Origin of the sequence: Chromobacterium sp. Panama (assembly GCF_003052555.1) — a bacterium.
GTDB lineage: Bacteria > Pseudomonadota > Gammaproteobacteria > Burkholderiales > Chromobacteriaceae > Chromobacterium.
Genome location: NZ_QARX01000001.1, coordinates 3,989,588 through 4,045,035, shown reverse-complemented (window position 1 = coordinate 4,045,035; position 55,448 = coordinate 3,989,588). Strand labels below are relative to the sequence as shown.

Below are 55,448 nucleotides of genomic sequence, written 5' to 3'. Positions count from 1 at the left end.
CGCGTACGCCGGTCCTGGCCTCGATCTCGTGGTCAGAGTCGTAAAAGGTTTTGTCGGTGCGCCGCGCCAAAGCTCGGCCTACCGTGGTCTTGCCCGCGCCCATCAAGCCGACCAGAAAAAAATTGCCTGCCGGTTTCTCCATGGCAGGCATTGTAGCCGAGCTTGGCCGCGCTGTCTTTCGGCGTTGCAGCAGCGCCGGGGGCGCTGCGCAGCCGGGGTTTTATTGATTATTGCCGCTCAGGTCTTCCACCACGCGCGGCGTGATGAAGACCAGCAATTCAGTGCGGTTATCGTACTTTTGCGAGCTGCGGAACAGCGCGCCCAAGATGGGAATGTCGCCGAGCAGCGGCACTTTATTGGTGATGTCGCTAATCTGCTGCTGGTAGATGCCGCCGATCACCACCGTGCCGCCGTTCTCCACCAGCACCTGGGTGTTGACCTTCTTGGTGTCCAAGGCCGGGGTGCCACCCACGGTCAGCGTCGGGCTGACGCTGTCCTTGTTCACCTTGATGTCCAGCATCACGTGATTGTCCGGTGTGATCTGCGGTTTGACGTTCAGGCTGAGTACCGCCTTCTTGAACGAGGTGGAGGTGGCGCCGCTGGACGAGGCTTCCTGGTAGGGAATCTCGGTACCCTGTTCGATGGTGGCTTCCTGCCGGTCCGCGGTCATGATGCGCGGGCTGGAAATCACCCGGCCTTTGTTCTCGGTCTGCAGCGCCTGCAATTCCAGGCCGATGATGGCGGATTTGCCCACGCTATAGAGCGCGGTCAGTGAGCCTGCCGGGTTGGAGATCGGCAGGTTGACGCCGGGGGAAATGACATAGGGGGTTTGCGCGGCGCCGCCTACGATGCCCAGGCGGCCATTGGCGTTGGTGATGGCGTTGGTCAAGCCGCCGCCGGAAATGATGCCGGTGCTGCCGACGCGGTCGAAGGCCAGCTTGACGCCCAGGTTGCGGCTCCAGTTGTCGGTGGCCTCGACGATGCGCGCCTCGATCAGCACCTGTTTCACCGGCACATCGGTCTTGCCGATGATGTCGCGGATCTTGTCTATGGTGCTGCCGGTGTCGTTGATGATCAGGGTATTGGTCTTGGGATCGATCAGCGCGCTGCCGCGCTCGGTCAGGATGCTTTCCTTCTTACCCGTGGTGTTCGTGCCGTCCAGCACCTTCTTGAAGTCCTCCGCCGAGCGGTAGCGCAGCACGAAGGTTTCCGAGCGCACCGGCTCCAGCGTGGCCAGTTGCTGCCTGGCCTCCTGCACCTGCTTGTCGCGCGCCAGCAGTTCTTCGCGCGGCGCGATCTGGATGATGTTGCCGGCGCGGCGCTGGTCCAGGCCCTTGGTCTGCAGGATCAGGTCCAGCGCCTGGTCCCAGGGCACGTCTTTCAGTCGCAGCGTGATATTGCCGTTGACGGAATCGCTGGTGACGATGTTGAGGCCGGTGAATTCGGCGATCACCTGCAGGACGGTGCGCACTTCGATGTTCTGGAAGTTCAGCGACAGCTTGTCGCCCTTGTACTGCGGTTTCTGGTTGGCGTCGGCGCTGGCCGCGGACTCCGGCGCCGGCCGGCGGATTTCAACGACCAGCTGCCCGTCGGTCTGGTAGGAGGAGAAGTCCCAGTCTCCCTGCGGCTGAATCTGGATGCGGCTGTTGCCGCCCTGGTTGCGGGCGTCGATCTTGGATACCGGGGTGCCGAAGTCGGCAACGTCCAGCCGGCGCTGGTTCTGCCTGTCCAGCTGAGTGCCCAGCACGTCCACCAGCAATTGCTTGCCTTCGCGGCGGATGTCGACCGGGGTGTTGGCGGACGGCAGTTTGATCTCCACCCGGCCTTCGCCGTTCTTGCCGCGGCGGAAGTCCAGCGCCAGCGGCTGGGCGCCGGCGATCTGGACCGGGCTTGGGCGCGTGGCGCTTTGCGCGCTGGCGGCGGGGCGCTCCACCGGCGTGGCGGCCTGGGCGGCGCTGCCGAGATTCGGGTTCAGCGTGACCCGCAGCGTGTTGCCGGACACGCTGCTGCTGTACAGCGCGTTGCGGCTCAGGCTCAGCACCAGCCGGGAGCGGCCGTTGGCCTCCACCGCCACCGCGGATTTGACCAGCGGGCCGCCGAAGTCCTGCTGCGGCTTGGCCAGCTTTACGCTGGCGCCGGCGAAGTCGAAGGCGATGCGCGGCGGGTTGGCGATGGCGAAGCTGTTGGGCTGGACGGCGGGGCCGTCAAAGCTGACCTGCAGCACCTGCTGGTCGCCGTCGCCGTTGGCCAGCTGGATCGCGGTGATCGCCGGACCGGCGTAGGCGAAACCGAACAGCAGGGACAGGCCCAGTCCCGACAACAGTTTGATGGAGTGCTTGCTCATTTGTTTTGCCCTTGTTCGTCCAGGTACATGCTGGTGTTGCGCTGCACCCATTCTCCGTTCAAATCTTCCACGGTCTCAGTCAACTGGATGTCCGTGTCGCCGACTTTCTTGATCTGGCCGAAATTGGGGCCGACGAAATTGCCGGCCTGAACGCGGTAAATCGAGCCTTCGGGTGTGCGCACCAGGCCGTAGTTGGCGCCGCCGCGGCGGATGACGCCGACAATCTTCAACTTGTCCAGATCGTAGTTTTCCAGCGCCTCGCGCGGCCGTTTCATATCCGGCGCGTTCGCCAGGTTCTGATTCTTGGCCGCGGCGAGCTTCTGCGCGTTGAAGGGGTCGAGCAGGTCGAAGGCCTGGTAGGCGAACGGCTGGTAGGACTGCGCCTGGGGCAGCGGTTCGATCTGGCCGCGCAGGCCCTGGGTGCTGGTTTGCATCCACTGGCGCAGATCGTCGGTGTCGCCGCTGCCGCAGGCGGCAAGCAGCAAGGGCAGTAGGCAAGCGAGAGTTCTTGTCATGGGCTGTGCGGCTCACTTGTTGGGAGGGGCCGCCTGCGCGGTCCGCTCCTCGGGCTCCAGCGCGCGGAAAGTCTTGGCGGTGGCGTCCATGGTCAGGCGCGCGCCCTTGGCGTCCGGCGTCAGGCTGATGTCGGCTATGGTGACGATGCGGGACAGCTGCGCCACATCGCTGACGAAGGCTGCCAGGTCGTTATAGCTGCCGGTCAGGCGGATGGTGATCGGCACTTCCGCCATCTCGGCCGTCTTGATTTCCGGGTTGGGCCGGAACAGCTCGAACTGTAGCCCGCGTCCGATGCCGGCCTGGTTGATCTCGGTCAACAGCGTGTCCATGTTCGACTTGGTCGGCAGCTGCTTGAGCAGGGCGCCGAAGGAGGCGTCGATTTCCTTCAACTGCTGTTGCAGCGCGTCCAGGTTGACCGCCTGGCGCTTCTTGTCGACATAAGTCTGCTTGAGCTGCTCTTCCTGTTGCTTGGCGGCGTTGAGGCGGTCCAGTTCCTCGCTGAGCACGAAGAAATAACCGAGGCCGACGAAACAGGCGACCAGCAGCGCCAGCGCGATGGCCTGGCCTTGCAACGGCCAGTTGGTGATGTCCTTGGGGTCCAGCGTGCGCAATTCGTCCAGCGTCATGGCTTGGCTCCGGGTGAGGCGGGCTTGCCGGCTTTGGGCGGGGCGGCTTCGCGCAGGCTGCAGTTCAGGGTGAATTCGTTGGCGCGCTGGCCGTTGATGTTGGAGGCCTTCACTTCGACCAGCACCGGCGCGTCAAAGACGTTGGATTGGGCCAGGCTGCGCATATAGTTGGAGACCCGCGCGCCGGACAAGGCGTAGCCGGACAGCGTGAACTGGTTGCCGGCCTGCTTGAAGCTTCTCAGATAGACGCCGTCCGGGGTTTGGCGCACCAGTTGGTCGAAGACGTGCACGCCTTCGTTGCGGCCCTGTTCCAGCCGTTCCACCAGCTGTTTGCGCGACAGCAGATCGTCGCGCTGCTTTTTCAAGGTGCCGATATTCTTGATCTGGTTGTCCAGTTTGGCGATTTCACCCTGCAGGAAATCATTGCGCTGCTGCTGATGGGACAGGCGGCCGCCGATGATCAGATAGCTGAGCACCACCAGGGCCAGCGAAGCCACCAGCGTCAGGCCCAGCATCACCTGGAAGCGCAGCCGGTGCGCGGCTTTTTTCTGTTCGCGGTGGGGGAGGAGGTTGATGCGTATCATCAGTCGAACCTCCGCATGGCCAGGCCGCAGGCCACCAGCAAGGCCGGCGCGTCCATCAGCAATTCCTTGAGGCGGATGTGGCTGGACTGCACCATGGTGCTGAACGGATTGGCGATCATGGTGCTGATCTGGGTGCGGCCGGCCACCGCGTCGTCCAGGCCCGGCAGCATGCTGCAGCCGCCGGCCAGCAGGATGTAGTCGACACGCAGGTATTGCGACACGCTGACCGTGGTGTAGAAGAACTGCAGCGCGCGCTGTATCTCCTGGGCCAGAGAATCGACGAAGGGATGCATCAGTTCGGATTCATAGCCGTCCGGCAGGCTCATCCCGCGTTTGCCGCTTTCCGCCTCTTCATAGCTGATGCCGTAGCGGCGCTGGATGTCGCGCGTCAGTTGCTGGCCGCCGAACACCTGTTCGCGATAATAGACTTGCTGGTTGTTGCGGATGACGTTGCAGTGGATGCGGGTGGCGCCGATGTCGAACAGGGCGAAGGTCTGGTTCATGCCCTGTTCCGGCAATTGCTGTTCGACCTGCTCGAAGGCCGTCATCATGGCGAAGGATTCGACGTCCACCACCTGAGCGCGCAGGCCGGCCATCTCCACCACCGCCACGCGCTCCTCCACCTTCTCTTTGCGGGCGGCGCAGAGCAGCACTTCCAGATCGTCGATGCTGGACGGCGCCGGGCCCAGCACCTGATGGTCCAGATTCACCTCTTCCAGCGGGAAGGGAATGCTCTGATTGGCTTCGGATTCGATCAATTCCGCCAGGTTGTCGGTCTGGCTGACCGGCACCAGCAGCTTCTTGTAAATCGCCATCGCCGTGGGGATGGCGATGGCGACGTGGCGGGTGGGGCTGCCCAGCCGTTTCCAGGCGCGGCGCAGGGTTTCCGCGATGCCCTCGATATCCACCAGATTGCCGTCGCTGATCGCGTCCTTGGGCAAGGCTTCGATCACATAGCGTTCGACCTGGCAGTTTTTCCCCGAGCGTGAAAGCTCCACCAGTTTGACGGCGGTGCTGCTGATATCCAGTCCCAACATTGGAACATTTTTAGCCTTAGCCAATCCAAGTTGTTCTAGCCAGGGAGGGGCGGCTTTGAGTTTGTCGATGAGCATCAGGTGCCTCGATTGGTCCTATGCGACAGTTTTTTGGCCTGTCGCTGCCATTGTTTGTCTTGCGTGCTTTCACAAGACGTTATAATCCGGTTTCCAGTGAAAGCCCATTGTAAATATGCTAAGACGAATCCTTGCAATACTTGCAGGTCTGTTTCTAGGTGGAGCCGTATTGGTTGCTGGCGCAGGCGCCATTGCAATCATCATAACCTACCCGCGCTTGCCGAGTCTTGATGTACTGACGGACTATCGTCCGAAAATTCCCCTTCGCGTATATTCCGCCGACAATCAACTGATAGGCGAATTCGGCGAAGAGCGTCGTTCCTTCTCCCGCATCCACGAAGTGCCGCAGCTGATGAAACAGGCGGTGATGGCGGCCGAAGACGAACGTTTCTACCAGCACAGCGGCGTCGATTACGTCGGCGTGGTGCGCGCCGCGGTCGGCAATCTGGTGTCCGGACACGCCCGTTCCGGCGCCAGCACCATCACCATGCAGGTGGCCAAGAACTTCTTCCTGTCCAGCGAGAAAACCTTTACCCGCAAGTTCAACGAAGCGCTGCTGGCCTTCAAGATCGAACACACGTTGAGCAAGGACCAGATCCTGGAGCTGTACTTCAATCAGATCTATCTGGGCCAGCGCGCCTACGGCTTCTCCGCCGCGGCCCAGGCCTATTACGGCAAGCCGCTGGCGGATCTGTCCGTGGCGGAAATGGCGATGCTGGCCGGCCTGCCCAAGGCTCCGTCCGCCTACAACCCCATCGTCAATCCGGACCGCGCCCGTCTGCGTCAGCAATACGTGTTGCGCCGGATGCGCGAGCTTAATTTCATCACCCAGGAGCAATACGACGCCGCCTTGGCCGAGCCGATGAAGCTGGCCAGCCAGAGCGCCGACAGCAGCAGCCAGCCGGCGCAGTATGTGGCGGAAATGGTGCGCCAGGCGATGTACGAGCGCTATCGCGAATCGGCGTATACCGAAGGCTTCAAGGTCTACACCACCCTGGACAGCCGCCATCAGAAATGGGCGTACGACGCCCTGCGCGCCGGCCTGGTGGATTACGACCGCAAAATGGGTTATCGCGGCCCGGAAAGCACGGTGGAACTGTCCGGCGTCGAAGGCGAGCAGCAGACCGAAGCGCTGGACGACGCCATCAGCGAACTGCGCGACAGCGGCGACATGCTGCCGGCCATCGTGCTGTCCGCCAGTCCGTCGGAAGTGCGCGCCTATATGCGCGGCGGCAAGGTGGCGGTGATCAAGGGCAACGGCCTGGACTTCGCGCGCCGCGCGCTGGGCGGCAAGGTCAGCGCCGCGCAGCAGATCCGCCGCGGTTCGGTGATCCGCATCCGCGCGCATGAAAAAGGCTATTGGGAAATCGTGCAGATGCCGGAAGTGGAAGGCGCCTTTGTGTCCATGGACACCCGCAGCGGCGCGATCCGCGCCTTGGTGGGCGGCTTCGACTTCAACCGTCGCAGCTTCAACCATGTGACCCAGGCCTGGCGTCAGCCCGGTTCCACCTTCAAGCCCTTCATCTACTCCGCCGGCATCGAGCGCGGCCTGACGCCGTCCACGATGATCAACGACGCGCCGCTGTCGGTGGTGGGCGCGGACGGTCAGCGCTGGGAGCCCAAGAACGACAACGGCAAATTCGCCGGCATGATCACCATGCGCACCGGCCTGACCCAGTCCAAGAACCTGGTGTCGGTGCGGGTGCTGATGGCCACCGGCACCGATTACGCCCAGCAGTACATCCAGCGTTTCGGCTTCGCCGCCAAGCAGCATCCGGCCTATCTAACCATGGCGCTGGGCGCCGGCGCGGTGACGCCGCTGCAAATGGTGGAGGGCTACTCGGTGTTCGCCAACGGCGGTTACCGCAGCAAAGGTTATTTCATCGACCGCATCGAAGACCAGTCCGGCCGCGTGCTGGCCAAGACCGTGCCCACCGTCGCCGGTCAGAACGCGCCGCAGGCGATAGACCCGCGCAACGCCTTCATCATGAGCTCCATGCTCAAGGATGTGGTGCGCTACGGCACCGGCTACCGCGCGATGAGCCTGGGCCGCACCGATCTGGCCGGCAAGACCGGCACCACCTCGGATTGGAAGGACGCCTGGTTCGTCGGCTACAACCCCAATCTGGTGGCCGCGGCCTGGGTGGGCTTCGATCAGCCGCGCTCGCTGGGCCGTTACGGCTACGGCGGCACCGCGGCGCTGCCGGTATGGATCAACTACATGGCCAACGCGCTCAAGGGCCAGCCGGAAGTGGACATGCCGGTGCCGGAAGGCCTCGTGGTCAAGGCCGGCGCCGGCCAGCGCGGCGGCGACGAGTACTACTACGAAGAGTTCCAGAAGACCAATCCGGAGCTGAAAGTGGACAACCACGGCGCGGTGCCGGGCGCAGGCGGCGACGCCAGCGGCGGCGCCAGCGAGACGCCGGACAAGCCGGCCGCTCAGGATGCGGTGGAGAACGTCAAAGACCAGCTGTTCTAAGAACGTATTTACGATCTCGCGAGCTAAGGCGAGACAAGGCGAAAACGGCTGAGAAAGCGGAATGTACACGTGGTACATGAGCATTTCGAAGATGGTTTCAACGCCGTATCGCCGACGCGCAGCAGATCGTAAACAGGTTCTAAAAACGTGTTCCATTCAATGCTGCATAGCCCCGCCTTCCGGCGGGGCTTTTTCTTGGCGTCGGCTCAGATCACGCCTTGCGCCAGCATCGCCGCGGCCACCTTGCCGAAGGCCGCCACATTGGCGCCGCGGGCGTAGTCGACGGCGCCGTCCGGCTGGCCGCCATGCCGCACGCAGGCCTCGTGAATCTCCTCCATGATCCGGCGCAGCCGGGCGTCCACTTCCTGAGCGCTCCAGGGCAGGTGGGTGGCGTTCTGGCTCATTTCCAGGCCGGACACCGCCACGCCGCCGGCGTTGGACGCCTTGCCGGGCGCGTACAGCGCGCCGGCCCGCTGGAAGCGCTGCGCCGCCTGGGCGGTGCAAGGCATATTGGCGCCTTCCGCCACGCAGCAGCAGCCGTTGGCCAGCAAGGCCTCCGCGTCGTCGGCGTCTAGCTCGTTTTGCGTGGCGCAGGGCAGGGCGATGTCGCAGCGCAGACCCCATGGCCGCTGCCCAACGAGAAAGTCCAGGCCGTGGTCGGCGGCGAAGGCGGCCAGCCGGCCGCGGCGCTGATGCTTATGCTCGATCAAGGCCGCCAGCAAGTCTGGGCTCAGACCGTCCGGCAGGCTGAGCGCGCCTTCCGAATCCGACAAGCTGACCACCCGGACGCCGAGCGCCAGCAGCTTTTCCGCCGCGTACAGCGCGACGTTGCCGGAGCCGGACAAGGCTGCGCGTTTGCCGGCCAGCGCCTGCCCGCGCGTGGCCAGCATGCGTTCGACGAAATACGCCAAGCCGTAGCCGGTGGCCTCCGGCCGCATCAGGCTGCCGCCGTAGCTGGGGCCTTTGCCGGTGAAAACGCCGGAAAACTGATTGCTCAGCCGCTTGTGCTGCCCGAACAGATAGCCGATCTCGCGCGCGCCAACGCCGATGTCGCCGGCCGGCACATCGGTCTCGGCGCCGATGTGGCGGAACAGCTCGCTGGCGAAAGCCTGGCAGAAGCGCATCACCTCGCCCTCGCTCTTGCCCTTGAGGTCGAAGTCCGCGCCGCCCTTGGCGCCGCCCAGCGGCAGGCCGGTCAAGGCGTTCTTGAAGGTTTGTTCGAAAGCCAGGAATTTCAGCGTGCCCAGCGTCACCGAGGGATGAAAGCGCAGACCGCCCTTGTACGGCCCCAGCGCGCTGTTCATCTGCACCCGGTAGCCGCGGTTGACCTGGACGCGGCCGTGATCGTCCACCCAGGACACGCGGAACAGAATGACGCGCTCCGGCTCCAGCAGCCGTTCCAGCAGGCCATGGTCGAAGTGGTGCGGATGGCGGCTGAGGAAATCGTCCAGGCTGTGCAGCACTTCCGCCGCCGCCTGATGGAATTCGAACTGTTCCGGGTCGCGCAGGCGGACCCGGTCCAATAAAGTTTGCAGAGCATGATGCATGGACAAGACCTTTGGTCTGGCGGGCCGCGCAGGCGTCGGCGGCCCTGTGTTGTCATGGGTCGGGTAAAGAGCGGTCCGCAGCGCCGAAGCTTGATATGAGTTGTGAGCGAGGTGTCCGGCGAAGCGGCGGTATGTTTGCCTGGCCGCGGGTAGCGGGCAGGTTGCCGCATGGCGGCGAAGGCGGGAGCGTCCGATCGGAGGCGGGGCCGGGAGCCGCGCCGTTCGGGATGGCCGGGCGGGCGGGAAAGGCCAGTGTAACCGATATCCGCGCAAGCGCCTCCCGCGCCTGGTCGTCATGACAGCCCGCTTTCCAACGGTATATTTCCCTCAAGGTGCAAACTTGGCGCTTGGCGGAGGTCTATCTCATTTTCCAAACCATCCGGAGGAGTAGGCCCCATGCTGCAGAATTACTTTCCCATCCTGTTATTCATCGTCGTCGGACTGCTGGTGGGCGTGGTGCCGCTGCTGATGGGCAAGTTGCTGGGGCCAAACCGGCCGGATCCGGAAAAGCTGTCGCCGTACGAGTGCGGCTTCGAGGCCTTCGAAGACGCGCGCATGCGCTTCGACGTCCGCTACTACCTGGTGGCCATCCTGTTCATCCTCTTCGATCTGGAAGTCGCTTTCATGATTCCCTGGGCGGTGACGCTGAAGGAGCTGGGCGGCTTCGGCCTGGGCGCGATGGCGGTGTTCCTGGGCGTGCTGGTCGTTGGCTTCATCTATGAATGGAAGAAGGGCGCTTTGCAGTGGGACTGAGGATAGGCTGAGCCATCGCCCTCACCCGCGCCCGCTTTGCCGGCGCGGGTTTGTTTTTGGGGCGCGGCTCCGGAACCTGTTCAACGCCGTATCGCCGAAGCGCAGCAGACTTTGAACAGGCTCTCAGAGCTTGTTTACGATCTCGCGAGCTAAGGCGAGACAAGGCGAAAACGGCTGAGAAAGCGGAATGTACGCGTGGTACATGAGCATTTCGAAACTGTTTTCAACGCCGTATCGCCGACGCGCAGCAGATCGTAAACAGGTTCTCAGGCCAAGGCGCGCCGGCCGGCGAGATAGCGACGCAACAAGGCCGCCGCCAGCCCGGCCCAGTAAAGTCCCAGTCCCAGCGCGGCGGCGAACAGCGGCTGGCGATAGCCGCCGAGGATCCAGGCCAGGCCGCAGCCGACCCAGACGCCGTGTAGGCCCAGCAGCCGGCGATGGGAGGCCTCACTCAGCAATTCATGGGTGGCCGGCAATTGCCGCCTGGGCAGGCCGCGCTGTTTCAGGTCCAGCCAGGCGAGGAAGGGCAGGATCTTGCCCTGCATGGACAGCACCGCGCCCAGGCCGAAGCCGCCCAGCCAGAGCCAGCCGGCCAGCATGGGCGGCGTTTCCGACAGCGGCAGCAGGCGCGCGGCGAGCGCGCAGGGCGCGGCCGCCGTCATCCAGATCAGGCTGGCCTGCCAGCCGCGGCGCAGGGGGTCGGCGCGGCGCTGGCTGCGCCGCAGCGCGTCCAATTGCCGCAGGCCCTGCCACAGCACGAACAGCGCCAAGGCGGCCAGCAGGCCGGAGACGACGGCGGGCGCGTCCCAGATCAGCGCGACGCCGCTCAGGCACAGCAGGCCGAACAACAAGGTCTCCCGCGGCAGCCGCCCCGTCGCCGGCGGCGGCGTGACCAGAAACATCGGGATCACCGTGCGCGCCACCGACAGCACCAGCAGCCACAACCAACCCAGCGCCGCCCACAGCACATGGTTGTCCAGCAAGGGACCCAAGGGCAGCGCGACGCGGCCGCCCAGCAACAAGACCAGGGCCGCGCCAAGACAGGCGGCGACGGCCAGCGCGCACAGCGCCAGCCGCAGGCCCCGGCTGCCGGCGTCCCGCGCCGGGCTGCGCAGCAAGCCGCGCAGGCCGAACAGCGCCGGCGTCAGCAAGGCTGGCGTCAGCAGCGCGGCGCCCGCCTGCAGCCACAGCGGCGACAGGCCCAGCTGGAAACCGGCCACCAGAAGCGCGCAGCCAGCCTGCAAGGGCAGAAAACAAGCCAGCAGCAGCCGGCGCGGATGCGGAGTCGGCACCCCCGCCGTCACAGCCAGCAACTGCCACAGGGACCCCAGCATCGCATTGCCCAGCACGCCCAGCGCCAGCGCGTGGGTCAGCGCCAGCACCTCGGGCTGGAAACGCGACGGCGCGCCGTCCGGCAGCGCCACCAACAAGGCCGCCGTCGCCAGCAGCCAGCAGGGCGCGGCCAGCATGTGGGCCAGCGGCAGCCACAGCGGCGGGGCCTGTTGGTAGTCCAGCCAGGCCTGGCTCATGGCCGGCTCAGAATCAGCACGACGCCGCCGTCCCCCGACAGTTCAAAGCGATACAGCAGGCCGGCTTTTTCCAACATGGGCAGCAGCGGAGTGGGATGGTGGGGCAGCACCCAGGCGAGGCTGTCGCCGGGCCGCATCTGTTCGGCGGCGTCCAGGATGATCTCCATCGGTTCGGGCGGCGCCAGGTGGCGCAGGTCTTGCGGGGTCATGGCTGCGCGCCCTCCGCAATCAACTCCGCCATTTCCGGCAGCGCTTGCGCGCACATGGGGTAGAGCACGTTTTCTTCCTTCATATTGTGTTGCTGCATCAGGATGAGCAGGGTGTCGTTCAGGCCCAGGAAAGCTTGCAGATGCTGCGCGGCCAGCGCCTCGTCCATGTCCTCCAGCAAATCCCGCATGTCCTGATGCTCCATGCGCATGATGCGGGTCGGCCCCATGCTGCTGCCGCTGGCGGCTTCGAAAGCCGGGAACAGCGCGTCTTCTTCAACGGCGAAATGCGCTTCCATCTCCCGGCGGAAAGCCTGGAAATGGCTCAGGGCCAAGGCCCAGTCCTGCGCGCGGGCCGCGGTTTCGCAGTCGGCGAAGCGCGCGTCGCAGGCGCGGTGTTGCTCAACAAGGGTGTCGATGGCGCTCATGGCGTGTACTCGTGGGATGGAGCGCGCAGTATGGCCGCGGCGGCGGGGGCGGCAGAATGACCGGGATCAAGGAATCCCAAACCATGGCCCAGCGCCGCGCGCAGCGCCGCCAGCTCCTGATGCAGACGCACCACGCCGCCTATGATCAACAGCGCCGGCGCGCGCAGCCGGTATTGCTCCGCCAGCCGGCCCAGCTCGGACAAGTGGCCGCAGACGCAGCGCTCGCCCGGCATACAGGCCTGTTCGACGATGGCCACCGGCGTGTCCGGCGCGCGGCCGTGGCTCAGCAGCTGTTCGGCGATATGGGCGGCCTCGCCCAAGCCCATATAGACCACCACGGTTTCGTCCGGCCCGCTGTCCGCGGTCCAGGCCAGCGCCGACGCGCCTTCGCGGCGGTGGCCGGTGACGAAGCGGCAGCCCTGGGCGTAGTCGCGGTGGGTCAGCGGCAGCGCCAGGCTGGCCGCCGCGCCCAGCGCGGCGCTGACGCCCGGCACCGCCTCGCAGCGGATGCCGGCGGCCAGCAGCGCGCGCATCTCCTCGCCGCCGCGGCCGAACATGAAGGGGTCGCCGCCCTTCAGCCGCGCCACGCGCAGGCCCTGGCGCGCCAGCGCGATCATCAACTGGTTGATTTCGGCCTGCGGCAAGGTGTGGCGGCTGGCGCGCTTGCCGACGCAGACGCGCCGGGCGGAGGGCGGCGCCAATTGCAGGATCTCGGCGTCTATCAGGTGGTCGTACAGCACCGCGTCGGCCTGGGCCAGGCGCTGCGCGGCGCGCACGGTGAGCAGATCGGCGCAGCCGGGGCCGGCGCCCAAGAGCGCGACGCTGCCGGGCGGAAAGGGCGGGGCGGCGGCGCTCAGTCCGGCGCGGGGAAGAGGGGTGACGGGGCGGATCATGGCGGCCTCCTTGCGGTTGGCGATGACGGATGGCGCCAGTGTAGGAAGGCGGACGGCCGGAAATCGTTGATTCGAATCAATGCTCCCGGGATGCCCGAATCCGTACAGTTCGGCCCGAGTACCGCGCCGGCGGTGCAAGCATTCGAGGAGGACATGATGAGCGCGAGCTTCACCAAATCGACCGCCCGCAATATTTTTTACGGCGGCTCGGTTTTCTTTTTCCTGTTGTTCCTGGGGCTGACCCTGGACACCACCCTGGCCCTGCCCAGCCATAACGCCAAGGCCCAGCTCACCGAGCAGGCGGTGCGCGGCAAGAAGATCTGGGAGACGCGCAGTTGCGGCGGCTGCCACACCTTGCTGGGCGAGGGCGCTTACTTCGGGCCGGAGCTGGGCAACGTCTACGTGCGCCGCGGCCCGGAATTCATCAAGGGCTGGATGCAGGCGATGCCGACCAACGCGCCGGGCCGCCGCCAGATGCCGCAGTTCCATCTGAACCCGGCCGAGCTGGACGATCTGGTGGCCTTCCTGAAGTACGCGTCGCAGATCAACACCAATAACTGGCCGCCCAATATCGAGGGCTGATCCCGTCCCATCCCTTTATCTTTGGAGAACACAATGAGCAACGCTACCGTGGCCACGCCGCCGCGCGGCGCGACCGCAGCCGTCGCGCAGGTGCGCTACCGCTCGCAGGCCGTGGCCAAACCCTATTTCATCGCCGCCATCGGCCTGTTCATCGGCCAGATCGTGTTTGGCCTGATCATCGGCCTGCAATACGTGATCGGCGATTTCCTGTTTCCCGCCGTGCCCTTCGGCACCGCCCGCATGGTGCACACCAACCTGCTGATCGTCTGGCTGCTGTTCGGCTTCATGGGCGCCGGCTATTACCTGATCCCGGAGGAGAGCGAGCGCGAACTGCACAGCCCGCGGCTGGCCATCATCACCTTCTGGGTGTTCCTGGTGGCCGGCGCGCTGACCATACTCGGCTACCTGGGCCTGCCCTACCATGAACTGGCCCGGCTCACCGGCAACGATCTGCTGCCCACCATGGGCCGCGGCTATCTGGAGCAGCCGCTGATCACCAAGGTGGGCATCGTGCTGGTGGCGCTGTCCTTCCTCTACAACCTGTCCATGACCCTGCTGGCCGGCCGCAAGACCAGCATCAGCATCGTGATGATGCTGGGCCTGTGGGGCCTGGCCGTGTTCTTCCTGTTCTCCTTCGTCAATCCCAACAACCTGGTGCTGGACAAGTACTACTGGTGGTGGGTGGTGCACCTGTGGGTGGAAGGCGTGTGGGAACTGATCATGGGCGCGATGCTGGCCTTCGTCCTGGTGAAAGTGACCGGGGTGGACCGCGAGGTGATCGAAAAATGGCTGTACCTGATCATCGCCATGACCCTGATCACCGGCATCATCGGCACCGGCCACCATTATTTCTGGATAGGCGTGCCGGCCTACTGGCAGCTGTGGGGCTCCATCTTCTCCGCGCTGGAACCGGTGCCCTTCTTCATGATGACCCTGTTCGCCTTCAATATGGTCAAACGCCGCCGCCGCGAACACCCCAACCAGGCCGCCACCTTGTGGGCGCTGGGCACTGGGGTGATGTCCTTCCTCGGCGCCGGAGTGTGGGGCTTCATTGGCACGCTGTCGGTGGTCAACTACTACACCCACGGCACCCAGGTGACCGCCTCCCACGGCCACATGGCCTTCTACGGCGCTTACGTGATGGTGGTGCTGACCATGATCTCCTACACCATGCCGCTGCTGCGCGGGCGCGAGGCCAATTGCGCGCAGGCGCAGAAGGTGGAAAAAACCGCGTTCTGGGTGATGACCCTGTCCATCGTGGCCATCACCTTGTGCCTGACCGCCGCCGGCGCGGTCCAGGTGTGGTTGCAGCGCATGTCCGCCACGCCGCTGTCCTTCATGGAGACGCAGGAACGGATCATGCCCATCTACTGGGGGCGCTGGGTGTTCGGCATCAGCTTCTTCTGCGGGCTGGTGTTGTACGTGATCAGCTTCTTCGTTACCGGCAAGCGCGAGGATTGACGGTGGCGCAAGCAAGGACGGCGACACGGGAGGCCTTGGCATGGAGCTGAGCGCGCCGTCGGAGCGCCGCGTGCCGGGCGATCTGGCGATGTGGTGTTTCATCCTGGCCGAGCTGGCGGTGTTCGGCGTGTTCTTCCTGGCTTACGCCTGGGCCCGCCGGCAACAGCCGGCGTTGTTCGCGGCAGGGCAGGGCGAACTGGAGCTGGGCCTGCCCACGCTCAATACCCTGTTGCTGCTGGCCGGCAGCGCCGCCGTCCTGGCCGCGCTCAGCGCCTTCTCCGCAGACCGGCAGCGCGCCGGGCGGCGCTGGCTGGCGCTGACCTTGCTGGCCGGCGGCGGCTTTCTTGGTTTGAAAGGCTATGAGCTGGTGGGCAAGGCCTTGCAAGGGATTACCATGTCCAGCAACGACTTCTGGATGTTTTACCTGTCGTTGACGGTGTTTCACTTCCTGCATGTGGTGTTGGGCATGGTAATCGTGGCAGCGGTGTGGCGGCTGGCCCGCGACGGCCGTTACAAGCCGGGATCGATGGACGAGGTGGAAACCGCCGCCGCCTACTGGCATATGGTGGATCTGGTGTGGTTGCTGTTGTTCGCCCTGGTCTACGTGGCGAGATAGACGCCCGCGCAAAGCCTTATTTCGCATCAAGGCGGCCGCCGCGCCGCATCGGCATCATGCCCTCATGACTTATCCCACCCCCCATGCGCAAACCGGCCTGTGGCTGCTCTTGTCCGGGCTGACCCTGCTGGCCGCCTGGCTGGCCGAAGGCGGCCGGCCGCCGCATCTGGCGCTGATCGCGCTGGGCCTGGCCTGGCTCAAGGGCGTGTTGCTGGTGGAGCGCTATATGGGCTTGCGCGACGCGCCTTGCTGGCTGCGCGCGCTGGTGCAGGGCTGGCTGGCGCTGGTGTCGGCCGCGCTGCTGCTCAGCTTTATCTGAAGGAACGCCGATGAACGCGCCTGAACTCCTGACTATCCCCGTCCCCTTCTATCAGCCGCAAGGCGCCGAGTGCGAGCTGTTCGAAGCCGCCTGGCGCCAGCAACTGCCGGTGCTGATCAAGGGGCCCACCGGCTGCGGCAAGACCCGCTTCGTCGCCCATATGGCGGCGCGGCTCGGCCTGCCGTTGATCACCGTCTCCTGCCACGACGACCTGAGCGCCGCCGACCTGGTGGGCCGCCACCTGATCGCCGACGGCGCCACCGTGTGGTGCGACGGCCCGCTGACCCGCGCGGTGCGGATAGGCGGCATCTGCTATCTGGACGAAGTGGTGGAAGCGCGCAAAGACACCACCGTGGTGCTGCACCCGCTGACCGACGACCGCCGCATCCTGCCGGTGGAACGCACCGGCGAAGTGCTGCAAGCGCCGCCGGGCTTCATGCTGGTGGTGTCCTACAACCCCGGCTACCAGCACGTGCTGAAAACGCTGAAGCCCAGCACCCGCCAGCGTTTTGTCGCCATGAGCTTCGATTTTCCGCCGCCGGAAGTGGAAATCGGCGTGCTGATGCTGGAAAGCGGGATAGGCGAAGCGCTGGCGCGCCAACTGGTGACGCTGGCCGGTCAGCTGCGGCGCTTGTCCGGCTACGACCTGGAAGAAGCCGCCAGCACGCGGCTGTTGGTGTACGCCGCCAAGTTGATCCAGGCCGGCCTGCCGCCCTGGCAAGCCTGCCGCACCGCGCTGGCGGAACCGCTGAGTGACGACGCCGACACCGTGGCGGCGCTGCTGGCGGTGATCCAGACCCAATTCCCCGGCTGAGCGGCATGGAAGACATTGTCGGCGGCTGGTGGGACAAACTGGCGCGGCGCGCGGCGCGGCGCGGCTTTCCGGAATACGCGGCGGAGCTGGCGCAGGTGACGGCGCAAGCGCCGCTGTTCTTCCGCGCCATGGGCGGCGACCCGGCGCTGGCGCTGCGCACCACCGTGGGCACCGAACACGGCGCGCGCCGCGGCTGGCTGCAACGGCTGGCCGGAACCGGCGCGCGGATGGAGCTGGCCTGGCGGGACAGCCAGGCGCTCTATCTGCCCGAGCGCATCGATTGTTTTCCCAGCGCCGCCCTCAACCGCGACTGTTACTTCTGGCTGCTGGCCCAGGCCGCTTACGCGGCCGACAGCGACGGAGACTGGCTGAGCCGCAACCGCCTGGCCGCGGCGCGCGCCTTGGCGGACATGCCGGGCCTGGCCGCCGTTTACCGCCGGCTGGCGGCGGCCGCCTTGGCGCAGCGGCCGAAGCCCTCCGACCTGCCGCAGGCGGAAGCCGCGGTAGAGCGCGCGATCCAGGCGGCGCTGAGCCGGCCGGAACAGGCGGTGACGCTGCCGCCGTTGAGCCGGCCGCCGCAGCCGGTGCCGCTATGGCTGCATCCGGAACCTCCGCTGACGGAGGCCGAAGGGCAGGGCAGCCGCCACGCCGACGGCGAACGCGGCGGCGGCAAGGACGCCCAGCGCCAGCGCCGCCGCTACCGCGCCCGGCGCATGGAACAGGACCAGCGCAAGAACGGCATGCTGATGGTGTTCCGCGCCGAGAGCCTGTTCACCTGGGACGAATACGTCAAAGTCAACCGCCACAACGACGACGACGACGACGGCAACGGCGAAATCGCCGCCGAAGACATGAACCGGCTGACCCTGGGCCAGGACGCCCATACCCGCGGCAGCCGGCTGCGTTTCGATCTGGACCTGCCGGCCGCCGCTTACGACGATACCCCGCTGGGGCCGGGCATCAAGCTGCCGGAATGGCACTGGAAGCGGCAATGCCTGGTGGAGGACCACTGCCTGCTGCGGCCGATGCTGCCGCGCGACGCCGCGCCGGCGCCTTTGCCGGAGCGCTTGCAGCCGCTGGCGCGCCGGCTGCGGCGGCAATTCCAGGCGCTGGCGCCGGAGCGCCGCCGGCGCAGCGGCGAAACCGCCGGGCCGGACATCGACCTGGACCGGCTGATCCGCTTCCTCGCGGAACGGCGCGGCGGCGCGGCGCTGAGCGAGCCGGCGCTGTACCAAGACTGGCCGCCGGGCGAACGCAGCCTGGCCTGCCTGACCCTGGCCGACCTGTCGCTGTCCACCGAAAGCTGGCTGGGCGAAACCGGCCGGGTGATCGACGTGATCCGCGACAGCCTGCTGCTGTTCGCCGAGGCGCTGGCCGCCAGCGGCGACGACTTCGGCCTGTACGGTTTTTCCTCGCTGCGGCGGCAGGAAGTGCGCTTGCAGATCCTCAAAGACTTTGCCGACCGTTACGACGACGCCGCCCGCGGCCGCATCCTCGCCATCCGGCCCGGCTACTACACCCGCATGGGTGCGGCCATCCGCCAGTGCACCCGCATCCTGAGCGAGCGGCCGGCGCAGCGCCGTTTGTTGTTGCTGATCTCGGACGGCAAGCCCAACGATCTGGACCACTACGAAGGCCGCTACGGCATAGAAGACACGCGCCAGGCGGTGCTGGAAGCCCGCCGCGCCGGTCTGACCCCGTTCTGCGTGACCATAGACCGGGAGGCAGGCGACTACCTGCCGCATTTGTTCGGCCGCAATGGTTATGCGCTGGTGAGGCAGGCGGAGCGGTTGCCGCAGGCGTTGACCAGGCTGTATGCCAGTCTGACGGCGTGAGATTGGGGCGAATCAACTTTTTGTATCCGCTGCGCGGATGATGATTTTCATTGCCGGGGCTGCCCGGCGGGCAGGAAGGGGAATTTGCGCGGCCAAATTCCCCTTCACCCCAAAGGCCGCCCTGCAAGCCTGGCCTACGGCTTCCCGCCGGGTCCTGTCAGGCCCGAGGCGCGGCTGAACTCACGATTTGCTAACGTCAAATCGCTCAAACAGGGCAGCCGCTTAAGACCTCGGGCCTGCCACCCGACGGCAGGCTTGAAGGGAGCGGGGGTAGCGTCGCATACCGGCTTGCTTCGTTGATGACACGCAAAGTCCTAAAAGTGGCGAACTGGCATAGTTGAACAAGTAATCAAGGAGTTCCATGGCCAAAAAATTCCCGCTGCACCCCGCCCACCCCGAACGCATCTGCTGGGGCTGCGACCTCTATTGCCCCGCCCACTCCCTGCAATGCGGCAACGGCTCCAGCCGCACGCAACATCCGGCGGAAGTGCTGGGCGACGACTGGTATCAATACGGCGACTGGGGCCTGGAGGATTCCCCGGTCACGGGACAGGACGGCTCCGGCAAGCGTTGATTCGAATCAAGGCTGTCCATATGCGTCCGGGATGATCATGCCGTCAATAAGAGCCTGTTCAAAGTCTCGCGAGCTAGAGCGAGACAAGGCGAAAACGGCTGAGAAAGCGGAATGTACTGGCGGTACATGAGCATTTTGAAGACGGTTTCAACGCCCTTGTCTAACTATCCCGCCGACGCGCAGCAGACCTTGAACAGGTTCTGAGGGTTATTCCTAACGCTGGAGCGCACGCCATGAAGTCTCCGAAGCAGTCCCTGTTCACCAAGAGCGTCTTGCTCGCCCTGTTGCCGCTGGCCGCGGCTCCCGTCTGGGCGGACACCGCCGCCCCGCCCGCCGGCGAGGCGATGCACCAGAACGCCAACGCCAAAGCCCCGCCGATGACCGAGGCGGAATTCACCCGCGGCAAGCAAATCTACTTCGAACGCTGCGCCGGCTGTCACGGCGTGCTGCGCAAAGGCGCCACCGGCAAGGCGCTGACGCCGGACATCACCCTGGCGCGCGGCACTGAATACCTGAAAACCTTCATCAAATACGGCTCCCCGGCCGGCATGCCCAACTGGGGCACCTCCGGCGAATTCAACGATCAGCAAGTGGACCTGATGGCGCGCTACGTGCAGCAAGAGCCGCCCACCCCGCCGGAATTCGGCATGCAGGACATGCTGGCCACCTGGAAGGTGCAAGTGCCGGTGGACAAGCGTCCGCGGCGCAAGGAAAACCAGCTGGACATCTCCAACCTGTTCTCCGTCACCCTGCGCGACGCCGGCGAAATCGCGCTGATCGACGGCCACAGCAAACAGATCGTCAGCGTGATCAAGACCGGCTACGCCGTGCACATCTCCCGGCTGTCCAAATCCGGCCGCTACCTGTACGTGATCGGCCGCGACGGCAAGATCAACCTGGTGGACCTGTGGATGGCCAAGCCGGACAGCGTGGCGGAAATCCGCATCGGCCTGGAAGCGCGCTCGGTGGAAACCTCCAAATACCGCGGCTACGACGACAAGCTGGCGGTGGCCGGCGCTTACTGGCCGCCGCAATACGTGATCATGGACGGGGCCAGCCTCAAGCCGCTGAAAATCGTCGGCACCCGCGGCATGACGGTGGACAACGAATACCACCCGGAACCGCGCGTGGCCTCCATCGTGGCCAGCCATTACAAGCCGGAATTCGTGGTCAACGCCAAGGAAACCGGCAAGATCATGATGGTGGACTACTCGGACCTGGCCAACCTCAAGACCACCACCATAGACGCCGCCAAATTCCTGCACGACGGCGGCTTCGACGCCAGCGGCCGCTACTTCATGGTGGCCGCCAACGCCTCCAATAAAGTGGCGGTGGTGGACACCAAGCTGGACAAGCTGGCGGCGCTGGTGGACGTGGGCAAAACCCCGCACCCCGGCCGCGGCGCCAACTTCACCGATCCGCAATACGGGCCGGTCTGGGCCACCAGCCACCTGGGCGACGACAGCATCAGCCTGGTGGGCACTGATCCGGAAAAACACAAGGCCCAGGCCTGGAAAGTGGTGCGCACGCTCAAAGGGCAGGGCGGCGGCTCGCTCTTCATCAAGACCCATCCGCAATCCGCCAATCTGTGGGTGGACACCGTGTTCAACCCGGACGCCAAGCTCAGCCAGAGCGTGGCGGTGTTCGACATCAAGCACCTGGACAAGGGCTTCTCCATGCTGCCGATAGGCGAATGGTCCGGCCTGAGCGACGGGGCCAAACGCGTGTTGCAGCCGGAATTCAACAAGGCCGGCGACGAAGTCTGGTTCTCGGTCTGGAGCGCCAAGGACAAGCAATCCGCCATCGTGGTGGTGGACGACAAAACCCGCAAGCTCAAGGCCGTGATCAAGGACCCGCGCCTGGTCACCCCCACCGGCAAATTCAACGTCTACAACACCCAGCACGACATCTACTGACCCCGCCAGCGCGCCTGCCGGGCCAGCCCCGGCGGGCGGAGGAGAACGCAATGAAAACAAGCCTGATCCTGGCCTGCGCCGCCCTGGCGCTGCACGCGCTGCCGGCCGCGGCCGCCGCGCCGGAAGCGCTGCTCAAGCAGCACAACTGCCTGGCCTGCCATGCGCTGGACGCCAAGCTGGTGGGGCCGTCCTACCAACAGGTGGCCGCCAAGTACAAGGGGCAGGACGCCGCCGTCAAACTGATGGACAAGGTGAAAAAGGGCGGCTCCGGCAGCTTCGGCCCGGTGCCGATGTCGCCCAACCCGCAAGTGCCGGACGCCGAACTCAAGGCCATGGTGCAATGGATCCTGAACCGCTGATCCGCGGCGCGGCGGCGGCCTTGCTGCTGCTCTGCGGCGCCGTCGCCGCCGCGCCGGTTGCCCCCGCGCCGGAGCGGGCGGCCCAGCTGCGCCACCTGGCGCGTCAGGACTGCGGCGCCTGCCACGGCCTGAGCCTGCGCGGCGGCCTGGGCAGCCCGCTGACGCCGGAGGCGCTCAAGGACAAACCGGACGCCGGCCTGGCCGCCGTGATCCTGGCCGGCCGGCCCGGCACCCCGATGCCGCCCTGGCGGCCTTTTCTGACGGAAGAAGAAGCGATATGGCTGGTTTACTGGTTAAAGCAGGGCGCGCCGCCCTGATCCCGGCCTTGGCCGCGCTGCTGGGCGGCTGCGCCGCGCCGCGCGGCACCGGCGACCTGGGCGTGGTGATAGAACGCGCCAGCGGCAGCGTGCAAGTGGTGGACAATACCCGCGCCGAAAGCCTGGGCCGGGTGGAAGGGCTGGGCGATCTGTCCCACGCCTCGGTGGTGTTCTCGCGCGACGCGCGCTACGCCTACGTGTTTGGCCGCGACGGCGCCATCAGCAAGGTGGACCTGCTGCGCCGGCGGCTGGAACGGCGCGTGGTGCAGGCCGGCAACAGCATAGGCGGCGCCATCTCCTCGGACGGCCGCGTGCTGGCCGCGCAAAACTACCAGCCGGGCGGCGTGCGCCTGTTCGACGCCGTCACGCTGGCGCCGCTGGCCTCGGTGCCCGCCGCGCCGGGCGCGGACGGCAAACCCTCGCGCGTGGTGGGCCTGGCGGACCTGCCGGGCCGGCGCTTTGTTTACGCGCTGTTCGACGCCGACGAAATCAATGTGCTGGACGCCGCGGACCCGGCCCAGCCGAAACTGACCCGCTACCGCGACGCCGGCAAGCGCCCCTACGACGGCCTGGCCAGCATGGACGGCCGCTACTTCCTGGCCGGGCTGTACGGCGAAGACGGCCTGTCCCTGCTGGACACCTGGCGGCCGGAACAAGGTGTGCGCCGCATCCTGGCCGGCTACGGCCGCGGCCAGCAGCCGCTGCCGGTGTACAAGATGCCGCATCTGCGCGGCTGGGCGCTGGCCGGCGATTACGCCTTCCTGCCCGCCATCGGCCGCCACGAAGTGCTGCTGGCGGACAACCGCAGCTGGACGCAACAGGCCGCCGTCCCGGTGCTGGGCCAGCCGGTGTTCGTGATGGCGGAACCGTCCGGGCGGCGGGTCTGGGTCAATTTCGCCTTCCCGGACAACGACAAGGTACAAGTCATCGACGTGCCCACGCGTAGCGTGATCGCCACCCTGAAGCCGGGCAAGGCCATCCTGCACATGGAGTTCACCCCGCGCGGCGACGCGGTGTGGTTGTCCAGCCGCGACGAAGACAAGCTGGTGGTGGTGGACACCGCCAGCCTCAAAGTGCTGCGCGAACTGCCGGCGCAAAGCCCGTCCGGCATCTTCTTCAGCTGGCGCGCCAGCCGCATCGGGATGTAGCCATGCTTATTTCAGACGCCGATCCGGCCCTGCTGCGGCTGATCAACGGCAGCCAGCGCGGCTTTCCGCTGCTGCCGCGCCCCTTCGCCGCGCTCGCCGCCGGCATGGAACCGGGCTGGAGCGAAGCCCGGCTGCTGGCCGCGCTGCAAGACGCCCAGGCGGCCGGCCTGCTGGCCCGCGTCGGCGCGGTGTTCGCGCCCAACACCGTGGGCAACAGCACCCTGGCGGCGATGGCGGCGCCGGCGGAGCGGCTGGAAGAAGTGGCCGCCTTCGTCAGCCGCCAGCGCGAGGTCAACCACAACTACCGGCGGGACCATCATTACAATCTGTGGTTCGTCGTGGCCGCCGCCTCATCGGCCGGCGTGGCCGCGGCGCTGAGCCGCATCCGCCTGGCCACCGGCATTCCGCCGCTGGACCTGCCGCTGCTGCGGGAATACCACATCGACCTGGGCTTTTCCTTCCTGGCGGAGTCCGCCGCGGCGGCGGAAGCGCCGGCGGCGGCGGACGACCCCGGCCTGTCCGCCGGCCAGCGCCAGCGGCTGCTGGCAGCGTTGTCGCCGGGCCTGCCGCTGACCCCGCGGCCTTATCAAGCGCTGGGCGCGCAATGCGCGCTGAGCGAGGCCCAGACCCTGGCGCAAATCGCCCACTGGCGGCAGCAAGGCGTCATCCGCCGCTTCGGCATGGTGGTGCGCCACCAGGAACTGGGCTACCGCGCCAACGCCATGTGGGTGTGGCGGATAGACGACGACGCCGAACGCGAGCGCGTGGCGCTGGCGCTGGCGGCGGAGCCGGCCATCACCCTGTGCTACGAACGTCCGCCGCGCCCGCCGGACTGGCCCTACCAACTGTTCACCATGGTCCACGCCCGCGACGCGCAGAGCCTGGACGCCGCGCTGGCGGACATCCGTCGCCGGCACGGCCTGGAACGGCTGCCGCAGGCGGTGCTGCGCTCCACCCGGCGCTACAAACAAACCGGAGCCTGTTATGGATACGCCTGAAGCGTTGGCAATGCTGGACACGCTGGACGCCTTGGACGCGCGGCTGATAGACCGGCTGCAAGGTGGTTTCCCGCTGGTGTCGCGCCCCTACGCGGCGGCCGGGCGCAGCCTGGGCCTAGGCGAAGACGGCCTGATCCGGCGCTTGCGCCAACTGCTGCACGCCGGCGTGCTCAGCCGCTTTGGGCCGATGTACCAGATAGAACGCCTGGGCGGCCGCTTTGTGCTGGCCGCCTTGGCCGCGCCGGAAGCGCGCTTCGACGAGGTGGCCGCCGCCGTCAACGCGCTGCCGGCGGTGGCGCACAACTACCGTCGCGAACACCGGCTGAACATGTGGTTTGTGCTGGCCGCGGACAGCGCCGCCGCCATCGACGCCGCCCGGCGCGGCATCGAACTGGTGACCGGCCTGGAAGTGAACCTGTTTCCCAAAGAGCGGGAATACTTTGTGGGCATGCGTTTTCAGGTGGGCGGCGCGGCCCCGGTGGGCGCGGCCGCCGGCGCGCGGCGCGCGGGCGAACCGGCCGCGTTGAGCGAAGACGACCGGAAGCTGATCCGCGCCACCCAGGCCGGCCTGCCGCTGTGCCGGCAGCCCTACCGCGACATTGCGCGGCGGCTGGGCTGGGCGGAGGCCGAAGTGACGGCGCGGCTGGCGCGCTGGCTGGAGCAGGGCGTGGTGCGCCGCATCGGCGCGGTGCCCAACCATTACGCCATCGGCTACCGGGCCAACGGCATGGCGGTGTTCGACGTGGCCGACGAACAGGTGGACGCGCTGGGCGCGCAACTGGGCGGCCTGGACGCGGTCAGCCACTGCTACCGCCGTCCGCGCCGGCCGGGCTGGCCGTACAATCTGTTCGCCATGTTGCACGGCAGCGAGCGGCCGGCGGTGCTGGCCGCGGTGGACGACGCGCGCGCCTTGCTGGGCGAAGCCTGCCGCGGCCACGAAGTGCTGTTTTCCAGCCGGATTTTGAAGAAAACGGGCTTGAGGCTTTGAGAACGTATTTACGATCTCGCGAGCTAGGGCGAGACAAGGCAAAACGGCTGAGAAAGCGGAATGTACGCGTGGTACATGAGCATTTCGAAGCCGTTTTCAACGCTGTATCGCCGACGCGTAGCAGATCGTAAACAGGTTCTGAGGCGCTGCGGATTCCATTGACCCGCATCAAGGAGCCGCCGCCGCCCCCGGCCGCACACTGAGCCATCTTCCCGCGACGGAGCCGGCCATGTTGCGACTGACCCAATACCTGCGCCTGCTGCGCGAACCGGCGGCGGTCCCGCCGCCAGGGCGCGCCATGCCCGCCGGGCAGCAAGCCCCGGTGGTGATCTGGAACCTGATCCGCCGCTGCAACCTCACCTGCCAGCACTGCTATTCCACCTCCGCCAACCGCGACTTCGCCGGCGAACTGAACACCGACGAAGCCTATGCGGTGCTGGACGATCTCCACGCCTACGGCGTGCGCGTGCTGATCCTGTCCGGCGGCGAACCGCTGCTGCGGCCGGACCTGCCGGCCATCGCCCGGCGCGCCAAGGCGCTGGGCTTCTATATCGGCCTGTCCAGCAACGGCACCCTGATGGACCCAGACCAGGTCGCCGTCTTGGCCGACATCGGTTTCGACTACGTGGGCGTCAGCCTGGACGGCATCGGCGCCACCCACGACCGCTTCCGGCGGCTGGACGGCGGCTTTGAACTGGCGCTGCGCGGCTTGCGGCTGGCGCGCGACGCCGGCCTGAAAGTGGGCATCCGTTACACCATGACCGAAGACAACGCCGCGGACCTGCCGGGGCTGCTGCAACTGATGGCGGACGAAGACATCGACAAGTTCTACTTCTCCCACCTCAACTACGCCGGACGCGGCAACAAACACCGTGCGGACGACGCCCGACACGCCCGCAGCCGCTGGGCGCTGGAGCTGCTGATCCAGCAAGCGCTGGCCCAGCTGGACGCCGGCCGGCCGCGGGACTTCGTCACCGGCAACAACGACGCGGACGGCGTCTACCTGCTGCACTGGGCGCGCCGGCATTATCCGGAGCGCGCCGACACCCTGCTGCGGGCGCTGCGGCGCTGGGGCGGCAACGCCAGCGGCGTCCACATCGCCAATATCGATAACCTGGGCAACGTCCACCCGGACACCATGTGGTGGAAAGTGACGCTGGGCAATGTGCGGGAACGGCCGTTTTCCGCGATATGGCAACAGCCGCAACACCCGCTGATGAGCGGCCTGCGCCAATCTCCGCGCCCGGTGGCCGGCCGCTGCGGCGCTTGCGGCCACCTGGACATCTGCAACGGCAACACCCGGGTGCGCGCCTGGGAACTGAGCGGAGATTTTTGGGCGGCGGACCCGGCCTGTTATCTGAGCGATGCGGAAATCGGCGTGGAGCCGGGCCGCCACGCACGGCCGGAGCTGACGCCGTGGAGCCGGGCGGCCCAACATTGAGGCGAGCGCCGTAGAGCCTGTTTACGATCTCTTTGAGAGGGGGGATGGTTCAAAGCGTCGAATACGCGGTTTTCCACCTATCCATGCAACGCTTCAACATGTTGAAGCTGCCGGCGAGACTTTTTCTAAGAACGTGTTTACGATCTCGCGAGCAAGAGCGAGACAAGGCGAAAACGATCGAAAAAGCGGAATGTACGAGTGGTACATGAGCATTTTGAGGGCGTACTCACCGTGTAACGCTCCACGACGCGCAGCAGATCGTAAACAGGTTCTAATCACATCGAACTAGGCCGCTGCTGCCAATGGCCCATGGCCCTTGGCGGAGCGCGCTTTTATAGTGTAAGCCTCCGCCATTATCGAGCCACACCGTCATGAGCCATCTGGACATTCCATCCTTCCTGCGCCACCAGCCGCTGTTCCAGCAATTGTCCCCGGAACAGATCCAGGCGCTGGTGCCGCACACCCAAGAACTGCGCGGCCTCAAGGGTCAGGTGATTTTTCAGAAGGGCGACCCCTGCGACGGCATGTTCCTGGTGGTGTACGGCCGGGTGAAGCTGGCGTTGTCCTCGGCGCAGGGCAGTGAAAAAGTGATGGAAATCATCCACCCCGGCCAAAGCTTCGCCGAGGCGGTGATGTTCCTGGGCCGGCCCTGCCCGGTGATGGCCCAGTTCCTGGAAGACGGCATGCTGCTCAAGGTGGAAGCGGCCGGCATCCTGCAAGCGATAGACCACGACCCGGCCTTCGCCCGGCGCTTGCTGGCCGGCCTGTCGCTGCGTTTGCATGGCCTGGTGCGGGACGTGGAGCGCTACTCCATAGAAAGCTCTTTGCAGCGGGTGATTGGCTATCTGCTGCAACACCTCCCGGAAGACGGAGGCAGCCTCACGCCGCAGGTCTCGCTGCCGGTGAATAAAAGCCTGATCGCCTCCCGGCTGAACCTGACCCCGGAAACCTTCTCGCGCATGCTGCACCAGTTGATCGAGGCGGAACTGATCAAGGTGGATGGACGCGATATCACGCTGGTGGATGTGGACAAGCTGAAGGCCTTTGGCAGCTGCGCCTAAAACGCCCCACGCCCTCCATCGTAGGGTGGGAGGCGCGCAGCGATACCCACGCGGCAACGGGTGCGACGCCACAGGCTGCCGGACAGCCACCGATTTGGTGGGTATCGCCTGACGGCTCCACACACCCTGCCCAAACGTGGCCCCAACGCGGCTCCAACCGTAGGGTGGGAGGCGCGCAGCGATACCCACGCGGAAACGGATTCAACGCCACAGGCTGCCGGACAGCCGCCGATTTGGTGGGTATCGCCTGACGGCTCCACCCACCCTACCCAAACGCGGCCCAAACGCGGCTCCGACCGTAGGGTGGGAGGAGCGCAGGATACCCACGCGGAAACGGGTGCGACGCCACAGGCTGCCGGATAGCCGCCGATTTGGTGGGTATCGCCTGAGGGCTCCACCCACCCTACCCAAACGCGGCCCCAACGCGGTTCCAACCGTAGGGTGGGAGGAGCGCAGCGATACCCACGCGGCAACGGGTGCGACGCCATAAGCCGCCGGACAGCCGCCTGTTTGGTGGGTATCGCCTGACGGTTCCACCCTGCCTACCCAAGCGCGGCCCCAACGCGGCTTTAACCGTAGGGTGGGTGGAGCGCAGCGATACCCACGCGGAAACGGATTCAACGCCGCAGGCCGCCGGACAGCCGCCTGTTTGGTGGGTATCGCCTGGCGGCTCCACCCACCCTACCCAAACGCGGCTCCAACGCGGCTCCAACCGTAGGGTGGGAGGAGCGCAGCGATACCCACGCGGCAACGGGTGCGACGCCACACCGCCGGACAGCCGCCTGTTTGGTGGGTATCGCCTGACGGTTCCACCCACCCTACCCAAACACGGCCCCAAACACGGCTCCAACCGTAGGGTGGGTGGAGCGCAGCGATACCCACGCGGCAACGGGTGCAACGCCACAGGCCGCCGGACAGCCGCCGATTTGGTGGGTATCGCCTGACGGCTCCACCCACCCTACCCAACGCGGCCCCAACACGGCTCCAACCGTAGGGTGGGAGGAGCGCAGCGATACCCACGCGGAAACGGATTCAACGCCACAGGCCGCCGGACAGCCGCCTGTTTGGTGGGTATCGCCTGACGGCTCCACCCACCCTACCCAAACGCGGCCCCAACGCGGCTCCAACCGTAGGGTGGGTGGAGCGCAGCGATACCCACGCGGAAACGAGTTCGACGCCACACCGCCGGACAGCCGGCTACGGCGTCCCCCACATGGTGCGTTGCCTTTGGACGGCCAAAGGCTCCGGCATTGGCGCGCCTACCAAGGCCTGGCGGGCGGTGACCATATTGCTGAAGCCCGCCAGCCGATAACACTGCCGCACACAGGTGTCGCGGTTGGTCCACTTGCCGGACGCCCACATCCGCAATAAGGCGGTACGGGCTGGCTCGTGCTCGCCGCGCCATTGGTCCCAAAGCTCAAAACCCACCTGCGCCCGCCTGATCTCCAGATGAATGCTGGCGGTGTCGGCCGGATGGTCCGGGTGCTCGTCCGTCAACGCAATGGCCCCGATGCGCTCTTCATAGGCGGAGATCAAACTGGCGGCGCGTTTGAGGACGTCGTGGTGCTGGATCAGCAGCCTCATCATGACAATGCTCTCCTTGGCCGCCATCACAACACTCCGTTGACGTGCTCCAGACCGCGTTGCAAACGCTGCTGTATCGGCTCCAGCAAGGCCAGCGCTTCCTCGCTGCTGAACAGCAAGGGCTCGTCGCGGCGTTCCAGCAAGGTCAGCAGCGCCAACAGCCCGGTGTGGGCGGCGCGGATGTCCATCACCCCGCTCAGCAGGGCGGAGTCCAGTTGGATATAGCAATCGTTCAATTGGCGGCCCAGATCGCCCAGCAGCAGCACATTGCCGGCGGCGGCGGGCAAGCGCTGAGCACAGGAATGCAGTTGCTCCATCACCGGCGCGGCGGCGGGTTCGGGGCGTTCTCCTGCGCCATGGGGGCAGGCGGGCGGCGGCATTGCGGGGGGAAAGGTAGAGAAGGTCATCACGGTCTCCATGTCATCTTTGGAAACCTGCCCAGGCGAGGCTAGGGCAGGCACATGACAAGGTGGTAAATCCGGCTGACTTTCCAGTGACCGGCAATCCTTTCGGATTCCCTGCCACGGCCCGCCCCGAATGGGTACGGCGTGGCAGCAGACGTAACAGTGCCAAAGCGGACTGTTGTGTCTGCGGGAAAGTCAGTTTTGGGTTTACCAGCCCTGCGTCGTGTGATTGAGCACGGCGCGGAACCAAGCCTAAACAGGCTGGGAGGGGGCGTCAAGGGTGGGCGCTTCAATTTAGACCGTATCGCTCGGGCCAAGCATTGAGAGTTGCAATACATATTGGCATTAGGATGGCAATGGAACATTTGTCCGTGATGGAAAGAATTAGCGGTATTTCATTCTGCGCTTGCTTATAGGGTGTGATTTAATGTCCAGATTATGGAGGGTGTAGGCATTGTCCAGCCTTTGGCTCAGGAAAAACTGTCGGGCCATATGAGTGATGGTCCGGATGAGGGTGCCAAAAGCTAGCTTAGCGAGAGACTCTGATTTCTCCGCTCACAATAATTATTGAAGGAAAGCAGGGCTTGTTATTTCAAAGGGGTAAGGGTGGGCATGAAGCAGTATGAATATCTATGGGATGGAACAGCGCCGGGTTGGGTGGTGATCTGTGTTCGAAAACAGGAGCTTGCGCTTTCACTTGTCTTTTCAAGAGAGGGGCCTTCTGTGCAAGATATCAAAGCCATAAGATCAGTGTTGCCAGAATACTCTTTGCTCTCTGCAATAGAGGTGATGTCTCGCTTACGGGGGAGGGCTCTTGTAGGTTTGGGTAGCTTCGAGAGCCGAGAAGGACGCCGCATCGTGGCGGTATGTAGAGAAAAAGGCTTGAAGGTACAGGAGTTTGTTCAGGATGGGTCGGTTTATCACCTATTTAATGAGCAGACAAAGCATGCCTTGATCATTGAAGATGATTTGCTGGCTAAAGAGGTGCTTGAAACGGCACTCAGTTTTGGGCTGCCTGTGAAAGAGCTAGAAGCATAGGGGTGTGGATGACCCTATATTCGACCCGATGATCAAAGTCATGTGTTGATTTTATAGGCTTGCTGCAAAGTGTCTGGGCGTGGCGGTTTACGACCAAATAGGACAGTCTACTTGTCTAAATTTCAACAGTGGGGTTGGGCTTGAAGCTGCCATAAAGTTTGAATGATGATTGGTATGTAGATTGATAATTCCATACGGATAGTGCAGGTTCGGGGTTGTTGAGCTCTACTATCTCTTGCTCACATCAAAGTTAGGCAAAAGCTTTTTTAGGTGGTTTAGCAGGATCACTTAAAACAATATGTTAGTATGTTTTCACGTGGTTATCTATCTGGTAATAGGCGATGTTAAAAGGTAGTAAAATTTAAAGCTGATTGACAAAAATGACGAAACCGATGTGCGTGCGGAAATCCTGAAAGTGTGGCCAGAGCGGGAGCCAATCGAAATACTGCCCTTGACGACTTCAATCCGTGCCTTGATCAGTTGATGTTGGGATGCCGTAACAAAATCTAAATTGATTGGAATAATCCATGTCTATGTATGAAACTAAAGAGCAATTAGTTGAACTGTTGAAAGGTGGTGAAAATAGAGTGATTTCCTTAGTAGGAAGATGGGGGACAGGAAAAAGCCATTTATGGAATGAGATAAAAAAAGAAAGTGCCGAGCATAGGGTTAAATCATCGGTTTATGTGTCGTTGTTTGGTGTGAGAAATATCGAGCAATTAATACAAAAAGCAGCAAAAAGCATCTTCCTTGATGCTGACAAAAGAGAGTTCAGGAAGCTGGTGAATAATCTACCAGCCACCATAAAAGGTTTTGGAAAAATATTTGGCAAAGACTTGTCAGCTATTGATGATGTGATCAAGGTATTTGAGTTAAAGGCACTTGATAACAGGTTGATTGTGATTGATGACATTGAACGTAAGCATAAAGACTTATGTATCGATGAGATTTTTGGATTTATAGACGAGTACCGTAATCAACATGGCGCACGATTTGTGCTTATTCTTAATCATGACAAAATTGAGGGTGAAGATTGCGCGAATCTATGGCACTCATTGAAGGAAAAAGTGATAGAACACGAATTTCATTTGGATACCACCGCACAAGAAGCATTTGAAATTGCCATAAAATCCATGCCGACACATGAAAATATTCAGCATGATGTACTTTTGCGTAATATCGAATGCGGAAACATAAGTAATATTCGCATCGTTCATAAAATCATCAAAGTATTAAACGCGATTTTTGATCCAAAAATAGTTGGAAGCCTGTGTATTCCTGATTACATGATTTCGGCAGCCGTATTCTTGACAGCAATTCATTACCGAGCCATCGGAAATGATCTTAATTTGGAATTCGTTATGTCGAAATGGTCGGGGCAGGATGTGCTAGGTTTAAGCAAAAAAGAGCCGGCTGAAAAGGCTGAGAGGGAACTAGTCGATCTTCTGCGTAAGTTCAGCTTGCTTCAATGTGGGGATTTTGAACTGGAATTAAATAATTATTTAAAGTTTGGTAGAATAAATGAAGGTGCATTAACAAAAATATTCACGGAATTGAGTAAAGATATTGATCGCAATCACTATTATAACTTGGTATGTTCCAGTCTTGAAAATTCATATGAACATATGAATTGGAATCATCGTGCATCTGATGCCGATCTGGTTGGAATGGCTCAACCAGTTGCAGATCTCGCAGAATACTTAAATGTAGGAACCATAAATTCCTTCTATGAAGCAATTTCACCTCTTGATGGAGGAAAAGAGCTTGCTGAACAAGGGGTTGATAATTGGGTGAAGTCTTTTAATTCAAAAGAGTTTAATCAAGAAAATAATAACTACACATTTACAACGGATCTGCACCAAAAAATTAAATCTGCCATTGAAAATAAGAAAAAATCAAGCTATAGCAAAGTTTCATTTGTAGAAGCTTGCAATGACATGTTTCGGAGGGAGGCATGGGGTGCTAAGCATATAACTGCAGTCAACAATGTTAGCAAAGAATATTTCATTCTTGCGTTAAATGAATGGGAAATGAAAGACAGAAAAGAATTGATAGTTTGCGCCACAATACTTTTAAAAAACAAGGCAATGTACGAAAGCCAATTTGGAAAGGCTATGAATGATTTCGTTGAGGCTTGCCGTCAAGTTGTCAGTAATGACAGAGATTCACGGCATGCACAACAACTGATCAGCCTTTTTGATTCTGATGAATTGGGAAATATAGATGATTGAATGCAAGTTATTGTTGGTTTTGTGAAATTATATGAGCTAATAATTCGAGAGTAACTAATTGTCCAATTCAGGACTATTGCTGATGCGCTTTTTGAACAAATTTGGTCTCTGTTTCCGCCAGATCCTCATCGCCTGAATGGGCGTCTGGAGCTGTAGTGCAAGCTGAGGCAGATATTGGTTGACCTGTCCTGATAATTACAGACTGCATCACTTGGCATGCAAAGGCAGCTTTCAAATCAAAGCAGCCCCTCCAATGTCTCATCGCAGCAAGCCCTGAACATCCGATTATGGTCGATAGCCGTCATGCTAGCGTAAAAGCATATTCAGCCGCATCGGCCAATAAACACTCGCTCAATGAGTCACCTCGCCGCAAAACTCCAATAGCAAGCTCACCCCGCCCCCTCCACCCGATTCCGCCCATTCGCCTTGGCCCGATACAAAGCCTCGTCCGCACGCTGGACGATGGTTTCGTGGGTGGCGTCGTCGTCGCGCGCGGTGGCCGCGCCTATGCTGACGGTGACGACGCCGGCCACGGTGTCGGAGGCGGCGGATACCGCCGCGCGCACCCGTTCGGCCAGTACCAGCGCGCCTTCGGCGTCGGTGTCCGGCAGCAGAAGCAGAAACTCCTCGCCGCCGTAGCGGGCGGTGAAGTCCGTGGCGCGGGCCGCGCCGTTCAGGGCGGCGGCGATTTGTTGCAGCACTTGGTCGCCCACCGCGTGGCCGTGGTTGTCGTTGACGCGCTTGAAGTGGTCTGCGTCCAGCAGCAGTACCGAGTAGGGCGCGCGGCTGCGGTGATAGCGCTGGTATTCCGCCGTCAGCCATTCCGCGGCGGCCATGCGGTTGCTCAGGCCGGTCAGCGCGTCGTGGCGCGCCATTTGTTCCAGTTGCGCCGCTCTTTCCTCCAATTGGCGTTTGGCTTGGCTCAGCGCTTCCGTGCGTTCTTCCACTTTTTGTTCCAGGCCGGCGTTGGCGGCGGCCAGCTCGCCGCGGCGCGCCAGCAGGGCGGCGGTCATCTGCCGCATGGCCTGGGCCAGTTGTTGCAGTTCGCGGGCGCCGCTGCGCAAGCTCCAGTCCGCTTCTTCGTCGCCGGCGCTGACGCGCTGGGCGGTGCGGGCCAGGGTTTCCAGCGGGCGGCTGAAGGCGGCGGCCAGCCGGTAGACCACGATCATCAGCAGCAGGGTGATGATCAAGCCGGGCAGGGTCAGCGCGGAGCGCAGCCGGCTGAGGGCGGCGAAGGCTTGCGGCGGCGGCTGGCGGACGATGACGCGCCAGCCGGGGCCGGGGGCGTCGTCTATCGCGGCGTCGGCGTAGAGGTAGGTTTCGCCATCCGCCCAGTCGCCCTGTTGGTAGCCGGGGCCGCTCAGCGGCGCGGGCATGTCCGCCTGGCCCGGCGCGCCGGGCGGGAACAGCGGGGCGTTGTTCTGGTTGACGATGAAGACTTGGGGCGCGTCCCCGGCGCTGCCGCGCGGCAGGCGGTCGGCGATCAGCGTCGCCACCCAGGCCCAGGCGCTTTGGGCGGCCAGCGCGCCGCGCAGCTTGCCGGCCTCGTCATGCAGCGGGGCGGCGAATTCAATGCGGGGAGACGGCGCCTTGCCGCTGGCGGAGACGATGCGGCCGTCCGGCGCGATCACGCCCAGCCAGGCGTAGTCCGGGTTGTGCAGCCTGATGTGTTCCAGGCCGCCGCGCAGCGCCGGGCTGTCCAGCGGGGCGCTGAGGAAGACGGGGGTTTGGGTGTGCAGGGCCAGTTCTCGCCGCCGTTGGCTGAGGCCGGCGGCCAGGGATTTGGCGATGCCGCGCGCGGTGGCCTGCAAGGCTTCGCCCTTGTCTTGCAGCAGGCCCTGGTTCAGTTGCGGCTCCAGCGCGGTGTCCAGCAAGGAGGCGAGCAGGAACAGGCCGCCGAACAGCAGGCTGAGCCGCAGCCGGAAACTGCGCGGCGAGAGCTGGGAGAGAAGCTTCATCTTGGTGCGGCCAATGGGGTGGTACAGCTTTATGTTTGTATCCACGGGCGCGGGATTGCAAGGCGGGAGGCGGGGTAAAAAGAGCGCGGCCAGCGTGGGCCGCGCGAAAGGAGGGGATGGGGGTGTGCGGTAAGCGGCGCTGAGAACCTGTTTACGATCTGCTGCGCGTGGTGAAACGCGACACGGTGAGTGCCGCTTCGAAATGCTGATGTAGCACTTGTACATTCCGCTTTCTCAGCGGTTTTCGCCTAGCGCGCGAGATCGCAAACACGTTCTGAGAGCGGCCAACAAAATCCCTGAAGCAAGGCGCGCCGACGCAGCATCAGGGGTTTTTCGCCGTTCTTACTTTTCGGTGAGGCCGCCGCCCAGCGCCTTGTACAGCGCAATGGCGTTGCTCAGTTCGCCGCGGCGCAGGTCCAGCAGCCCTTGTTGGGCGGCGTAGAGCTGGCGTTGGGCGTCCAGCAGTTCCAGCCGGCCGTCCACGCCGGCGCGGTAGCGCTGGCCGGAGAGGTCGGCGCGGCGTTCGGCGCTGGCCACCGCGCGCGCCTGGGCGTCTATCTGGCGGCTGAAGGTTTCGCGGCCGGCCAGGCCGTCGGCCACTTCGCGGAAGGCGATCTGGATGGCGCGTTCGTATTCGGCCACGGCGCTGGATTTGCGCACTTCCGCCAGCCGCAGTTCGGCGCGCAGCCGGCCGCCCTGGAACAGCGGGATGTTGATTTGCGGCGCAAAGCTCCATACGTGTTGGCCGCCGTCGAACAGATTGCGCAGGCCGGGGCTGAGGAAGCCGGCGGAGGTGCTCAGCGACAGCCGCGGAAAGAAGGCGGCGCGCGCGGCGCCGATGTCGGCGTTGGCGGCTTCCAGCTGTTGTTCGGCTTGCAGGATGTCCGGGCGGCGGAACAGCAGCTCGGAGGGCAGGCCGGCGGCCAGCCGGGTCACCACCGGCTGGCGGTCCAGCGGCAGCGGCTCGGGCAGGTCTTCCGGCGGTTCCGCGCCCAGCAGCAGGCGCAGCGCGTTGCGCGCCTGGTCCGCGGCGCGGGCGCGGGCTTCCAGGTCGGCGTCGGCGCTGGCCACCTGGCCTTCGGCCTGGGCCACGTCCAGGCCGCCGGCCTGTTGAGCGTCCTTGAGCCGGCGCGCCAGCGCCAGCGATTGCCGCCAGTCCGCCTGGGTGCGTTCCGCCAGCGCCAGTTGTTCGCGCGCCAGCCGTTCCGCGAAGTAGGCGTCCGCCACCGCGCCCACCAGGGCGATCTGGGCGGCGCGGCGGCCGTGGTCGGTGGCCAGGTAGCGGGCGAAGGCGGCGTCGGACAGCGCGCGCACGCGGCCGAACAGGTCAATCTCAAACGCGCTGACGCCCACGTTGACGCCGTACTGGTTTTGCACGGCGGCCGGGGTGAACGGATCGGTTTCGCGGTTGGCCGGGCTGCGCTGGCGGGTGAGGCCGGCGCCGGCGTCCACGGACGGCAGCCGCGCGGCGCGCTGGATGCCGTATTGGGCTTCGGCGGCTTCCACGTTGAGAGCGGCCAGGCGCAGGTCGCGGTTATTGCGCAGCGCCAGCTCTATCAGGCTTTGCAGCCGGCGGTCGCCGAACATGGCGCGCCAGCCCAGGTCGGCGGCGTTGGCGTTGGCATCGTCCGCGGCCGCCGTGGCGTAGCGGGCCGGCACCGGCGGCTCCGGCTTGCGCAGCGGCTGGGTCAGCGAGCAGGCGGAGACGCTTAGGGCCAGGGCCAGGGGGAGGAGCGCTTTCATGATTCAACTTTCTGTTCCGCGGCCGGACGCGGCTTGCGCCAGTTGGCGATGCGCGCTTGCGCGCTCATCACGACCACGAAGAATACGGGTACGAAGAAGATGGCCAGCACGGTGGCGGTGACCATGCCGCCGAACACGCCGGTGCCGATGGCGTTCTGGGTTTCGGCGCTGGCGCCGGTGGCCAGCATCAGCGGCAGCACGCCCAGGCCGAAGGCCAGCGAGGTCATCAGGATGGGGCGCAGCCGCAGCCGGGAGGCTTGCACCGCGGCGTCCACCAGGCTCTTGCCTTCTTCATGCAGTTGTTTGGCGAACTCGATGATCAGGATGGCGTTCTTGGCGGACAGGCCAATCACGGTGATCAGGCCCACTTTGAAGAACACGTCGTTGGGCATGCCGCGCAGCATCACCGCGCCGATGGCGCCGATCAGGCCCAGCGGCACCACCAGCATCACGGACAGCGGGATGGCCCAGCTTTCGTACAGCGCGGCCAGCACCAGGAACACCACGATCATGGACAGCGCCATCAGCATGGGGGCCTGGGCCGCGGATTGGCGTTCCTGTAGCGATTGGCCGGTCCAGGCCAGGGCGAAGCCGGGCGGCAGTTGCGTGGCCAGCCGTTCCATCTCGGCCATGGCCGCGCCGCTGGAGTAGCCGGGCGCGGCGCCGCCGGAGAGGCGGGCGGACGGGTAGCCCTGGAAGCGCACCAGTTGCAGCGGGGTTTCGGACCAGGCCGGGCGCACCACTTCGGACAGCGGCACCATGCCGCCGCTGGCGTTGCGCACGTAGAGCTTGAGCACATTGTCCAGCTGCATGCGCGCCGGCGCGTCGGCCTGGATGATGACTTGCTGCATGCGGCCGGCGTGCGGGAAGTCGTTGACGTAGGTGGAGCCCATGGCGGTGGACAGGGTGTCGCTGACGCTGTTGAAGGACACGCCCAGCGCCTCGGCCTTTTGCCGGTCTATGTCCAGGCGCACGCTGGTGCCGGCCGGCAGGCTGTCCGGGTAGACGCCCTGGACGATCTTGCTGCGGGAGGCCAGTTCCAGCAATTGGGCTTCGGCCGCTTTGAGCGCGGCGTGGCCCTGGTTGGCGCGGTCTTGCAGCCGCAGGCTGAAGCCGGAGCTGGTGCCCAGTTCGTCGATGGCCGGCGGCAGCAGGCTCATCGCCGCGCCTTCCGTGGCGGCGGACAGGCGATGTTGGGCGCGCATGGCTTCTTCCACGGTGCTGCTGTCGCCGCGTTGTTTCCAGTCTTTGAGCACGGCGAAGTTCAGCGCCGCGTTGGGGCCGGAGCCGGAGAAGCCGTAGCCGATGATGGAGATGCTGGACTGGAGCGCAGGGCGCGTCGCCAGATGGTCATCGAGCGTTTTAACCACGTCGCGGGTGCGCTCGACGGTGGCGTCCGCGGGCAAGAGAAAGCTGGTCATGAAATAGCCCTGGTCTTCTTCCGGCAGGAAGGAGGAGGGCAGCGCCTTGAAGCCGGCGGCCAGCGCGCCGGAGATGGCCAGGAACAGCAGCATCACGCGGCCGGCGCGGCCTATCAGCCGGCCTACGCGGGTTTCGTACCAGGCGGTGAGCTGGGCGAAGCGGCGGTTGAACCAGCCGAAAAAGCCGCGCTTTTCATGGTGTCCCTGCGGGATGGGCTTGAGCATGGTGGCGCACAGCGCCGGGGTCAGTGTCAGCGCCAGCAGCGCGGAGAACAGGATGGCCACGGCCATGGACAGGGAAAACTGTTGGTAGATCACGCCCACGGAGCCGCTGGACAGGGCCATGGGGATGAAGACGGCGGTGAGCACCAGGGTGATGCCGACGATGGCGCCGGTGATTTCCTTCATGGCCTTGGAGGTGGCGTCCTGCGGGGACAGGCCTTCTTCCGCCATCAGCCGTTCCACGTTTTCCACCACCACGATGGCGTCGTCTACGATGATGCCGATGGCCAGCACCATGCCGAACATGGTCAGCACATTGATGGAGAAGCCGGTGGCCAGCATCACGGCGAAGGTGCCCAGCATGGCCACCGGGGCGACGATGGCTGGGATCAGGGTGTAACGCGCGTTTTGCAGGAACAGATACATCACCAGGAAGACCAGCACCATCGCTTCCAGCAGGGTGTGGATCACTTTTTCGATGGAGATCTTGACGAAGGGCGCGGTGTCGAAGGGCACGGAGTAGCTGATGCCGGCCGGCATGGAGGTGCTCAGCTCGGCCAGCCGCGCCCGCACCGCTTCCGCGGTTTTGACCGCGTTGGCGCCCGGCGCCAGTTGCACGCCGGCGAAGGAGGCGGGCTTGCCGTTTTCGCGGCTGACGAAGCTATAGCCCTGGGAGCCTATCTCCACCCGCGCCACGTCGCCCAGCACCACTTTGGAGCCGTTGGCGTTGGCGCGCAGCACGATGGCGGCGAACTCTTCCGGCGCGGTCAGCTGGCCTTGCACGGTGAGCGGCACGGTGACGCGCTGGCCGGGCAGGGCGGGCGCGGCGCCCAGGCTGCCGGGGGCGATCTGGACGTTTTGCTGGGCGATGGCGGCGGTGAGCTCGCTCATGGACAGGCCGTAGGTGATCAGCTTGGCCGGGTCCACCCAGACGCGCATCGCTTGTTCCGTGCCAAATTGTTGGACGCGGCCCACGCCTTCGATGCGGCGCAGTTCTTCGGCGATATTGCGCGACAGGTAGTCGCTGAGCGCGCCTTCGTCGAAGCGGCCGCTGTCCGAGCGCAGGCCGATCAGCATCAGGAAGCCGGAGGAGGCGGATTCCACCATCACGCCGTTCTGGCGCACCGGGGCGGGCAGCCGCGGTTCCACCGCCTTGAGCTTGTTCTGCACGTCCACCTGGGCCAGCTCCGGGTCCGTGCCCGGCTTGAAGGTGACGGTGATCTGGGCGATGCCGGAGGTATCAGCCGAGGATTCGAAATACAGCAGGTTCTTGACGCCGGACAGCTCGCGCTCGATCAGGCTGAGCACGCCGTCACTCATGGTCTGCGGCGTGGCGCCGGGGTAGCTGGCGGTGATGGTGACCGAGGGCGGCGCCACCGAGGGGTAACGCGCGATCGGCAGCTGCGGGATGGCGATCACCCCCAGCAGGATGATGAACAGGGCGATCACCCAGGCGAACACCGGGCGGCGGATGAAGAATTGAGACATGACGGCTTCCTTCGATCAGCGCTTGGCCGCGGGCGCGGCTTCGCTGGCGGCCACCACGGCGCCGTCGGCGAGGCGTTCCATGCCCTCGACCACGACCTTCTGCCCGGCGCGCAGGCCGGCGCGGATGCGGTATTGGCGGTTGGCCAGTTCGCCCAGCTCCACCACGTTCAGCCGCGCCTGGTTCTTGGCGTCCACGGTCCACAGCTGGGTTTTGCCGCCGATGCGCACCACGGCCTGCTGCGGCACGGTCAGCGCCGCCGCGTAGCTGGCGCGCGGCACGCGGGCGCGGACGAACATGCCGGGCAGCAGCCGCCGCTCGGGGTTGTCCACCAGCACGCGCAAGAGCACGTCGCCGGTGCCGGCGTCCACGTTGACGCCGGAGAACAGGATGCGGCCGTTGAGGCCGTAGGGCGCGCCGTCGTCGCGCAGGATGGACACCGGCAGGCCGCCGCCGGCGCTGTCCGGCTGGGCGGCCAGGCTTTGGCGCACGGCTTCCAGCGCCGCCGCCGGCTGGCGCACGTCCACGTACACCTGGTCTATCTGTTGGATGCGGGCCATCGGGGCGCCGTCGGCGCCGCCCACCAGCGCGCCCTCGGTGACCAGGGCCTGGTCGATGCGGCCGGAGATGGGCGCTTCCACGCGGGAGAATTTCAGGTCCAGCTGGCGGCGGGCCAGCGCGGCGCGCGCCTGGGCCACATCCGCGGCGGCCTGATCGCGCTGGGACGCGGCGTCGTCGTAAACCTGGCGGCTGACGGCGTCGGTTTCCACCAGCGGCTTGAGGCGGGCGGTTTGCACCCGCGCGCGCGCCAGCGCGGCCTCGGCGCGTTGCAGCGCGGCGGCGGCGGTGTCCACTTCCGCCTTGAACGGCGCCGGGTTGATCTGGAACAGCGGCTGGCCGGCGCGCACCTCGGTGCCTTGCTCAAATTGCCGGCGCAGCACGATGCCGCTGACCTGGGGGCGGATTTCCGCCACCCGCACCGCGGCCACGCGGCCGGGCAGGTCTTCGCTCAGTTTGAGCGGGGCCGGGGCCGCGCTGAGGGTGCGCACCGGGATCGCCGGCGGCGGCGCTTGGGTCTCGGCCTGTCCGCAGGCGCTCAGCAGCGCCGCCGCCAGCAGGCAGCCGCCGCCGTAGAGGCTGGCTCGTTTACTCTTCATTTCCACTCCAATCAGGCTTGGGCGGGGGGCCGCCCGTAAAAAATATGCGGCAGTATGCCGGGGCCGGATGGGGTTTTTCGTGTGGTAGCATGGAGATTCGATGGAGATGCAAACAGGATGCGAAATCGGCGCCATGACTCAGACAATGCGACCGTCCGGCGGGGCTCAAGACCGTCAGGCCTTGATCCTCGTCGCTGAAGACGAACCCGAGATCGCGGAGATTCTCACCGCCTATCTGACCCGCAGCGGCATGCGTTGCGCGCACGCGGCGGACGGCCGGCAGGCGCTGGAGCTGCATCTGTCGCTGAAGCCGGATCTGGTCTTGCTGGACGTGCAGATGCCGCGGGCCGACGGCTGGCAGGTGTTGGCGGAAATCCGCCACCGCGGCGACACGCCGGTGATCATGCTGACGGCGCTGGACCAGGACATCGACAAGCTGATGGGCTTGCGCATCGGCGCGGACGACTACGTGGTCAAACCCTTCAATCCCGCCGAGGTGGTGGCGCGCACGCAGGCGGTGCTGCGCCGCTCCATGTCCGGCGCGCGTCAGGCGGAGCCGCGCGTGCTGCGCGCGGAGCCGTTCGAGATCGATCTGGAGAACCACGAAGTGGCGGTGCAGGCCGGCAAGCAGCGCCATGTGCTGACGCTGACCCTGACCGAATTCAAACTGCTGGCGCAACTGGCGCGCGCGCCGCGGCGGGTGTTCAGCCGCGCCGAGCTGCTGGCCGCCTGCCTGCCGGAAGGCGACGCCTTGGAGCGCACCGTGGACAGCCACATCAGCAAGCTGCGCAAGAAGCTGGAGGAGTGCGGCGTGGACGGCGTGCCGGTGGGCGTGCGCGGCGTGGGTTACAAGCTGTGGGGCGCGGAATGAGGCTGGAGGGGCTGAGCCGGCAGATCGCGCTGTCGATGGCGACGATGGCCTTCTGCGTGACCGTGCTGGTGGTGGTGACCGGCTTCACTTTCTACTATGTGGCGATGACCTACTGGCCGGTGCATTTCGAGACGCCGGGCTGGAAGATGACGATGCCGGAGTGGGTGTGGCTGCTGTCCAGCACCGTGGCGGGCCTGGCGCTGTCGGTGGTGATGGGCCTGCGTCTGGCGCGCCGCATCCTGGTGCCGCTCAACTCCGTGGCGGAGGGCATACGCCGCGTGGCCCAGGGCGATCTGGACGCGCGCGCGGCGGCCGGGGACCGTTCGCTGCGCGAGGCGGCGGCGCTGGCCGACGACTTCAACGCGCTGGCGGACCAGTTGCAGCGCATGACCAAGGAGCAGGCGTTCTGGAACGCCGCCATCGCCCATGAGCTGCGCACCCCGGTCACGGTGTTGCGCGGACGGCTGCAAGGGCTGGCGGAAGGGGTGTTCACTCCGGACGAGAACCAGTTCCGCCGGCTGTTGGCCCAGGTGGAGAGCCTGGCGCATCTGATCGAGGATTTGCGCGTGATCAGCCTGGCGGAAAGCGGGCATCTGGACATAGAGATGCGGGACACCGATCTGGCCGCCGAAGTGCGCGCGGTGGTGGAGGTGTTCGAGGACGCCTTGCTGGCGGCCGGCTTGCAGGCGGTGCTGGATCTGGACGAGCGCCCGGCGCATTGCGATCCGGTGCGCATCCGCCAGGCGCTGCTGGCCTTGCTGGACAATGCGCGCCGTTACGCCCAGCCCGGCCTGGTGCGGGTGCGGCTGCGCATGGAGGACGGCCTGTGCAGCTTGCGGGTGGAGGACGAGGGGCCGGGCATTCCAGACGATTTCGCGCCGCACGCCTTCGAGGCCTTCCGCCGCGCGGACGCGGCGCGGCAAAGCGGCAAGGGCGGCAGCGGCCTGGGGCTGGCGGTGGTGGCCGCCATCGCGCTGGCTCACGGCGGCGAGGCCCGTTGCAGCCGCGTGGGCGGCGGCAGCCGCTTTGAGCTGAGCTGGCCGCAGCCGGCGTCTTAACCGGCTGGGCGCGCAGCCCGCTTCATGAACACAAGCTCCGGGTCGCCGTCGTCCAGATTGTCGATGCGTCCGCTTTCCCGGAAGCCCAGCTTGTCCAGCAAGCGCCGCATCGGCAGATTGGATTCATTGGCGGAGGTGAACAGCTTGTCGCCCGCGCATCGCCTTTCAAACTCCGCCATCAAGGCGCTGGCCACGCCGCGGCCTCTGGCGGCTTCCGCCACCATCAGCAGCGGGATGAAGCGCTGCTGAAAGAAGGAGCGGTCCAGAATGCCGTAGCCCAGCGCCTCCTCGGCCTCGGCCAGCCAGCAGCTTTGCGCGGCGATGGCCTCGCCCAGCATCCTGCGTCGGGCGGGGTCCCGCTGCGCGACGGCGTCGACGCCGATCAGGGCCGGCAGGTCCGCCGCTTGCGCGGCTCGTATCTTGAGGTCCAGTTTGAGCATGGCTTGCATGTGGTCATCCCGCGCCCGCTTTCAAGGCCGCGTTGATGGTTTTCCACTGCCGGGCGGCGCCGGCGATGAAGAGCAGCAGCAGGACGCCGGTGGCGATCTGGAGGGCGGGCGCGTCGGGGCTGGACAAGAGGGGATGGCCCAAGGGCAGGCGGGTGGAGGTTTCCGTGACGGCCGGAATCCAATGGAACAGGAAGGTGGCGGACAAGCCGACGGCGGACGCATGGGCGGCCTTGCCGCCGAAAAGGCCCTTGAACTCCGCCAGCAGCGCCAGCAGCAGGACGACCAGCGTGATGAGGGCCAAGGCGTGCGGCTTGCCGAAACCGCCGTGCTGAAAAATGCCCAGGGCGGTGACGCAGCTGATCACGGTGCCGATCACATAAGCCTGGCCCAGGCGATTGCGCGGGCTGATCCTGCCGTCGCGCCACAGCGCGATGGCGCCGAAAGCGACCGCCAGCAGGCTGACGGCGGTATGAAAGATCCCCAGCGGGGTGAGTCCATATAGCATTTGGATCTCCTTGCTCATAAAGGCTTGGATGCGGCCGGGCCGGAGTCTTGCCGGCCCAGGCTTTGCTGCCACAGCACTATCACTATAAGACCTATGGCCATCACGCATTCCAGCCGGAAGAAGTCCAGGCAGGACAGCAATTGCGATTGCTGCGTCAGCTGTCCCGCCAGCACGGCCATTCTTTGTTTGGCGCTCAGCTCCGGCAAGGCTTGCTGCAATTGGTCCAGCGCGGCGTTGAACGCCGGGTTGAGCACGCTGAAGCCCTCGGACAGGCGCTGGTAGTGCAAGGCGTTGCGCGCTTGCAGAAACACTGTACTGGCGGCCACCCCCATGGACAGCGACAGCTGACGGACGATGTTCTTGGTCTGGTAGGCGCGGGCGAAGTCGGGCTGATCGATATGGCTGAAGGTGGCCTGCGCCACCGCCATGATGAACAGGGACATGAAGCCGCCGTTGCAGATCAGGATGCTTACGATCAGGCTGGCCGGCGCGTTTTGATTGAGGCCGGACATCAGCACGCCGTAGAGCAGCAGCAGGCAGCAGGCCGCCGCCATCATGGCGCGCACGCCGCGCGCCCGGCGCTTGAGCAATAAAAAGGCGTAGAGCGTGGAAAACAGGATGCCGGCGACAAAGCTCACCGACAGCAAGCGCCCGGTCGTCGGCAGGTCAAAGCCCAGCGCCTGTTGCGCCATCACCGGCAGGATGTAGCTGTTGGCGGAAACCAGCAGATAGCAGCAGCTGTAAAAGCCCAGGCCGGCCAGGTAGCGCAGCTGGAGCAGGGCTTTCTTGCGCAGCGGGCGCCGCCGGCGGTGGTATTGCCAGCCCCAGCCGGCCAGCAAGGCCTGCGCGAGGATGGCCAGCAGCCATTCGGGGCGGGAGAAGAAATCGTAGGGCAGCTGTTGAATCAGCCATTGCAGCGCCAGCACGCCGACAATCATGCACAGGAAGGCGCGCGAGCCCTGGGTATGCGGATGGGCCGGTTCCGCCCGCTGGCTCAGCAGCCGGGTGGCCGGCCAGGCCAGCGCCAGCGCCGGCAGCACGGCGAAGAAAATCCAGCGCCAGTCCTGGCGGCTGATCAGTTCCGCGCCCAGCAGCGGGCCGCAGGCGGAGCCCAGCATCAGCGCATAGCCGAAACAGAGCAGGCCCAGCATCTTGCTCTTGTCCGTCAGCGCGTTCACCTCCACCCGCGCCGCGGTGAAGAAAGCCGCGCCGCCCAGGCCTTGCAGCGCCCGGCCCAGTATCAGCTGGCTGGGGCCATTGGCGAAACCGCAGGTCAACGCGCCGACGCCGAACACGATGATGGACAGGCGGATATAGCGCCGCATGCCCAGGCGGCGGCTCAGCCATTCGTGCTGCAACAGCACCAGAACGGCGGCGCTGGCGTAAGCCATGGCCGCATAGCTGAACTCCTCCGGCGCGGCGCCCACGCCGCCCATCACCTGGCTGGAGGCGAAGTTGAGCAGGCCGTTCTGGAAGAACTCCAGACAGGCGATCAGCATGATGGAAATCAGATACCAGGGCGTGGCTTGCGTGCGTTCGGCGTTCATGGGCTCGGGACTCGGGAGGGTGTCCCCATTATCGGAGCCGGCTATAATTCAATGAAATCGATTGTTTATATGGCATCTATCGAAATGACTGATATAGACGCGGTCTGGCTGCGCCGCCTGGATCTCAACAATATGGTGGCCTTGCACACGCTGCTGAGCACGCGCAGCGTCAGCCAGAGCGCGCGGCTGCTGTGCCTGGGGCAGCCGGCGGTCAGCCATCTGCTCAAGCAGCTGCGGGAGCAGTTGCAGGACGCCTTGCTGTACCGGCACGGCCAGCGCATGATGCCCACCCCGTTCGCCGAGGCCTTGCTGCCTGAATTGGAAGCCTGGCTGGGCGCCGGCGAGCGCCTGTTCCGGCAGCGGCCCGTGGACCTGGAAACCGTGGAAAGAACGGTGCGGCTGGCCTTGCCGGACGCGCTGGAAGCCGCCTTGCTGCCCGGCTTGCTCGGGGCCTGCCGCGAGCGGGCGCCGGGCCTGAGCGTGGATGTGGCGGCCTTGTCCGCCGCTCAGGCGCTGGCGGCGCTGGAGTCGGCGCAGATTGATTACGCCGTCGGCTACTTTCCCTTCCCCACGCCCCGGCTGGAACGCCAGACCCTGCTGCGCAGCGGCTTCGCCTGCCTCTATCACCGCGAACAGCTGCAATTGCCGGCCGTGGTGGGCGCGGAGGAAGTGGCGGCCTGGCCGCATGTCTACACCTCTTACATCGGCGAAGCGCTCAGCCTGATAGACCATTACCTGCAACTGCGCGGCTTGCAGCGCCGCGTCCTGGCGCGCGCCGCCAGCCTGCTGGCCATTCCGCCGATACTGGCGGCGGTGCCGGCGGTGGCGGTGCTGCCCTCCGTGGTTTGCGCCATCGTCGGCCGGCATCAGGCGGGCATGGCGCGCGCGCAGATAGACGAGCCGAGCTTGCGGATCGATGTGGAGTTGTTATGGCATCCCAGGGTGAACGATGATCCGGTGCATCAATTCGTGAGGACCGAGCTGGCCGGGCTGTGCGCAGGCGGCCGGATCGCGCCGGACGGCGCTGAGGGGGAGGACATGGCGTAAAAAAGCCGCGCCGTTGCCGGTCGCGGCTTTTTTGATCTGCGGTGCTTGCTGCTTTGCAAGCAGAGGTGGCGCCCCGACAGGGATTGAATTGAGTTTAAAACATATTGTTTTTAAAAATATTTCTTATTTTGTTGTCGATGAGATACCCCTAAATGTACCCCCAATGCTATTTTTTCTAGCAGGAATAGTGGCTTTCGACTCTAAGCGGAAATCGCCAACTTGAGGGAGCGGACTTTCAACGTAGAGCTAGGCCTTTTTGGCGCGGTGGATTGATTCCCTAGCGCACTATCGCGGTTTGGTGAAGTCAATTGCCAGGCGATCCAACTCACACTCGGCCAAGTGAAGCAGGTGCCCCAAGGAAACTAGCCTTGCTTCGGCCGATCCAGCTCCCGTTGCCAAGCTTTCCTTCAACCGTGTCGTTTCATAGAGTTTGTGGGAGATGCTTCGCCAAGCCTCGCTTAACTGTGAATAGATCTGCACCTCAATGCAAAGCCCAGATTTGAAGCGAACGTTGCTGTGGAATGCAAAGTAGCCGCTCGCCAGCTTTGACTCCATATCAACTTCGACTCGATCGATTTCCGCGAAATATTTCTCAATGTCCGGCGGATCAACGATGTCGCGCCAGTTTTCAAGCCGCTCAGCAAAGAGCCTCGCGTGTCCCAATGTTGGTGCGACGACCGAAGTTCGCACCAAGTCCGTAATTTCCAGTCTTAGATTGCGGAGACTGGCGTAGTTAGCGGAGCGCTTAAGATTCTTTCGCCATAGCTTTTCGAGTATTGAATCGGAACTCTTGAAGAGAAGGTCAAATCCTTTGTTGCTCGGCTGCGGGGAGAACTGTGTGGTTGGCACGCTAAACTGGCCCTGACTGATGCCTTTGAATCTGACCTTGCACTCCTTCTCCGTAAAGGCCTTTATCTGTGTAAGCAATTGACTCAGCGTAGCCAAACTTGAGTGGGAAGAGCTTTTCAGTTCCGATCTAATAGCGTCAAGCCTTGTGACGATGTCTATATCTTCTGGCACGGAGTTATTGTGCCAAGAGATATATAAGTCTCTGGCGTAAGTTTGAGGGAATTCAAGCGTCATTGCCGTCGGCCTCATCGAGGTAGTAGCTCTTTGCTACATCTTCTGCGACGCCCTTGACTTCTAGGCTGCAATAGCTTTGCATGAAAGCCCGGTAGACTTTAAGAGCTAAGTGCCTGTTCTTATCAAATCCGCGCTTGGTTGTGTAGAACTGAGTAATGCCCGTAATCACCATAATTTCTTGACCTACCCAGCGTGAGCCACAGTTCTCTTCAAACCAGAACTGCTCTGAGCTGAGCTTCTTCGCTAGCTCCTCAGAACTCTTGCTTTCGTATTCTGCAAGTATTTCGCGCCAGCGAGTCAAAGCCGCGTTGTAGTAAAGAAGAACATTCTTGTCTCCTTGAATGAGGAGCTCTGTTGTGTAGTGCATAGCCTTCTTCTCTCGTTGGTGGATAGAGACAAATGGTGGTAAGTGGCCTAACAGTGTTTACACGGTTGCAAGGGGCTGCATAACAATTGATATTGCTGACGCCGGATACATTACACTAAGCACATTGCTTTCAGTTACATGGAATATTGGTTGTCAGTGTAACAACTTCAATATGCTGGACAACTACTGCACGGCAATGTCTGCTTCGGGGGGAGGGATCCAAGTGACCGTTTCTAGCTGTTAGCAGTCGATTGTAACCGCGTTTTTCTCCCCGCTCAGCCAGGCACACACACCTAAAATCCCCCCGAAACCGTGGATCAGCCCTTAAGTCTTTGTCCTGTAACGGCTTTTCATCCACGGTTTGTCCACGGTCGCTCCCCCCCATTCCGTGGATGCCGCATAAACTTCAATAAAATCAATGCCATGAAGGGAAGGGCGTATCCACCATTTCCACGACTTCCGCTGGCAAACCCGTGGATTAATTTTTAAGCAGCGCTCCGAAACCGTGGATGGCCCCTTCCTTTCCTTTTCATTGCTTTTTATCTCTATCTCTTTGTTTTTAAAATAAGAAGAAGTACTTAGAGGCCATAAAAGGCTAAAACCCCAATGTGGAAGAATTGGGGCAAACCGTGGAAGTTTGAGGGGAAACCGTGGAAGTTTGAGGGGAAACCGTGGATTTCAGAGGGCAAACCGTGGATGGGTTCTGCTCAACAATCAATGACTTAGGTCGTGAAGAGGGGGCAATCCACGGAGTTTTTTTACCTACTCCCCTACTCAATGGCGTGGAAACCGGCGATTTCCGGCCGTTTTAGCTGGACTTGGTTTGTCGATGTTATGTCTGGTGTGTAAAAGGACTCTACTGTTTTGCAGTTTGAGCGGTGGAATGGGGGACCGCCCATACCAGGCAGGCTGTCGAGCGGAGGAACGGGTGGTTTAGGGCTGGATGTCCGGTGCGGCGTAGAGGCCGAGCTTTTCCAGTTGCGGCAGGATGATGGCGGTCAGGTGGCCCTGGCGGCGGCCGTGGATGGTCTTCTCGACGCCATCGGCCAGCACACCGTACTTTGCAGCAGCGGGTTCTTGAAGATGCGGCCGGTCTGCACCGGGGAAGCCGGCGTGGCAATGACTAAGCCTGTTAGGGCGCTGAATAGGGCGCAAAAAAACCGCGCCGTTGCCGGTCGCGGCTTGTTTGATCTGCGGCAGCTTGCTGCTTTGCAAGCAGAGGTGGCGCCCCCGACAGGAATCGAACCTGTAACTGCCCCTTAGGAGGGGGCCGTTATATCCATTTAACTACGGAGACGCTTAGAGAAACTGCTGGGTCAGGCGCTGCGGTCCACCGACAGGCGGGCCAATTCCACCAAGGCCTGACGGGTGTCCGATTCCGGAATCGGCGCCAGCGCGGCCACGGCCTGTTCGGCTACCTTGACCGCTTCCGCCCGGGCGTAGTCCAGCGCGCCGCAGGATTGTACCGCAGCCAGCACGTCCTGGAAACGATCGCGGCTGGCGTGTTCCAGCGCGTCGCGCACGGTGGCGGAGGCTTCCGGGCCGCCGTTGCGCATGGTGTAGATCAAGGGCAGGGTCGGCTTGCCTTCGGCCAGATCGTCGCCCAGGCTCTTGCCTATGGTGTCGGCGTCGCCGCTGTAATCCAGCACGTCGTCGATGATCTGGAAAGCGGTGCCCAGGTACATGCCGTATTCGGCCATCGCCTGCGCCTGTTCGGCGCTGGCGCCGGCGCTGAGCGCGCCCACGCGGGCGGAGGCTTCAAACAGCTTGGCGGTCTTGTACTTGATCACGCGCAGGTATTCGTCTTCGGTGACGTCGGTGTTGCCGATATTGAGCAGCTGCAGCACCTCGCCCTCGGCGATGATGTTGGTGGCTTCCGCCATCACCGCCAGGATGTCCATATTGCGGGTGGTCACCATCATCTGGAAGGCGCGGGTGTAGAGGAAGTCCCCCACCAGCACGCTGGCGGCGTTGCCGAACAGCGCATTGGCGGTTTCGCGGCCGCGGCGCAGGTCGGATTCGTCCACCACGTCGTCGTGCAGCAAGGTGGCGGTGTGGATGAATTCGATCATCGCCGCCAGCTCGTGCAATTGTTCGCCGCCGTGACCCAGCGCGCGGCCGGACAGCAGCGTCAACACCGGGCGCAGGCGTTTGCCGCCGGCGGAAATGATGTATTCCGCTACCTGGCGGATCAGGACGACGTCGGAGTGCAGCCGGGCGCGGATGACGCGGTCTACGGCCTGCATGTCGTCGGCTATCAGTGTACGGAAAAGCGGGGTGGACACGATTTCAACCAGTTATTTGAGATGGGTACGCCAAAGGCTGGAATGTTACCAGAAAAGCCCCTCCAGCCGCCACGGGGCGTACTCCTTAGGACTAAGTCGATGAAATCATTGACAAGTTGACGGGGTGTCCGTATAGTTTCGCGTTCTCCCGCAATAGGCGGCGAGATTTTTATATTCAGGAGCTCATGCGAATGTATGCGGTCATAAAAACCGGCGGCAAGCAGTACAAAGTTGTCGTTGGTGAAAAACTCAAAGTAGAACAGATACCTGCAGACGTCGACAGCCAGATCGTACTTGAAGAAGTGCTGATGATTGCTGACGGTGAACAGGTTGTTGTAGGCGCCCCGATGATTGCCGGCGCCACTGTTAAGGCCACCGTTGTTTCCCACGGTCGTGGCGACAAGATCCGCATCTTCAAGATGCGTCGTCGCAAGCACTACCAGAAACATCAGGGTCATCGTCAAAACTTCACCGAAATCCGCATCGACGCGATTTCGAAGTAAGGATAAACAGTCATGGCACACAAAAAAGCAGGCGGTAGCTCCCGCAACGGTCGTGACTCCGAAGCCAAACGCCTGGGCGTTAAGGTTTACGGCAGCGAACTGATTCCGGCAGGTTCCATTATCGTGCGTCAGCGCGGCACCCGCTTCCACGCAGGTGAAAACGTTGGCCAGGGCAAGGATCACACCTTGTTCGCCAAGGTTGACGGTTACGTTGAATTCACCATCAAAGGTGCAATGAAGCGCAAGATCGTTAATGTGGTTCCGTACACCGGCGTAGACGGCGAATAATTTTTCGCTTTCTAGTGACCGAGAAAGCCCTATCCTGCGATAGGGCTTTTTTCATACCCTGAGGGGCAAGGCGTGAGGGTGGCCGCGAGTCCATCCTGACCCCTGACTCCTCGCAAGACAGAGGTTGAAAACATGAAATTTATCGATGAAGCCCGCATTGAAGTGTTCGCGGGACGAGGCGGCAACGGCGTGGCCAGTTTCCGTCGCGAGAAGTTCGTGCCCTTCGGCGGCCCGGACGGCGGCGACGGCGGCAAGGGCGGCAGCGTGTACGCGGTGGCGGACGAGAACGTCAACACCCTGGTGGAGTTCCGCTTCGTCAAGAAATACCTGGCCGAACACGGCGAGCGCGGCCGCGGCGCCGATTGCTACGGCAAGGGCGGCGACGACATCGACCTGAAAATGCCGGTGGGCACGGTGATCACCGACCACGACACCGGCGAGCTGGTGGCGGACCTGACCCATCACGGCCAGCGCATCATGATTGCGCGCGGCGGCAAGGGCGGCCTGGGCAATATCCATTTCAAATCCTCCACCAACCGCGCGCCGCGTCAGTGCACGCCGGGCGAGCAGGGTGAGCAGCGCACGCTGAAGCTGGAGCTGAAAGTGCTGGCCGACGTGGGCCTGCTGGGCATGCCCAACGCCGGCAAGTCCACCTTCATCCGCGCGGTGTCGGCGGCGCGTCCCAAGGTGGCGGATTATCCGTTCACCACGCTGCACCCCAATCTCGGCGTGGTGCGCATGGACGATACCCGCAGCTTCGTGATCGCCGATATTCCCGGCCTGATCGAAGGCGCGGCGGAAGGCGCCGGCCTGGGCCACCGCTTCCTCAAGCATTTGCAGCGCACCGGCCTGTTGCTGCACGTGGTGGACGTGGCGCCGTTCGATCCCGACGTGGATCCGGTGCGCGAGGCGCGCGCCATCGTCGAGGAACTGAAGAAGTACGACGACGAACTGCACGGCAAGCCGCGCTGGCTGGTGTTGAACAAGGTGGATATGCTGCCGCCGGACGAGCGCGAGCTGACGGTGTCCGCCTTCCTCAAGGCCTACGGCTGGCCGGAAGAGCAGCCGGACGACCGTTTCGGCTTCGATCTCAAGGCGCCGCGCGTGTTCAGCATTTCCGCGCTGAACCACGAAGGCACCCGCGAGCTGACCTTCGCCATCATGTCCTATCTGGACGTGGTGCGCGCGGAGCAGCGCAAGCAGGTGGAAGAGGCGCAGCAGCAAGCCGCCGCCGCGCGTCAGACCATGATTACTCCGGATGCGGCGATGCATCAGGACACGACGGAAGAATAAGCGCCTGTTTACGATCTGCTGGGCGTCGAGAGATGTGACACGGTGAGTGCGTTTTCGCCTTGTCTCGTTCTAACCCGCTAGACTTTGGGTGGGCTCTTTCATCCAGGCGCCGGCATCCACGGCAAGCAAGAAGGCCAGTCTCGCGACTGGCCTTTTTCATTTCAGTCCGCCGCCGCGGGGGTGACGCCGCGCGTCGCCCACCAGAACAGCAGGACCAGCAGGCTGACGGCGGCGCCCAGCAAACACACGGCTTGCCAGCCGGCATGAGCGTAGGCCGCCGTTGCGCCGATGGCGCCCAGCCCGCTGCCAACGGCGTAGAACAGCATGTAAAGGCCCACCAGCCGGCTATGGGCTGCTGGCCGGGCGCGGAAAATCAGGCTCTGGTTGGTGACGTGCAGCGCCTGGCCGCCCAGGTCCAGCAGCACGATGCCGATCAGCAGTGCGCCCAGCGACTGCTGCATCAGCGACAGCGGCCACCAGGCCAGCAGCAATAAAGCCAGCGCCGCCGCGCTGGTGCGCTGGCCATGTCCGCCGTCGGCCCAGCGTCCGGCGCGGGCGGCGGCCAGCGCGCCTATCGCGCCCGCCAGGCCGAAGGCGCCGATGGCGGTGCGGGAGTAGCCGTGGGGCGGCGCGCTCAAAGGCAGCGCCAGCGCGCTCCAGAAGACGTTGAAGGCGGCGAACATCAGCAGCGCCAGCATGCCGCGCGCTTGCAGCGTTTTTTCCCGCCGCAGCAAGTCCAGCATGGAGGCCAGCAGCGCCGGGTAGCGCATCGCGTTCGCGGCGACGGGGAGCGGCGGCAAGCGCCGCCACAGCGGCAGCGCAATCGCCAGCATCAGCCCGGCGGCGGCGAGGTAGACGCCGCGCCAGCCGGCCAGGTCGCTGACGGCGCCGGAGAACGCCCGCGCCAGCAGCAGGCCGATGAAGACGCCGCTTTGCGCCGCGCCGACGACGCGCCCTTGCTCATGCGGCGCGGCGGCGCTGGCCGCGTAGGCGATCAACCCCTGCGTCATCGCCGTGCTCAGCAGTCCGACCGCGAGCATGCCGGCCAGCAGCGCCGGGGTGGAGCGCGCCATGGCCACCGCCGTCAGCGCGGCGGCCAGCGCCAGCAGTTGCGCCGCCATCAGGCGGCGGCGCTCCAGCAGATCGCCCAGAGGCACCAGCAGCAGCAGGGCCAGCGCGCAGCCTATCTGGGTGGCGGTGATCACGCCGCCCACCGCCGCCTGGCGGATGGAAAAGTCCCGGGCCAGCGCGTCCAGCAGGGGTTGAGCGTAATAGACGTTGGCCACGCTCAGGCCGCTGGCGACGGCGAACAGCCATACCAGGCCGGCGGGCGTGTTCGCTGGCTTGTGTTTCAAGAGTGGCGATGGGGCGTGCCTGGCGTTCATGGTCCCGAGTCCGTTCAATTTGGTTTCAAAATGAAACCGATTGAATGTTAGGGTAGGTAGTTTTAAAATGCAACTGATTGATCCCGCCGCCGCAGAACCCAAGGAGAGCCCATGACGCGCCACAACACCATGAATCAGGAGCCATGTCCGGTGGCGCGCAGCGTCGACGTGATCGGGGATCGCTGGTCCTTGTTGATCGTGCGCGACGCCTTCGACGGCGTGCGTCGCTTCGGCGATTTCCAGCGCGGCCTGGGCATGGCCCGCAACATCCTGTCCGACCGGCTGCGCAAGCTGGTGGACGCCGAGGTGCTCGCCACCCAGGCGGCCTCGGACGGCTCCGCTTACCAGGAGTATGTGTTGACGGCCAAGGGGGAAAGCCTGTTCGCGGTGGTGCTGGCCTTGCGCCAGTGGGGCGAAGGGCATTTGTTCGAGGCGGGCGAAGGCCATTCGCTGTTGATAGACAAGCGGACCGGCCAGCCCGTGCCCTTGATGTCGCCCAGGGACGTGGACGGCGTCGAACTGGCGCCCGAGGCCACCGAGGTGCGCAAGCTGGCCTGAGCCGATCAGCCGAGACAAAGACGGCGCCGCCGGGCAGCCATGCGCTGAGCCGGCGCTTGTCCCTTCCCGCATTCTTCAGGGCTGCGGCCCATTACCCTTCCCGCGTTCTTCCCTGTCGGCCTTGTCCTTGTCTGCCATTTGAACAGCTCCTTCGGCGGGTGGAAGCGGCTTGTTCTTATGAAGACTTTTTCACTTGCAGGTACACCCATTCCGATACCAAGCGTTACTTGAGTGGGTGTCTGGATGTTGTATTTTGTCCTCAACAAGCCGCAAATTCGCCCTGGCGCTGAAATACCAAGTCATTAATTTTCCATGACGGCATGACGTAAGCTTAGATAAGAGCGGCGTCGGCGGCGGGCGGCGGAGACGGTATAGACAAATTGCTCTATTTATATAACATGAAGCGCTCAGCCCCCGCGGGGGCGATGCCGGATCAGAGGGCGAAAAGCCCCGTGCGCTTTAACTTGTGAAATGCATATGCCCGGCTGTCGGCTCGGGATTTTCACCGTTGGCTGTAGATGAAGTCTATGAGGAGAAGCAAATGAAGAAAGCATTGGCTGTGATGGCTTTGGGTCTGATGACCGCGTCTATCGGCGCATGGGCCAAGGATTGGAAGGAAGTCCGCTTCGGGGTGGACGCCAGTTACGCGCCGTTTGAATCCAAGGCGCCCAACGGCCAGCTGGTGGGCTTCGACATCGATCTGGGCAATGAAATCTGTAAGCGCCTGAAAGCCAAGTGCGTGTGGGTGGAAAACGATTTCGACGGCATGATCCCGGCTTTGAAAGCCAAGAAGTTCGACGGCGTGCTGTCCTCGATGTCGGTGACCGAAGCCCGGATGAAGGAAATCAGCTTCTCCGCCAAATTGTTCAACACGCCTACCCGCATGGTGGCCAAGACCGGTTCCGGCCTGATGCCGACTCCGGCTTCGCTGAAGGGCAAGCGCGTGGGCGTGGAGCAAGGCACCATCCAGGAAGCCTACGCCAAGAAACACTGGGCGCCGGCCGGTGTGGAAGTGGTGCCTTATCAGAACCAGACCCAAGTGCTGTCCGACCTGGGGGCCGGCCGTCTGGACGCCTCGTTGCAAGACGCGGTGCAGGCGGACGAAGGCTTCCTGAAGAAGCCGGAAGGCAAGGGCTTCGCCTTTGCCGGCAAAGAGCTGGTTGACCCGCAGACCCTGGGCGAAGGCGCCGCCATCGGCTTGCGCAAGGAAGACAAGGAACTGAAGGCCGATATCGACAAGGCTATCGCCGGCATGCTCAAAGACGGCACCTACAAGAAGCTTGAAAAGAAATACTTCAACTTCGACGTTTACGGCAAGTAAACGGCAAGAGCCCGTTCAAGCATGCAAGGCCGCCGCGCGGCAGGCTTTGAACGGGCTCTAAGAGTGTGTTTACGATCTTGCGAGCCAGAGTCCTCATCGCCTAAGGCGTCCACGACGCGCCGCGGATCGTAAACATGTTCTAAGCCGCAAGCCGCCGACAAAACCGCTGCATTGGAACCCGCAGCGCCTCCGTGGCCG

General features: G+C 64.0%; 52 protein-coding genes and 1 tRNA gene (1 of these 53 cut by a window edge). 27 read left to right on the top strand and 26 right to left on the bottom strand.

The genetic code is table 11. The features are described from left to right. The 6 genes from aroK to DB032_RS18280 form a co-directional block, all read right to left on the bottom strand. Positions 1-151, bottom strand: the beginning of a protein-coding gene (gene aroK / locus DB032_RS18305) for a shikimate kinase AroK (protein ID WP_107800727.1). It extends 410 nt beyond the left edge of the window; only the first 151 of its 561 coding nucleotides appear in the window; it begins with the start codon at positions 149-151; the stop codon falls past the left edge of the window. 69 nt (positions 152-220) lie between these two features. Continuing rightward, positions 221-2,344: a type IV pilus secretin PilQ gene (gene pilQ / locus DB032_RS18300; RefSeq protein ID WP_107800726.1), complete on the bottom strand. Its 2,124-nt coding sequence runs from the start codon at positions 2,342-2,344 to the stop codon at positions 221-223. Further along, entirely contained in the window at positions 2,341-2,859 is a 519-nt protein-coding gene (locus DB032_RS18295) for a pilus assembly protein PilP (RefSeq protein WP_107800725.1), read from the bottom strand. Before DB032_RS18295 ends, pilQ begins: the two co-directional genes overlap by 4 nt. Before the next feature lie 12 nt (positions 2,860-2,871). Then, positions 2,872-3,486, bottom strand: a complete 615-nt coding sequence (locus DB032_RS18290) for a type 4a pilus biogenesis protein PilO (protein ID WP_107800724.1) — start codon at positions 3,484-3,486, stop codon at positions 2,872-2,874. Continuing rightward, entirely contained in the window at positions 3,483-4,070 is a 588-nt protein-coding gene (locus DB032_RS18285; protein ID WP_107800723.1) for a PilN domain-containing protein, read from the bottom strand. The genes DB032_RS18290 and DB032_RS18285 overlap by 4 nt, the downstream gene beginning before the upstream one ends. Beyond that, on the bottom strand, positions 4,070-5,107 hold the full coding sequence (locus DB032_RS18280) for a pilus assembly protein PilM (protein WP_227105261.1): 1,038 nt from the start codon (positions 5,105-5,107) through the stop codon (positions 4,070-4,072). Before DB032_RS18280 ends, DB032_RS18285 begins: the two co-directional genes overlap by 1 nt. A gap of 190 nt (positions 5,108-5,297) precedes the next feature. Here DB032_RS18280 and DB032_RS18275 point away from each other — a divergent pair, with 190 nt between their 5' ends. Beyond that, positions 5,298-7,661, top strand: coding sequence for a penicillin-binding protein 1A (locus tag DB032_RS18275; protein WP_107800721.1), 2,364 nt, complete (start codon positions 5,298-5,300; stop codon positions 7,659-7,661). 206 nt (positions 7,662-7,867) lie between these two features. Here the strand turns inward: DB032_RS18275 and gdhA are convergent, their stop codons facing one another. Further along, positions 7,868-9,208: an NADP-specific glutamate dehydrogenase gene (gene gdhA, locus DB032_RS18270; RefSeq protein WP_107800720.1), complete on the bottom strand. Its 1,341-nt coding sequence runs from the start codon at positions 9,206-9,208 to the stop codon at positions 7,868-7,870. A 396-nt stretch (positions 9,209-9,604) separates the two neighbouring features. Between gdhA and DB032_RS18265 the strand changes: the two genes are divergently transcribed. Continuing rightward, positions 9,605-9,961 carry an NADH-quinone oxidoreductase subunit A gene (locus tag DB032_RS18265; protein ID WP_019103334.1) on the top strand — a complete coding sequence of 119 codons (357 nt, stop codon included), beginning with the start codon at positions 9,605-9,607 and terminating at the stop codon, positions 9,959-9,961. A 266-nt stretch (positions 9,962-10,227) separates the two neighbouring features. Here the strand turns inward: DB032_RS18265 and DB032_RS18260 are convergent, their stop codons facing one another. The 4 genes from DB032_RS18260 to cobA are packed head-to-tail and all read right to left on the bottom strand — an operon-like array spanning position 10,228 to position 13,017. Then, positions 10,228-11,490: a hypothetical protein gene (locus DB032_RS18260; RefSeq protein WP_107800719.1), complete on the bottom strand. Its 1,263-nt coding sequence runs from the start codon at positions 11,488-11,490 to the stop codon at positions 10,228-10,230. Further along, on the bottom strand, positions 11,487-11,699 hold the full coding sequence (locus DB032_RS18255; RefSeq protein WP_107800718.1) for a DUF2249 domain-containing protein: 213 nt from the start codon (positions 11,697-11,699) through the stop codon (positions 11,487-11,489). The genes DB032_RS18260 and DB032_RS18255 overlap by 4 nt, the downstream gene beginning before the upstream one ends. Then, complete coding sequence (locus DB032_RS18250; RefSeq protein ID WP_048409437.1) at positions 11,696-12,124, bottom strand: hemerythrin domain-containing protein; 429 nt, start codon at positions 12,122-12,124, stop codon at positions 11,696-11,698. Before DB032_RS18250 ends, DB032_RS18255 begins: the two co-directional genes overlap by 4 nt. Then, the gene (gene cobA, locus DB032_RS18245; protein WP_107800717.1) at positions 12,121-13,017 is read right to left on the bottom strand and encodes a uroporphyrinogen-III C-methyltransferase; all 897 of its coding nucleotides are present in this window, start codon (positions 13,015-13,017) and stop codon (positions 12,121-12,123) included. The genes DB032_RS18250 and cobA overlap by 4 nt, the downstream gene beginning before the upstream one ends. Before the next feature lie 90 nt (positions 13,018-13,107). Here cobA and DB032_RS18240 point away from each other — a divergent pair, with 90 nt between their 5' ends. The 15 genes from DB032_RS18240 to DB032_RS18170 all read left to right on the top strand — a co-directional run bounded on the left by DB032_RS18240 (position 13,108) and on the right by DB032_RS18170 (position 27,446). Continuing rightward, positions 13,108-13,599 carry a cytochrome c gene (locus DB032_RS18240; protein WP_269473792.1) on the top strand — a complete coding sequence of 164 codons (492 nt, stop codon included), beginning with the start codon at positions 13,108-13,110 and terminating at the stop codon, positions 13,597-13,599. Between the two features lie 33 nt (positions 13,600-13,632). Beyond that, entirely contained in the window at positions 13,633-15,060 is a 1,428-nt protein-coding gene (locus DB032_RS18235; protein ID WP_048409438.1) for a cbb3-type cytochrome c oxidase subunit I, read from the top strand. A 40-nt stretch (positions 15,061-15,100) separates the two neighbouring features. Further along, positions 15,101-15,676, top strand: a complete 576-nt coding sequence (locus DB032_RS18230) for a cytochrome c oxidase subunit 3 (protein WP_107800716.1) — start codon at positions 15,101-15,103, stop codon at positions 15,674-15,676. Positions 15,677-15,740: 64 nt separating this feature from the next. Beyond that, entirely contained in the window at positions 15,741-15,995 is a 255-nt protein-coding gene (locus tag DB032_RS18225) for a cytochrome C oxidase subunit IV family protein (protein ID WP_107800715.1), read from the top strand. A gap of 10 nt (positions 15,996-16,005) precedes the next feature. After that, positions 16,006-16,809 carry a CbbQ/NirQ/NorQ/GpvN family protein gene (locus DB032_RS18220; protein WP_107800714.1) on the top strand — a complete coding sequence of 268 codons (804 nt, stop codon included), beginning with the start codon at positions 16,006-16,008 and terminating at the stop codon, positions 16,807-16,809. 5 nt (positions 16,810-16,814) lie between these two features. Further along, complete coding sequence (locus DB032_RS18215; protein WP_107800713.1) at positions 16,815-18,644, top strand: nitric oxide reductase activation protein NorD; 1,830 nt, start codon at positions 16,815-16,817, stop codon at positions 18,642-18,644. 361 nt (positions 18,645-19,005) lie between these two features. Next, complete coding sequence (locus tag DB032_RS18210; protein ID WP_107800712.1) at positions 19,006-19,218, top strand: DUF3079 domain-containing protein; 213 nt, start codon at positions 19,006-19,008, stop codon at positions 19,216-19,218. A 233-nt stretch (positions 19,219-19,451) separates the two neighbouring features. Continuing rightward, the gene (locus tag DB032_RS18205; RefSeq protein ID WP_107800711.1) at positions 19,452-21,134 is read left to right on the top strand and encodes a nitrite reductase; all 1,683 of its coding nucleotides are present in this window, start codon (positions 19,452-19,454) and stop codon (positions 21,132-21,134) included. Positions 21,135-21,184: 50 nt separating this feature from the next. Then, positions 21,185-21,493 carry a c-type cytochrome gene (locus tag DB032_RS18200; RefSeq protein ID WP_107800710.1) on the top strand — a complete coding sequence of 103 codons (309 nt, stop codon included), beginning with the start codon at positions 21,185-21,187 and terminating at the stop codon, positions 21,491-21,493. Then, positions 21,475-21,810 carry a cytochrome c gene (locus DB032_RS18195; RefSeq protein WP_107800709.1) on the top strand — a complete coding sequence of 112 codons (336 nt, stop codon included), beginning with the start codon at positions 21,475-21,477 and terminating at the stop codon, positions 21,808-21,810. Before DB032_RS18200 ends, DB032_RS18195 begins: the two co-directional genes overlap by 19 nt. Next, the gene (locus tag DB032_RS18190) at positions 21,771-22,958 is read left to right on the top strand and encodes a cytochrome D1 domain-containing protein (protein ID WP_107800708.1); all 1,188 of its coding nucleotides are present in this window, start codon (positions 21,771-21,773) and stop codon (positions 22,956-22,958) included. Before DB032_RS18195 ends, DB032_RS18190 begins: the two co-directional genes overlap by 40 nt. Before the next feature lie 2 nt (positions 22,959-22,960). Next, positions 22,961-23,956 (top strand): Lrp/AsnC family transcriptional regulator, encoded by a 996-nt coding sequence (locus DB032_RS18185; RefSeq protein WP_107800707.1) that lies wholly within the window; start codon positions 22,961-22,963, stop codon positions 23,954-23,956. Beyond that, a complete protein-coding gene (locus tag DB032_RS18180; protein WP_233246733.1) occupies positions 23,943-24,944 on the top strand; it encodes an Lrp/AsnC family transcriptional regulator in 1,002 nt (333 codons plus the stop codon). Before DB032_RS18185 ends, DB032_RS18180 begins: the two co-directional genes overlap by 14 nt. 229 nt (positions 24,945-25,173) lie before the next feature. Continuing rightward, positions 25,174-26,385: a heme d1 biosynthesis radical SAM protein NirJ gene (gene nirJ, locus DB032_RS18175; protein WP_107800706.1), complete on the top strand. Its 1,212-nt coding sequence runs from the start codon at positions 25,174-25,176 to the stop codon at positions 26,383-26,385. A gap of 371 nt (positions 26,386-26,756) precedes the next feature. Continuing rightward, entirely contained in the window at positions 26,757-27,446 is a 690-nt protein-coding gene (locus tag DB032_RS18170; RefSeq protein WP_107800705.1) for a Crp/Fnr family transcriptional regulator, read from the top strand. A 1,197-nt stretch (positions 27,447-28,643) separates the two neighbouring features. On the opposite strand, the gene DB032_RS18165 is transcribed toward DB032_RS18170, so the two are convergent. Together DB032_RS18165 and DB032_RS18160 are read right to left on the bottom strand one after the other, a co-directional pair. Further along, complete coding sequence (locus DB032_RS18165; RefSeq protein WP_146176720.1) at positions 28,644-29,033, bottom strand: hypothetical protein; 390 nt, start codon at positions 29,031-29,033, stop codon at positions 28,644-28,646. A gap of 23 nt (positions 29,034-29,056) precedes the next feature. Continuing rightward, a complete protein-coding gene (locus DB032_RS18160) occupies positions 29,057-29,437 on the bottom strand; it encodes a hypothetical protein (protein WP_146176719.1) in 381 nt (126 codons plus the stop codon). A 609-nt stretch (positions 29,438-30,046) separates the two neighbouring features. Here DB032_RS18160 and DB032_RS23860 point away from each other — a divergent pair. Next, the gene (locus tag DB032_RS23860) at positions 30,047-30,472 is read left to right on the top strand and encodes a hypothetical protein (RefSeq protein ID WP_146176718.1); all 426 of its coding nucleotides are present in this window, start codon (positions 30,047-30,049) and stop codon (positions 30,470-30,472) included. Between the two features lie 527 nt (positions 30,473-30,999). Beyond that, a complete protein-coding gene (locus DB032_RS23855) occupies positions 31,000-32,703 on the top strand; it encodes a P-loop NTPase fold protein (protein WP_146176717.1) in 1,704 nt (567 codons plus the stop codon). A 389-nt stretch (positions 32,704-33,092) separates the two neighbouring features. Here the strand turns inward: DB032_RS23855 and DB032_RS18155 are convergent, their stop codons facing one another. The 4 genes from DB032_RS18155 to DB032_RS18140 all read right to left on the bottom strand — a co-directional run bounded on the left by DB032_RS18155 (position 33,093) and on the right by DB032_RS18140 (position 40,690). Next, positions 33,093-34,706 (bottom strand): GGDEF domain-containing protein, encoded by a 1,614-nt coding sequence (locus DB032_RS18155; RefSeq protein ID WP_158274349.1) that lies wholly within the window; start codon positions 34,704-34,706, stop codon positions 33,093-33,095. A gap of 297 nt (positions 34,707-35,003) precedes the next feature. Continuing rightward, positions 35,004-36,404 (bottom strand): efflux transporter outer membrane subunit, encoded by a 1,401-nt coding sequence (locus tag DB032_RS18150; RefSeq protein WP_107800701.1) that lies wholly within the window; start codon positions 36,402-36,404, stop codon positions 35,004-35,006. Then, entirely contained in the window at positions 36,401-39,535 is a 3,135-nt protein-coding gene (locus DB032_RS18145) for an efflux RND transporter permease subunit (RefSeq protein WP_107800700.1), read from the bottom strand. Before DB032_RS18145 ends, DB032_RS18150 begins: the two co-directional genes overlap by 4 nt. Positions 39,536-39,550: 15 nt before the next feature. Further along, on the bottom strand, positions 39,551-40,690 hold the full coding sequence (locus DB032_RS18140) for an efflux RND transporter periplasmic adaptor subunit (protein WP_107800699.1): 1,140 nt from the start codon (positions 40,688-40,690) through the stop codon (positions 39,551-39,553). 133 nt (positions 40,691-40,823) lie between these two features. Here DB032_RS18140 and DB032_RS18135 point away from each other — a divergent pair, with 133 nt between their 5' ends. Further along, positions 40,824-41,561, top strand: a complete 738-nt coding sequence (locus DB032_RS18135; protein WP_107801976.1) for a response regulator — start codon at positions 40,824-40,826, stop codon at positions 41,559-41,561. Continuing rightward, positions 41,558-42,619: an ATP-binding protein gene (locus tag DB032_RS18130; RefSeq protein WP_107800698.1), complete on the top strand. Its 1,062-nt coding sequence runs from the start codon at positions 41,558-41,560 to the stop codon at positions 42,617-42,619. The genes DB032_RS18135 and DB032_RS18130 overlap by 4 nt, the downstream gene beginning before the upstream one ends. On the opposite strand, the gene DB032_RS18125 is transcribed toward DB032_RS18130, so the two are convergent. Genes DB032_RS18125 through DB032_RS18115 form a run of 3 tightly spaced genes read right to left on the bottom strand, consistent with a single transcriptional unit; the run spans position 42,616 to position 45,120 of the window. Further along, on the bottom strand, positions 42,616-43,068 hold the full coding sequence (locus tag DB032_RS18125; protein WP_199225929.1) for a GNAT family N-acetyltransferase: 453 nt from the start codon (positions 43,066-43,068) through the stop codon (positions 42,616-42,618). The genes DB032_RS18130 and DB032_RS18125 overlap by 4 nt on opposite strands. Before the next feature lie 4 nt (positions 43,069-43,072). Next, positions 43,073-43,573, bottom strand: a complete 501-nt coding sequence (locus tag DB032_RS18120) for a hypothetical protein (RefSeq protein WP_107801972.1) — start codon at positions 43,571-43,573, stop codon at positions 43,073-43,075. A gap of 14 nt (positions 43,574-43,587) precedes the next feature. Then, on the bottom strand, positions 43,588-45,120 hold the full coding sequence (locus DB032_RS18115) for an MFS transporter (protein ID WP_107800697.1): 1,533 nt from the start codon (positions 45,118-45,120) through the stop codon (positions 43,588-43,590). A gap of 84 nt (positions 45,121-45,204) precedes the next feature. On the opposite strand from DB032_RS18115, the gene DB032_RS18110 reads away from it, so the two are divergent. Further along, a complete protein-coding gene (locus DB032_RS18110) occupies positions 45,205-46,167 on the top strand; it encodes a LysR family transcriptional regulator (RefSeq protein WP_158274348.1) in 963 nt (320 codons plus the stop codon). Positions 46,168-46,452: 285 nt separating this feature from the next. Here DB032_RS18110 and DB032_RS18105 read toward each other — a convergent pair whose 3' ends face one another. The 5 genes from DB032_RS18105 to ispB all read right to left on the bottom strand — a co-directional run bounded on the left by DB032_RS18105 (position 46,453) and on the right by ispB (position 49,863). Further along, positions 46,453-47,250 carry a hypothetical protein gene (locus DB032_RS18105; protein ID WP_158274347.1) on the bottom strand — a complete coding sequence of 266 codons (798 nt, stop codon included), beginning with the start codon at positions 47,248-47,250 and terminating at the stop codon, positions 46,453-46,455. Beyond that, entirely contained in the window at positions 47,240-47,617 is a 378-nt protein-coding gene (locus DB032_RS18100; RefSeq protein WP_107800694.1) for a hypothetical protein, read from the bottom strand. The genes DB032_RS18105 and DB032_RS18100 overlap by 11 nt, the downstream gene beginning before the upstream one ends. A gap of 933 nt (positions 47,618-48,550) precedes the next feature. After that, the gene (locus tag DB032_RS23850; RefSeq protein WP_146176716.1) at positions 48,551-48,832 is read right to left on the bottom strand and encodes a hypothetical protein; all 282 of its coding nucleotides are present in this window, start codon (positions 48,830-48,832) and stop codon (positions 48,551-48,553) included. A gap of 7 nt (positions 48,833-48,839) precedes the next feature. Beyond that, positions 48,840-48,914, bottom strand: a tRNA-Arg gene (locus tag DB032_RS18095). Positions 48,915-48,933: 19 nt separating this feature from the next. Beyond that, positions 48,934-49,863, bottom strand: coding sequence for an octaprenyl diphosphate synthase (gene ispB / locus DB032_RS18090; protein ID WP_199226037.1), 930 nt, complete (start codon positions 49,861-49,863; stop codon positions 48,934-48,936). A gap of 230 nt (positions 49,864-50,093) precedes the next feature. Between ispB and rplU the strand changes: the two genes are divergently transcribed. From rplU to obgE, 3 genes are all read left to right on the top strand, one after another. Next, positions 50,094-50,405 carry a 50S ribosomal protein L21 gene (gene rplU, locus DB032_RS18085; RefSeq protein ID WP_039753142.1) on the top strand — a complete coding sequence of 104 codons (312 nt, stop codon included), beginning with the start codon at positions 50,094-50,096 and terminating at the stop codon, positions 50,403-50,405. A 12-nt stretch (positions 50,406-50,417) separates the two neighbouring features. Continuing rightward, the gene (rpmA, locus tag DB032_RS18080) at positions 50,418-50,693 is read left to right on the top strand and encodes a 50S ribosomal protein L27 (protein WP_019099926.1); all 276 of its coding nucleotides are present in this window, start codon (positions 50,418-50,420) and stop codon (positions 50,691-50,693) included. A 132-nt stretch (positions 50,694-50,825) separates the two neighbouring features. Beyond that, positions 50,826-51,986, top strand: a complete 1,161-nt coding sequence (gene obgE / locus DB032_RS18075) for a GTPase ObgE (protein ID WP_107800692.1) — start codon at positions 50,826-50,828, stop codon at positions 51,984-51,986. A gap of 161 nt (positions 51,987-52,147) precedes the next feature. On the opposite strand, the gene DB032_RS18070 is transcribed toward obgE, so the two are convergent. After that, positions 52,148-53,371 carry an MFS transporter gene (locus DB032_RS18070; protein ID WP_107800691.1) on the bottom strand — a complete coding sequence of 408 codons (1,224 nt, stop codon included), beginning with the start codon at positions 53,369-53,371 and terminating at the stop codon, positions 52,148-52,150. Positions 53,372-53,482: 111 nt separating this feature from the next. Here DB032_RS18070 and DB032_RS18065 point away from each other — a divergent pair, with 111 nt between their 5' ends. Together DB032_RS18065 and DB032_RS18060 are read left to right on the top strand one after the other, a co-directional pair. Further along, positions 53,483-53,929, top strand: coding sequence for a helix-turn-helix domain-containing protein (locus tag DB032_RS18065; RefSeq protein WP_107800690.1), 447 nt, complete (start codon positions 53,483-53,485; stop codon positions 53,927-53,929). Between the two features lie 541 nt (positions 53,930-54,470). Continuing rightward, on the top strand, positions 54,471-55,250 hold the full coding sequence (locus tag DB032_RS18060; protein WP_107800689.1) for an ABC transporter substrate-binding protein: 780 nt from the start codon (positions 54,471-54,473) through the stop codon (positions 55,248-55,250). Positions 55,251-55,448: the final 198 nt, after the last annotated feature.

What these genes read in the sequence shown, in the direction of transcription:
- pilQ (WP_107800726.1), bottom strand. Translation starts at nt 2,344, where the DNA reads ATGAGCAAGCACTCCATCAAACTGTTGTCGGGACTGGGCCTGTCCCTG.
- DB032_RS18295 (WP_107800725.1), bottom strand. Translation starts at nt 2,859, where the DNA reads ATGACAAGAACTCTCGCTTGCCTACTGCCCTTGCTGCTTGCCGCCTGC.
- DB032_RS18290 (WP_107800724.1), bottom strand. Translation starts at nt 3,486, where the DNA reads ATGACGCTGGACGAATTGCGCACGCTGGACCCCAAGGACATCACCAAC.
- DB032_RS18285 (WP_107800723.1), bottom strand. Translation starts at nt 4,070, where the DNA reads ATGATACGCATCAACCTCCTCCCCCACCGCGAACAGAAAAAAGCCGCG.
- DB032_RS18280 (WP_227105261.1), bottom strand. Translation starts at nt 5,107, where the DNA reads ATGTTGGGACTGGATATCAGCAGCACCGCCGTCAAACTGGTGGAGCTT.
- DB032_RS18275 (WP_107800721.1), top strand. Translation starts at nt 5,298, where the DNA reads ATGCTAAGACGAATCCTTGCAATACTTGCAGGTCTGTTTCTAGGTGGA.
- gdhA (WP_107800720.1), bottom strand. Translation starts at nt 9,208, where the DNA reads ATGCATCATGCTCTGCAAACTTTATTGGACCGGGTCCGCCTGCGCGAC.
- DB032_RS18265 (WP_019103334.1), top strand. Translation starts at nt 9,605, where the DNA reads ATGCTGCAGAATTACTTTCCCATCCTGTTATTCATCGTCGTCGGACTG.
- DB032_RS18260 (WP_107800719.1), bottom strand. Translation starts at nt 11,490, where the DNA reads ATGAGCCAGGCCTGGCTGGACTACCAACAGGCCCCGCCGCTGTGGCTG.
- DB032_RS18255 (WP_107800718.1), bottom strand. Translation starts at nt 11,699, where the DNA reads ATGACCCCGCAAGACCTGCGCCACCTGGCGCCGCCCGAACCGATGGAG.
- DB032_RS18250 (WP_048409437.1), bottom strand. Translation starts at nt 12,124, where the DNA reads ATGAGCGCCATCGACACCCTTGTTGAGCAACACCGCGCCTGCGACGCG.
- cobA (WP_107800717.1), bottom strand. Translation starts at nt 13,017, where the DNA reads ATGATCCGCCCCGTCACCCCTCTTCCCCGCGCCGGACTGAGCGCCGCC.
- DB032_RS18240 (WP_269473792.1), top strand. Translation starts at nt 13,108, where the DNA reads ATGCCCGAATCCGTACAGTTCGGCCCGAGTACCGCGCCGGCGGTGCAA.
- DB032_RS18235 (WP_048409438.1), top strand. Translation starts at nt 13,633, where the DNA reads ATGAGCAACGCTACCGTGGCCACGCCGCCGCGCGGCGCGACCGCAGCC.
- DB032_RS18230 (WP_107800716.1), top strand. Translation starts at nt 15,101, where the DNA reads ATGGAGCTGAGCGCGCCGTCGGAGCGCCGCGTGCCGGGCGATCTGGCG.
- DB032_RS18225 (WP_107800715.1), top strand. Translation starts at nt 15,741, where the DNA reads ATGACTTATCCCACCCCCCATGCGCAAACCGGCCTGTGGCTGCTCTTG.
- DB032_RS18220 (WP_107800714.1), top strand. Translation starts at nt 16,006, where the DNA reads ATGAACGCGCCTGAACTCCTGACTATCCCCGTCCCCTTCTATCAGCCG.
- DB032_RS18215 (WP_107800713.1), top strand. Translation starts at nt 16,815, where the DNA reads ATGGAAGACATTGTCGGCGGCTGGTGGGACAAACTGGCGCGGCGCGCG.
- DB032_RS18210 (WP_107800712.1), top strand. Translation starts at nt 19,006, where the DNA reads ATGGCCAAAAAATTCCCGCTGCACCCCGCCCACCCCGAACGCATCTGC.
- DB032_RS18205 (WP_107800711.1), top strand. Translation starts at nt 19,452, where the DNA reads ATGAAGTCTCCGAAGCAGTCCCTGTTCACCAAGAGCGTCTTGCTCGCC.
- DB032_RS18200 (WP_107800710.1), top strand. Translation starts at nt 21,185, where the DNA reads ATGAAAACAAGCCTGATCCTGGCCTGCGCCGCCCTGGCGCTGCACGCG.
- DB032_RS18195 (WP_107800709.1), top strand. Translation starts at nt 21,475, where the DNA reads ATGGATCCTGAACCGCTGATCCGCGGCGCGGCGGCGGCCTTGCTGCTG.
- DB032_RS18190 (WP_107800708.1), top strand. Translation starts at nt 21,771, where the DNA reads ATGGCTGGTTTACTGGTTAAAGCAGGGCGCGCCGCCCTGATCCCGGCC.
- DB032_RS18185 (WP_107800707.1), top strand. Translation starts at nt 22,961, where the DNA reads ATGCTTATTTCAGACGCCGATCCGGCCCTGCTGCGGCTGATCAACGGC.
- DB032_RS18180 (WP_233246733.1), top strand. Translation starts at nt 23,943, where the DNA reads ATGGATACGCCTGAAGCGTTGGCAATGCTGGACACGCTGGACGCCTTG.
- nirJ (WP_107800706.1), top strand. Translation starts at nt 25,174, where the DNA reads ATGTTGCGACTGACCCAATACCTGCGCCTGCTGCGCGAACCGGCGGCG.
- DB032_RS18170 (WP_107800705.1), top strand. Translation starts at nt 26,757, where the DNA reads ATGAGCCATCTGGACATTCCATCCTTCCTGCGCCACCAGCCGCTGTTC.
- DB032_RS18165 (WP_146176720.1), bottom strand. Translation starts at nt 29,033, where the DNA reads ATGATGAGGCTGCTGATCCAGCACCACGACGTCCTCAAACGCGCCGCC.
- DB032_RS18160 (WP_146176719.1), bottom strand. Translation starts at nt 29,437, where the DNA reads ATGACCTTCTCTACCTTTCCCCCCGCAATGCCGCCGCCCGCCTGCCCC.
- DB032_RS23860 (WP_146176718.1), top strand. Translation starts at nt 30,047, where the DNA reads ATGAAGCAGTATGAATATCTATGGGATGGAACAGCGCCGGGTTGGGTG.
- DB032_RS23855 (WP_146176717.1), top strand. Translation starts at nt 31,000, where the DNA reads ATGTCTATGTATGAAACTAAAGAGCAATTAGTTGAACTGTTGAAAGGT.
- DB032_RS18150 (WP_107800701.1), bottom strand. Translation starts at nt 36,404, where the DNA reads ATGAAAGCGCTCCTCCCCCTGGCCCTGGCCCTAAGCGTCTCCGCCTGC.
- DB032_RS18145 (WP_107800700.1), bottom strand. Translation starts at nt 39,535, where the DNA reads ATGTCTCAATTCTTCATCCGCCGCCCGGTGTTCGCCTGGGTGATCGCC.
- DB032_RS18140 (WP_107800699.1), bottom strand. Translation starts at nt 40,690, where the DNA reads ATGAAGAGTAAACGAGCCAGCCTCTACGGCGGCGGCTGCCTGCTGGCG.
- DB032_RS18135 (WP_107801976.1), top strand. Translation starts at nt 40,824, where the DNA reads ATGACTCAGACAATGCGACCGTCCGGCGGGGCTCAAGACCGTCAGGCC.
- DB032_RS18130 (WP_107800698.1), top strand. Translation starts at nt 41,558, where the DNA reads ATGAGGCTGGAGGGGCTGAGCCGGCAGATCGCGCTGTCGATGGCGACG.
- DB032_RS18125 (WP_199225929.1), bottom strand. Translation starts at nt 43,068, where the DNA reads ATGCAAGCCATGCTCAAACTGGACCTCAAGATACGAGCCGCGCAAGCG.
- DB032_RS18120 (WP_107801972.1), bottom strand. Translation starts at nt 43,573, where the DNA reads ATGCTATATGGACTCACCCCGCTGGGGATCTTTCATACCGCCGTCAGC.
- DB032_RS18115 (WP_107800697.1), bottom strand. Translation starts at nt 45,120, where the DNA reads ATGAACGCCGAACGCACGCAAGCCACGCCCTGGTATCTGATTTCCATC.
- DB032_RS18110 (WP_158274348.1), top strand. Translation starts at nt 45,205, where the DNA reads ATGACTGATATAGACGCGGTCTGGCTGCGCCGCCTGGATCTCAACAAT.
- DB032_RS18105 (WP_158274347.1), bottom strand. Translation starts at nt 47,250, where the DNA reads ATGACGCTTGAATTCCCTCAAACTTACGCCAGAGACTTATATATCTCT.
- DB032_RS18100 (WP_107800694.1), bottom strand. Translation starts at nt 47,617, where the DNA reads ATGCACTACACAACAGAGCTCCTCATTCAAGGAGACAAGAATGTTCTT.
- ispB (WP_199226037.1), bottom strand. Translation starts at nt 49,863, where the DNA reads ATGCAGGCCGTAGACCGCGTCATCCGCGCCCGGCTGCACTCCGACGTC.
- rplU (WP_039753142.1), top strand. Translation starts at nt 50,094, where the DNA reads ATGTATGCGGTCATAAAAACCGGCGGCAAGCAGTACAAAGTTGTCGTT.
- rpmA (WP_019099926.1), top strand. Translation starts at nt 50,418, where the DNA reads ATGGCACACAAAAAAGCAGGCGGTAGCTCCCGCAACGGTCGTGACTCC.
- obgE (WP_107800692.1), top strand. Translation starts at nt 50,826, where the DNA reads ATGAAATTTATCGATGAAGCCCGCATTGAAGTGTTCGCGGGACGAGGC.
- DB032_RS18070 (WP_107800691.1), bottom strand. Translation starts at nt 53,371, where the DNA reads ATGAACGCCAGGCACGCCCCATCGCCACTCTTGAAACACAAGCCAGCG.
- DB032_RS18065 (WP_107800690.1), top strand. Translation starts at nt 53,483, where the DNA reads ATGACGCGCCACAACACCATGAATCAGGAGCCATGTCCGGTGGCGCGC.
- DB032_RS18060 (WP_107800689.1), top strand. Translation starts at nt 54,471, where the DNA reads ATGAAGAAAGCATTGGCTGTGATGGCTTTGGGTCTGATGACCGCGTCT.